This is a genomic window from Reyranella sp. (assembly GCF_004297405.1).
In the GTDB taxonomy this organism is placed as follows: Bacteria; Pseudomonadota; Alphaproteobacteria; order Reyranellales; family Reyranellaceae; genus Reyranella.
Map to the genome: position 1 here is coordinate 165,541 of NZ_SCVC01000046.1, position 56,652 is coordinate 222,192.

The following is a 56,652-nucleotide window of genomic DNA, read 5'->3' on the forward strand; positions in this document are numbered from 1 at the left end:
CCGATCACCGAGAAGCAGCCGTTGATGCCCCAGGCCCACAGGAACATGTGGTCCTTGCCCAGCCGGCCGAGCATCGTCATCGCCGTCGGCATGGGGAAGCCCATGAGGAACGCCGGTGGGAAGATGATCGCGAGGCAAAGCAGGATGCGCAGCGCGTAGGGCAGCGTGCCGATCCAATCCAGCGCATGGTCGATCGTGAAGGCATAGACCGCCAGGATCACGAAGATCGCGAGAAAGACCTTCGGCATGAAGGTGCGTGTCCGGTCGAGGAAACGCTCGGCGTAGAAGCTGCCGATGCCGGAGAAGACCAGCATGCCGGTGATCAGCACCGACGCCGACACGGTCGCGTTGGAGAGCGCCAGGATGAAGTGGGAGATCATGCCCACCTCGACGATGATGTACCCCAACCCCAGGCAGAGGAAATAGATCATCGTGCCGAACTTGCCCGGATAGCGGCTGAAGATGGTGCGCCAGCCGAAGATCACCGGGAACAGGACCAGGGTGAGCGCAAAGACGGTCGCGATGCCGAGCGTGGCCCAGAGCAGCAGGTAGCCCCATTCATCCTGCACCAGCTCGAGCCGGTCGGTGAACTTCAGCAGGTCCGGCACCTTGATGTAGGCCGCGAAGTAGGGCTGGTGGTTGGTGAGGATGCGGGTGTCGAAGACGTATTCGTCCGCAACCTTCTGCCAGCCGCCGTCGATCAGATAATGCCAGGCCAGACGGCCTAGCACTGTGGCAGGAATCTTCGGGACTGGCGGCGCGCCGTCGGCCTGTGTCTCCGAGGCACCCGGGGTGGCCCCTGCGATGCCGGGCGGCGGCTTGTCGTTCGGCTCGTTCTCGGGCGGCGCGGTCGGATCCGCCGGCTGGCCGGTGAAGAAGAACTGGTTGCGATAGTCGGCGAGAATCTGCGGCAGTTCGGCCGTATCGACCTTGATGCCGGGATAGTAGATCTCGTCGAAGGACATCGCCTTGGAGTGGGCGCTGAGCTTGGCGATCTCCTCGGGCGTGAAACCGTTGCGCTTGTAGAGCACGGTCGTGGTCGAGAGATAGGCCGAGACGACGTAGAACTCGTTGGCGATATCCTTGCCGCCGTCGACATCGCGTGCCGCCGCCACCATCGTGGCGTAGAGCTTCAGCACCGACTTCGGCGGCTCTTCCTTGTTCCACAAAGTGACCGACAGGATGCCATCGGGCTTTAGCGCCCGCATATACGCGCTCATCGCCTCGCGCGTGTAGGAGTACTTCTCGACGATCGAGAAGCCACCGGGGCTCGACAGGCCGGCCGAGTCGGCCAGCGACAGGTCGACCACGTCGTAACGGTTCTTGGTATGCGCGACGTAGAGCCGGCCGTCATAGTCGATGACGTCGATCTTGGGATTGTTCAGGATGTCGCCGGTGAAATCGCGCAGATGCTTGTCTTCGCGGAACGCCGTCAGCACCGCGGGATTGCCCTCGGCGACCGTCACCTTCTGCGACCCCGACTTCAGCGCCACAGCCGTCGAGATACCGCCGCCGAACTGGACCACGAACGTCGAGGGGTCCTTCTTCAGCAGGTACGGGTAGTACATCGGCAGATACTTAAAGTAGGCCGTCTCGTCCGCCGGCAGGTCCTTGATGATACCGGAGGGGCCTTCCGAATCGATGTAGAGGCCGAGATAGGCGTTCGACGGCATCTTCGGCAGGTTGAAGGCGGCGTTGTCCGACAGGCCCGGCGCGAAATGCAGGTAGGAGCTCGAATAAACCTCGAGGTAGCCGAACGGCGAGGTACGCTCGTAGGTGCGCTTGTTGTCGGGGAACTTGCGGACGTAGGAGACGCCCTTGTAGTCCGACACGGCGAGCTTCGGGATGCCGAGCACCTGCGGCGCGACGTGGTGCACGGCAGCTGAGAGGATCGCCACGCCGACGATGGCGGCGATGCCGCGACGATCGCCCATGGCCACGAACCAGAGGATGCCGCCAGCCAGCCAGAGCAGCAGCGGCGCCATGATGAGATCGCTGGGCCGCCAGGCATACATGGCGAGCAACACCGCGAGGCCGCACAGGCCCGAGCCCACAAGGTCGGCGAAATAGACACGATTGAAGGTCTTCTGTGCCTTCAGGAAGACCACGCCGAGATAGAGCGCGCCTGCCAGGAACGGCAGGAAGTAGAGCACGAAATTGGCGAACAGCCGCCACTTCTGCATCGGGTCGGAGATCAGGAAGATGGCGTTGAACGGCACCTGCTGGGCGGCAAGGTTGCACACCACCATCAACGGGCCGAAGGCCAGCAGCGCACCCTTGATCGCACCGATCCAGTGGCGTTCGAACCAGCTCTTGCCAACGCACATGACCGCGCTGGTAAGGCCGAAGCCGAACATGGCGAGGCTCACCACCAGCGAGCCGAAATGCGCCCAGCTCCCTACCGAAAAGACGCGCATGATGCCGATCTGCAGCGCGATGATGCTACCGGCGACCAGGCCTACAGACAGATAGAAGGCAAGCGAGGGGCGATGGTCGAGATCGACCGCGACGGTCAAGGGGGCTCTCCGTTGTTGTTGGATCGCTTTGTGCGATCTTCAGAGGGGGCTTTTGGGGAGCCCGAAGTCCGTGTCATCCGGCATGGACCGAAGCGAGGAACCTTTGTTTATCGAGAAGGTCCCTCGCTCCGCCCGGATGACAATGTTGTTGCCTGCTAGCGGTTGTGCGTGCCGACGATCTTGTCGCCTTCGAGCTTGGTGAAGGGCACGAAGGGCACGATCTTGCCGCCGTAGATGTCCTCGCGGCTCGTGGTGATGGAGCCGTCGGCACCCTGGGTCTTGGTCACCTTGAGCACGCGCTGCGCGCCCGGCGGACCGACCGGGATGACCATCAGGCCGCCCGACTTGAGCTGCTTCAGCAGCGGCGGCGGGACGTGGTCGATGCCGGTGGTCACGATGATCTTGTCGAACGGAGCGACCTCTTCCCAGCCGTAGTAGCCGTCCGCGTGCTTGGTCTTGATGTGCTGGAACTCGGTGTAGCCCTTGTCGATCAGCTTGTCGTAGAGGCCACGTGTGCGCTGGGCGAGCGGCGCGATGATCTCGATCGTGTAGGTATTCTCGGTCAGGTTGGCGAGATAGGCCGACTGCACGCCCGAACCGGTGCCGATCTCGAGCACCTTCTCGCCGCGCTTCACGTCAATGACGTTGGTCATGCGGCCCTGGATGTGTGGGCCCGACATGGTGACGCCGTAGCCGATGTCGAGGAAGTTGTGCTCGTAGGCCCGCTTGTGGATCGCCGGATTGATCGAGGCGAACTCTTCGCGCGGCGTGAGCAGAAAGGCGCGGCTGGTCTTGGCGTCCCAGATGTCCTTGTTGCGCAGGAGGGCCTGGAAGCGGTCCCAGCGCTGGCCAAGAAATACCGGATCTTCACCGCGGGCCTTGCCCCAGGCGATGAAGTTATCGCGAGTGTCGGTCGGCGGGTTGAGATCCCAGCTGTAGGGTTTGATGGTCGCGGCAATGGCCGGGGCGGCCAGCACACTGGCGGCGACGGCCACCGAACCGGAGACGAAAGTGCGCCTCTTCAAGATATCCTCCTTGGCACGGACCCCAGGCGAGAGGGGGACGAACCGCCGGAAAAGCCCGGCGAATCGGGGGCAGCCGCACAGCCGACTAGATACGGGAATTGTGGCAGATTTGCCAGCGCGGCCACACTGGCGGCCGGCCAACTCCCTGAAATCACAAGGAAGAATTCGGAGTGGCCAGACTACATGATCTGGTTCACGACGCCGCCGTCCACACGCACTGCCGCGCCGGACGTCGCGGATGCCATCTCGCTGCAAAGATAGACGCCCATCGCGGCGACCTCGTCGGCCGATGTGAAGCGCCGCACGAGCGAGGTCGGCCGGAAGTCCCGGATGAACTCGGCTTCGAGTTCGGCCACCGTCTTGCCGGCCGTCTTCGCGCGTTCAGCACGCATTCTGTCGGTCGTTTCGGTATGGGTCGGCCCCGGCAACAGGGCATTCACGGTGACGCCGGTACCGGCGAGTTCCATGGCAAAGCCGCGGCTGATCGAGAGCTGCGCGGTCTTGCTCATGCCGTAGTGGATCATCTCCCGCGGGATATTGAGAGCCGATTCGCTCGATACGAACAGGATGCGGCCCCAGCCGCGTTGGGCCATGCCCGGCGCGTAGTGCCGCGTGAAGCGCACGCCACTCATGACGTTCACCTCGAAGAAGCGCTGCCATTCGGCATCGTCGATCTCGAAGGCCGGCTTTCGATCGTAGATACCGAGGTTGTTTACCAGGATATCGACCGCCGGCAGCTTGGCGAACACGGCCTGGGCGCCGGCGGCCGTAGCGCAATCCTCGGCGATGCCCGTCGCCTTGGCCTCCGGCACCGCTTCTTTCAGCCGCCGCAGCGCGTCGTCGACGCCAGCTTGACTACGGCCGGTGATCACCACGCTCGCCCCTTCGGCCGCCAGACCACGCGCGATCGCGTAGCCGATGCCGGCCGTCGAGCCGGTGATCAGCGCATGCTTGCCGGCAAGCCCCAGGTCCATTGCGCCCTCATGTGTACTTTCTGATGTCGTCGATCACCTTGCCGTCGTTCGGCAGGCTGCCCGGCTTGGCGAACTCGACCTTGCCACCAACTTTGCAAACGGTGCGGATGGTGCCTTCCAACGCCTTCTCGAGATCCGCCGACGACTGAGCGGTTTCGACCTGGAGCGTCATGGTATCGGCCTGATTGACCCAGTCGATCACCAGCCGCAGGCGGCCGAGGCCGGGATGCTTCTTGGCGATTTCGGCGATCTGCTCGGGATCAACGAACATGCCGCGCACCTTGGTGCGCTGGTCGGCACGGCCCATCCAGCCTTTGATGCGCATGTTGGTGCGCCCGCAGGGGCTTGTCCCCGCCAACACGGCCGACATGTCGCCGGTGCCGAAGCGGATCAGCGGATAGGCGCGGTTGAACGAGGTCACCACGACTTCGCCGACATCGCCCTCAGGCACCGGATCGCCGGTGCCGGGACGCACGATCTCCACGATCACGCCTTCGTCGACGACCATGCCTTCGACCGCGCCGTCGGGGCCTTCGGACTCATAGGCGATGGTGCCGAGATCGGCCGTGCCGTAGCTCTGCAGGCAGGTCATGCCCTTGTCACGGAACATCTGCCGCAGGGATGGCGGCAGCGCCTCGGCACCGACGAAGGCATGCTTCAGGGAGGAGATGTCCTTGCCCAGCTCCGTCGCCTTCTCGATCAGGATCTTGAGGAACGACGGCGTGCCGACATAGCCGGTCGGTCGGATCGCGGCGATGGCGTCGAGCTGCAACTCGGTATTGCCGACGCCGCCCGGCACGACGGCGCAACCCAGCGCCCGCGCCGCCGACTCCATCATCATTCCGGCCGGCGTCAGGTGATAGGCGAAGGTGTTGTAGACGACGTCGCCCGGTCGGAAGCCGCAGGCATACATAGCGCGCGCGCCGCGGAAATAGTCGGGTTCGTCGGTGTCGATCTCGAAGATCGGGCCGGGCGACATGAAGACATGGCGCACCTTGCTCATCGGCACGGTGATCAGCCCACCCATCGGCGGGTTCTTCTTCTGCACCTCGCTCAGCATAGACTTGCGCAGAACGGGCAGCCCGGCGAGCGCGGCGCGGGAGGTTACCGATTCCGGATCGATATCCTTCAGCCACTCCGCGAAGAACGGGGCATTCGCCTTGGCATGGGCAATTTGCTGCGGCAGGGCCTGCATCAAGGCCTTCTCGCGCGCTTCGGGGGTCCTGGTCTCCAACGTGTCGTAGTGCGGCGACATGCGTCTCTCCCGTTGCCATGCTGTCTTTGAACGGACGGTAGAGCCCCCCTTCCGGCCTTGCAACGCCGCGGCTCCTGCATAATATCAGAGCTCGAATATTATGGAGTCACTGCCATGTCGTCCGTCCGCATCGCCTACGAAACCTTCCAGAAGACCGCACCGTCGGCCCAGGCCGCCCTGCTCGCCATGGGCAAGACCGCCGACGAAGCCGGCCTCGACAAGACGATCATCGAACTCGTGAAACTGCGCGTCTCGCAGATCAACAACTGCGCCTTCTGCCTGCAGATCCATCTCAACGTCTCACGTCGGCTGGGCCTGCCGCAGGAAAAGCTCGACCTGGTCGCGACCTGGCACGAGGCCGGCATCTTCTCGGAGCGCGAGTGCGCGGCACTCGCCTGGGCGGAGACCCTGACGCGACTGTCCGACAAGACCGTCTCCGATGAAGCCTACGACGCCGTGCGCCGGCACTTCAGCGAAAGCGAGACCATTTTCCTCAGCACCGCAGTCGCCACCATCAATGCCTGGAACCGGCTGGGCGCCGCTTTCCGTTTCGCCCCGCCGATCCAGAAGAAAGCCACCGACAAGGCAGCTTGAGCCCTTACCGCCGAGGTAATTGCCGGCGGCGACCGGAAGCGGCGATGGTCGGTTCATGTGGACCACCACCGCCGTTCCTCTGGCCTTTGCCGTCGTCGGCATCATTCACCTGCTGCCGGTCGGGCCGGTCTTCGCGCCCGAGATGTTGTCGCGCCTCTACGGCATCGCGCCGACCGACACCACGCTGCTGGTACTGATGCGCCATCGCGCGGTGCTGCCGGCGCTGGTGGGCATCCTCTGCCTCTGGGCAAGCTGGTCGCCACAAGCGCGGCCGGCCGCGCTCCTGGCGGCCGCCATCAACGTCGTGGGCTTCCTGGGCTTCTATGCCCTCTACGGCACTCCGGCCGGCGCGTTGCGCACCATCGCCATTGCCGATCTCGTGGCGCTCCCGCCGCTGGTCTATGCCGCGTGGAGGACTCTCGCCCGCTCCTAGAGCCAGCGTTTGCGGCGGCGGTAATGTTTGACGTCGCGGAAGGAGCGGCGGCCTTCGCCACCGACACCCAGGTAGAACTCCTTGACGTCCTCGTTCTCGCGCAAGGAGGCGGCGTTGCCGTCGAGCACCACCCTGCCATTCTCCAGAATGTAACCGTAATGGGCGTAGCGCAGCGCCACGTTGGTGTTCTGCTCGGCCAGCAAGATCGAGACTTTTTCCTTCTCGTTGAGGTTCTTCACGATCTCGAAGATCTCCTCAACGAGCTGCGGCGCCAGCCCCATCGACGGCTCGTCGAGCAGAATGGTGTTGGGTCGGCTCATCAGGGCACGGCCGATCGCCGTCATTTGCTGCTCGCCACCGGACGTGTAGCCGGCCTGGCTGGTGCGCCGCTCCTTCAACCGCGGGAAGTAGTGATAGACCTTCTCGAGATCGTCGGCGATCTGACGCCGCTTGTTGCCGTGGATGAACGCGCCGGTCAGCAGGTTCTCCTCGACAGTGAGGTGGCCGAAACAGTGGCGGCCTTCCATCACCTGGATAACGCCGCGACGCACCAGGTCGTTGGGCGAGAGCCCATCAACCCGCTCACCTCGGCAATGGATCTGACCCTTGGTGACTTCACCGCGCTCGGCCAGCAGCAAGTTCGAGATCGCCTTGAGCGTCGTCGACTTGCCGGCCCCGTTGGCGCCGAGCAGCGCCACGATGCCGCCGTCCGGCACCGATAGCGACACGCCCTTCAGCACCAGGATGACGTGATTATAGATGACCTCGATGTTGGCCACGTCCAGCACATTGCTGGGCGCGGCCGCGGTGCCGACCTCCCCCGCGCCGCGGGGGAGGTGACCTGATGGGTCGTAGGAAGCCGTCGTCGACAGCTCAGCTCTCCTTCGAGCAGTCGCGGATCGCCAGCTTCTTCTCGTCCGCGTACTTCTTGGCCGCCGCGGCGACCATCGGCTTCAGGACCTTGTCATCGGACTCGTACCACTCGCTGATGACGTTCCACTTCTTGCCGTCCCATTGCTGGATGCGACCGGCTCGCGTGCCTTCGTGATCCGAGCAGCTCACCTTCAGCGGCTGCAGCACACCCTCGAAGCCCAGCTCCTTGATGCGGGCGGCCGAGATCTCGAGGTTCTCGATGCCCCAGCGGACCTGCTCGCCAGTGAGCGGCTTGTTGCCGAACTTGGTCTGCGCCTTGCGGATCGACTCGACCCCCAGCATGCCGTTGACGAGGCCGCGGATGTAGAGCACCTCGCCGGTCTCGTCCCACTTCGCCGACCCGAGACCTTTGTCGTAGAGGTACTTCTTGAGGTCGTTGTGGACGGCGAACTGGCCGGCGCCGTGCTGCAGCATGGCGGCGTTGTAACCCTTGGCGCCGTCCTCGGCCGGACGCACGTCAGGCTCGGCGCCTGACCACCACACGCCGTACATCTTGTCGCGCGGGAAGCCGACCGCGGCCGCTTCCTTGATCGAGGTCGAGTTCATGACGCCCCAGCCCCACAGCAGGACATAGTCCGGCCGGTTCTGGCGGATCTGCAGCCACGTCGCTTTCTGCTCGACACCGGGATGGGTGACGGGCATCGGCGTGAAGGAGAAGCCGTGCATCTTGGCGCGCTCTTCGAGGAGAGCGATCGGCTCCTTGCCGTAGGGCGAGTCGTGATAGACCAGCACGATCTTCTTGCCCTTGAGCTTGTCGAAGCCGCCTTCCTTCTTGGCGATGTGCTGCATGATGATGTCGGCAGCCGACCAGTAGGTGCCGAGCAACGGGAAGTTCCACTGGAACACACTGCCGTCGCGGCTCTCCGAACGACCATAGCCCATCGAGATGATGGGGATCTTGTCGATCGGCGCCTTTTCAGTGAGTGCGAAGGTGATGCCGGTGCTGAGCGGCGCGACGTACGCCGTTCCGGTCGGACCCTTGTTCTTCAGGCGCTCGTAGCACTCCACGCCGCGGTCGGTGGCGTAGCCGGTGTCGCATTCTTCGTAGTTCAACTTGACGCCGTTGATGCCGCCGTCACGCGCATTGATCAGCGCATAGTAATCGGCGATGCCGTTGGCGAACGGGATACCGTTCGGAGCATAAGCGCCGGTACGATAGATCAGACCAGCAAGATACTGCTCGTTCTGCGCCCATGCCGTGGTGGCAATGGACGTGGTTGCGACGAAACCTGCCGCAACCGCGACCGCTCCCAGGAGCGCTGCCTTTCCTAGCCTCATCGTTTCCTCCTTTGATTGTGGGTTGATCCTTCTCCGGGCAACCCTTGGTTTAAAGCCTAGTGGATCAGTGCGGGAACGGCCAGAGCCGCAGCTTCTCCTTGGCCACGGCCCAGAGGCGGGCGAGGCCGTGCGGTTCGACGATCAGGAAAAAAACGATCATCGCGCCGAACACCATGAATTCGAGATGGCTGAGGAGCGCCGTCGACATCTTGATGCCGAGCCAGCTCGGAAGCTGGTTGAGCAGGATCGGCACCAGGACGATGAAGGCCGCCCCCAGGAAGCTGCCGAGCAGCGACCCCAGGCCGCCGATGATGACCATGAACAGGAGCTGGAAGGAGCGGTTGATGTCGAATGCCAATGGCTCCCAGGCACCCAGCCGCAGGAAGGCCCACATGGCGCCGGCGATACCGATGAAGAACGAGCTGACCGCGAAGGCCGAGAGCTTAGTGCGCAGCGGCCTGAAGCCGATGATTTCGGCTGCGATATCCATGTCGCGGATCGCCATCCACGACCGGCCGATATGGCCACGCACCAGGTTCTTGGCGACAAGGGTCGCCACGACGACAAAGGCCAGGATGAAGAGATAGCGCTCGACAGGCGTGTCGATAATCCAGCCGAAAACACTGGTCTCGCCGACCGCGACCGAGCCCGACGGCGTGTAGTTGGTCAGCCACTTCACGCGCGCAAACAGCCAATCGAGGAAGAACTGCGAGGCGAGCGTCGCCACCGCCAGATAGAAGCCCTTGATCCGAAGCGAGGGGATGCCGAACAGGATGCCGACGGCCGCCGACATCACGCCGCCGAATAGGAAGACGACGATGAGATTGTTGACCTCCGGCACGCGGAGCCAGAGGTTGTAGGCGGCGTAGGCACCCACCGCCATGAAGCCGCCCGTTCCCAGCGACACCTGCCCGCAATAACCGACCAGGATGTTCAGGCCGACGGCCGCCAGCGACAGGATCAGGAACGGGATCAGGATTTCGGTATAGAGATACTGGCTCGCGAACAGTGGTACGACCAGGAAGGCCGCCACCACCACCGCGGCAACGAAGAGACGGTCCTGCACGATCGGGAAGATCTGCTGGTCGGCGGCATAGTCGGTCTTGAACTGGCCAGCCTCGCGGTAAAGCATTTCAGACCCGCCCTCTCAAACGCGCTCGATGATGCGCTCGCCGAACAGGCCCTGCGGCCGGAACAGCAGGAAGACCAGCGCAAGCACATAAGCGAACCAATTCTCGATGCCGCCGCCGGCGAGGTCGAAGGTCCTGACCAGGATGGGCGCCAGGAAGACTTCCGAGAGCTTCTCGCCGGCCCCGATGATCAAACCGCCGACGATGGCGCCCGGCACCGAGGTGAAGCCGCCCAGGATCAGCACCGGCAGCGCCTTGAGCGCGATCAGCGAGATCGAGAACTGCACGCCGAGCTTGGCGCCCCAGATCAGGCCGGCGGCAAGCGCCACCAGGCCCGAGACCGTCCAGACAATCAGCCAGATCGTGTTGAGCGGAATGCCGACCGACTGGGCGGCGGCATGGTCATCCGCAACGGCCCGCAGAGCACGGCCGACGCGGGTCTTCTGGAAGAAGATCGCCAGCACCACGACCAGCGCCGCGGCGATGCCCGCGGCCACGAGGTCGCCAGGATCGACCAGCAGGCCGCCCTCGAAGATGCCCTCGAACAGGAAGATCGGGTCCTTCGGCAGACCGAGATGGATCGGGTAAACGTCGCTGCCCCACAGCGTCTGGCCGAGGCCGTCGAGGAAGTAGGCAATGCCAAGCGTCGCCATGAACAGGATGATGCCCTCCTGGTTCACGAGATGGCGCAGCACCAACCGCTCGATGGCATAGGCCAGCAAACCCATGATCGCCGCCGTCGCCGCAATGGCCAGCCACATCGGCCAGGCACCCTTGCCGTAGGCATAGGCTGCCACGCTGCCGACCACCGCGCCGATCAGCGCCAGAAGCTGCAGCTTGCGCCGCTCGCCCGGACCGCCGCCACGCACGACATATTCGCGCCAGGCCCACCAGCCGATCAGGGCCAGCGCCACACCGAGCACCGCGGCGGCAGCCACGAACTGGCCGAGGAAGACCTCCTTGTTGTCGATCGCACCGGCCAGCCGCGCGATCGTGAGCGCCGCGAACAGCACCATGGCGCCTTGCGCGAAGTTGAAGACGCCGGAGGCCTTGAAGATCAGAACGAAGCCCAACGCCACCAGCGAATAGAGCACACCGGTCAGGAGGCCGCCGATCAGGGTTTCGAGGAAGGGGCCCAGCATGCTCGCTCCACTCAGTGGCTGACGCCGAGATAGGCGTCGATGACGGCCTGGTTGCTCTTGACCTCGTCGGGCACGCCATCACCGATCTTCTTGCCGTAATCGAGCACCACGACGCGGTCGGAGATGTCCATGACCACGCCCATGTCGTGTTCGATCAGGCAGATCGTCGTGCCGAACTCATCGTTCACGTCGAGGATGAAGCGACACATGTCCTGCTTCTCCTCGATGTTCATGCCGGCCATCGGTTCATCGAGCAGCAGAAGCTCAGGCTGGGCGGCAAGCGCGCGGCCAAGCTCGACCCGCTTCTGCAAGCCATAAGGAAGCCGGCCGACGGGCACTTTGCGGATGTGCTGGATCTCGAGGAAGTCGATGATTTCCTCGACCGCCTTGCGATGTTCGATCTCCTCGCGTCGCGCCGGACCAAAATGGAGTGCTTGCCAGAAAAGGCCGGTCTTCATGCGCAGGTTGCGTCCGGTCATGATGTTGTCGAGAGTCGACATGCCGCGGAACAGCGCGATGTTCTGGAAGGTGCGGGCGATGCCCTGCTCTGCCGCCTCGTGCGGCCGCATCTGACTGCGCCGCACACCCTTGTAGGTAATGGCGCCTTGTTGCGGGTGATAGAAGCCGTTGATGCAGTTCAGCATCGACGACTTGCCAGCACCGTTGGGGCCGATGATGGCGCGGATCTCGCCCTTCCGGATGTCGAAGCTGATGTCGGTCAGCGCCTTCACGCCACCGAACGACAGGCTGATATTTTCGACCGACAGCAGCACCTCGGTGAAGGAACGCGTACGCTCGGCCATCGCCGTCAACCCGCCTTCCTGAGCGCCGGATGCGGGGCAAGGTCGCGGATAGCAACATCGCCCTCGATCCGACCCTTGCGGCCGTCCTCGAACGTGACATCGACCCCGATATGCGCCGATTTGGCGGCGCTGTAGAGCGCATCGACCAGCGCCTTGTAACGCTCGCCAATGAAGCCGCGTCGCACCTTGTTGGTGCGCGTCAGCTCCCCGTCGTCGGCTTCGAGGGCCTTGTGCAGGATCAGGAAGCGGCGGATCTGCGCGCCAGCCATCCTCGGGTCGGCGGCGAGGTCACGATTCACCTGCTCGACCTCACTTTGGATCAGGTCGTAGACCTCCGGTCGTGCCGCCAGTTCTTGGTAGCTCGCATAGGCGATATTGCGCCGCTCTGCCCAATCGCCCACCGCAATCATGTCGATATTGACGAAGGCGGCGACGAAATCGCGGCCGTCGCCGAACGCCACCGCTTCGTTGATATGCGGAAAGAACTTCAGCTTGTTCTCGATGAACTTCGGCGCGAACAGCGTGCCGTCGTTCAGCTTCCCGACGTCCTTGGCGCGATCGATGATGCGCAGATGGCCGCGCTCGTCGAGATAGCCCGCGTCGCCGGTATGGACCCAGCCGTCGGCGGTCTTGGCGTCGTTGGTCGCCTCGGGATTCTTGAAATACTCCTTGAACACGCCGGGGCTGCGGTAGAGCACTTCGCCCGACTCGGCGATCCTGAGTTCGACCTTGGAAACCGGCTTGCCGACCGTGTCGGGAAAAACCTCGCCATTGGGATGGATGGTGACGAACACCGAGGCCTCGGTCTGGCCGTAGAGCTGCTTCATGTTCACGCCCAGGGCGCGATAGAAGTTGAAGATCTCCGGCCCGACGGCTTCGCCCGCGGTGTAGGCCACGCGCACGCGACTCATGCCCAGCGTGTTCTTGAGCGGGCCATAGATCATCAGATTGCCGAGCCAATAGAGCAGCCGGTCACCGATCGAGACGGGCCGGCCATCGAGCAACGCCGGACCGACCCGGCGGGCCACGCCCATAAAGAAGTGGAACAGGCGGCGTTTTAGCAGCCCTGCGTCCTCCATGCGGATCGTCACCTGGGTGATCAGATTTTCGAGCACCCGTGGTGGCGCAAAATAGTAGGTCGGTCCGATCTCGCGCAGGTCGGTCATCACGGTCGAAGCCGATTCAGGACAGTTCACGACCAGCCCGACCACATAGCCCTGCGCGTAGGAGAAAATGTGATCGCCGACCCAGGCCATCGGCAGGTAGGAGAGCAGCTCGTCACCGGCCTTCAGCCCGTCGAAGGCTGCACCGGCTTCGGCGGCCCAGACGAGATTGTCGTAGCTCAGCACCGCGCCCTTCGGCCGGCCGGTCGTGCCCGAGGTGTAGAGCATGATGGCATCATCGCTGCCCTTGCCCTTGGCAACCTCGGCCGAAACCATATCGGGCGCAGCGGCGAGGCGCTTCTCGCCACGTGCCTGCACCTCGGCGTAGGAGAGCAGGCCCTCGTAGTGCCGCATGCCACGCGGATCGACGTAGAAGATCGTCTCCAGCGACGGCACTTTCTTCTGGATCTCGAGGAGCTTGTCGACCTGCTCCTGGTTCTCGGCCAGCGCGTAACGCGCGCCGGCATGCTCGACGACGTAGGCGAGTTCGTCGGCAACTGAATCCTGGTAGACCGGCACCGGCACGCCGCCCAGCGACTGCGCCGCGCACATCGACCAATAGAGCCTCGGCCGGTTGTCGCCGACCACGATCAACCGGTCGTCGCGTCGAAAACCGAGATCGGCGAGGCCGGCGGCGAGCAGGCGCATCTCGGCCGCGACATGCGCCCAGTCATGGGTCTGCCAGATGCCGTATTCCTTCTCCCGGTAAGCCGGCCGGTCACCCCGCGTCCGGGCAAGCTCCGCCAACAGCTTGGGAAACGTGTCCCGAGCCTGGGTTCCGGCAATGGCGCCGTCGTCGGTCATTCCCACAGCACTCCCGCGGCCTGCCGTTCGTCTCGTTGTGCGGCAGTTCCGTCAGGCAGATAGCCACAGGCAATTCGCACCGGTCAAGCCAAGCAGAGCCTCAAGGTGAACCTGGCGCCGCCACCGGGGCGGTCATCGACCGAAATGCTGCCGTCGTGGGCGGCGGCCACCCGCGCCACGATGGCGAGGCCCAGCCCACGGCTGTCAGCCTTGGTCCGATCCCTGCGCCAGAAACGCGAAAAGATCGACTGTCGCTCTGCCACCGGCACGCCAGGGCCGTCGTCCAGCACGCGCACCGTGCCGTCGGCCGCGACATCGACCTCGATCGAACCGCCCCGGGGCGTATGTCGAATGGCGTTTTCGACGAGATTGCGCACCGCCCGGAACAGCGCCTCGGCATGACCGCGCACCCACACTGGCTCCCCGACGCCGGTCAGCGCGATCGTCTTGTCACTGCTCACGGCGAGCGGCGCCATGAAGCCCACGGCGTCAGCGCAAACGGCGTGAACGTCGGCCTTGGAGTCGGCGCGAACGACAAAGGCCTCGAGCTCGGCGATGTCGAGCACCTGGTTCACAGTACGCGTCATGTTGACGATGTCGGTCTGCAGCGAGTGCCTGAGCGGTCCAGCATCCATCGTGTCAACGCGCGCCCGCATGATGGCAAGGGGGGTGCGCAGCTCGTGCGCCATGTCGGCAGTGAACTCGCGCTGCACCCGGAAGCCGGCCTCGAGCCGCTCCAGAGCCTGATTGACGGCATGGACCAGCGGCACGACCTCGGCTGGCATGGAAGCTTCGGGCAGGCGGATGTCGGTGCTGGTCGGCCCGATCGCGGCCGCCGTGGTCGAGGCCCGGCGCACCGGATCGAGGGCGCGACGGAAGATCACGATGTCGATCAAGAGCAGCAGCAGCAGGATCGGGAAGGTGATCCAGGCGACGCGCGGAATAAACGAAGTGACGATATCGTCGATGATGACGTCGCGATGCGTGAGGTCCTGGCCAACCTGGATCCAGTACAGGCGATCGCCGACGGCGCGCGGAACGCTGACACCGAACAATACTGCGCCACCGTGCCGCCGTCGGTTGAACCATTCGCTCGACGACGGATCGATCGAAGCAAAAAGTGGCTGGCCGTCGTCCCGCGAGGAGAACAGCACCTTGCCCTTGGAATCGAGGACCGCATAGGAATAGAGCGCATACTCGCCGGAGTAGAGGGGCAGCGCCTCGGTCGGAATATCGAACTCGACGCTGCCTGTTGGCGTCGGCCGGAGGAAACTGCCAATGGTAAGCGCCTGGCTGCGCAACGCATCGCGATGGAGATTGTTGGCGGCCTGATTCAGAAGCCAGTAGAGCGCCAGCGGCATCAGGATCGAGGTGATGGCGACCGCGACGACATGGAGTGCGACGACGCGGGAGATGATCGAGCGGAAGCGACTCACCCGGCCTTTTCCTCGGCAAGCAGATAGCCGACGCCGCGCACCGTGTGGACCTTCACCGTGGCGCCGCAATCCGCCAACATCTTGCGCAGCCGATGGACGTAGACCTCGACCGCATTGGACCCGACATCGCCCGACAGGCCGAAGAGCTGATCCTCGAACAGGCGCTTGGGCGCCACGTTGCCACCGCGCCGCAAGAGGATCTCCAACACCGCCGTCTCGCGCGCCGGGAAGGACCGCACGGTGCCATCGACCAGGACTTGCCGCCCTTCGGTATCGAGTGACACGTTGCCGAAGGTGAGACGGCGGCCAAGCATGTTGCCGGGGCGGCGCAGCAGCGCCTGCAGCCGCGCCACCAACTCCTCCATGGCAAAGGGCTTTGCGAGATAATCGTCGGCGCCGGCCCTAAGTCCGTTGACCCGGTCGGAAACGCCGTCGCGTGCCGTCAGCACAAGGACTGGTGTCGAATCGCCGCGGCCACGCAGGCCACGCAACAGGGAAAGCCCGTCTTCGTCGGGCAAGCCGAGATCGAGCACGACCGCGGCATAGCGCATCGCGGCGAGCGCATGGACGGCATCTCCGGCGTTGTCGACAGAATCAGCAGAGAACCCGCTGCGCCCCAGCCCTTTGACCAGCAGCGTAACGAGTTCGGCATTGTCCTCGACGAGAAGGACCCTCATCGCACGTCCTCCCGGAACGCAATTGCATCGAGCCGACCTTAGCACGCCGGTTTGCCGGTGGCGCTCTGCCCTCGTTGGCAACCGTCAGGTGCACGTAATGTGCACTGGTTACGGTCGCCTCATGACCTCTCCGGCCGACCTTTCCCTGACTGCCCGCCTGCGCCACCACCGACTGTGGTTCGCGGGCGCCAGCGTCGTTGCCCTGTCGCTGGCCGCGGTCTGGACGGTCGACACGCAGCCCAGCAACGCCCTGATGCGGCCCGTCATCATCGTCGAGGCCGATGGCACGTTCCGGCCGAGCGACACGCAATGGTCCGGTCTCCGCTTCGAGACGGTGAAGCCGGTGGCTTTCCGGGAGGAGCGTGCGACCGACGGCAAGATCGGCATCAACGAGGACACCACGACGCCGGTCTTCTCGCCCTACTCCGGCCGCGTCACGCGCTTGATCGCCAAGCCCGGCGATCATGTCGAACGCGGCGCACCACTCTTCGCCATCGAGGCGAGCGAATTCGTGCAAGGACAGAACGATCTCGTGACTGCCGTCGCCGGCGTCGAGAAGGCGCGTTCGAAGCTTGTCCTCGCGCAGACTGCCGAGAAGCGGCAGAAGGAACTGCTGTCGATCCGCGGCGGCGCGCTGAAGGACCTCGAACAGGCTCAGTCCGACCTCGTCGCCGCGCAAGGCGATCTCAGGTCAGCCGATATCGCGCTGGCCGCCGTGCGCAACCGGCTGCGCATCCTCGGCCGCTCCGACACCGAGATCGAGCAGCTCGAAAAGGTCGACCGCATTGGTGCCGAGACCATCGTGTCCGCCCCGATCGACGGCACCGTGATCCAGCGCAAGATCGGCCTCGGCCAATACATCAATGCCGGTGCGACCGATCCGGTGTTCAACATCGGCGACCTCTCGAAAGTCTGGCTGATCGCCAATGTCCGCGAATCCGATGCCCCTCGGATGAAAGTCGGCGCACCGGTCGAGGTTTCCGTACTCGCCTATCCGGGCCGGACCTTCGACGCGAAGCTGAGCTACGTCGCGCCGGCACTCGATCCCAACACACGCCGCCTTCCGGTGCGCGCCGAGATCACCAATGCAGGTCGCGAGCTGATGCCCGAGATGTTCGCGAGCTTCCGCATCGTCACCGGCGCGCCGCAGACCATGCCGGCCGTGCCACAGGAGGCCATCGTCTACGAAGGCGCCAATGCCCGCGTCTGGGTCGCTCGCTCCGGCGACAAATCCATCGTCTCCCGCCCCATCGAGGTCGGCACAACCTCCAACGGCCTCGTCGAAGTGCGCAAGGGCCTGCAGCCCGGCGAGACCGTGGTGACGAGCGGCACGCTATTCATCGATCGCGCAGCCAAGCGCGACTGACGGCCTGCCGGGCCCCGCCGGCCCCGGCGCTCTCCAGCACGGCGATCGTTCCATGCAGTCCCTCATCGCCGCCGCTCTCAGGCAACGCATTCTGGTTGTCATCCTGAGCGGAGTCCTCGCGGTCGCCGGCCTGTTTGCCTATGCGCGGCTGAACATCGAAGCCTATCCCGACCCCGTGCCGCCGCTGGTCGACATCATCACGCAGAATCCTGGCCAGTCATCGGAGGAGATCGAGCGCTACATCACGATCCCGATCGAGATCCAGATGGCGGGCCTGCCCTATGTCCAGGCGATCCGCACCGTCTCCCTGTTCGGCCTCAGCGACGTCAAGGTGCAGTTCACCTACGACGTGACCTACCAGCAGGCCTCGCAGATGGTGATCAACCGCCTGTCGCAGCTCGGCCCGCTGCCCAACGGCGCGCAGCCCATATTGTCGCCGACCAGTCCGATCGGCGAAGTCTTCCGTTATCGCTTGGTTGGCCCGCCCGGCTATTCGTCGGCCGATCTCAAAACGGTGCAGGACTGGATCCTGCAGCGCCGCTTCAAGGCGATACCGGGCGTAACCGATGTCACCGGCTGGGGCGGCAAGACCAAGACCTACGACATCACCGTCGATCTCGACCGGTTGATGGCCTACGGGCTCACCCTGAAACAGGTGCTCGACGGACTGAACAACGCCAACATCAATGTCGGCGCCAACACCGTGAATATCGGCTCGCAGTCGGCGATCGTGCGCAGCGTCGGCCAGATCCGGTCGATGGACGATATCCGCAACACCATGCTGACGGTGCGCGACGGTGCACCGGTGTTGGTTTCCGATGTGGCCACCGTCACGGTGGGCAACCAGCCACGGCTCGGCATCGCCGGCCAAAACGACGACAACGACATCGTCCAGGGCATCGTGTTGATGCGGCGTGGCGCGGAGACCATGCCGACGCTGACTGGCGTGCTGGAAGAGGTCGGCAAGATCAACAACGGCAATATCCTGCCGCCGGGCGTCCGCATCGAGCGGATCTACGACCGCAGCGCCCTGGTCGAGGTCACCACCCATACCGTGCTGCACAACATGGTGATGGGCGTGGTGCTGATCTTCCTGATCCAGTGGCTGTTCCTCGGCGACCTGCGCAGCGCTCTGATCGTCTCGGCCACCATTCCCTTCGCCCTGCTCTTCGCCGTGGTCATCCTGGTGCTCAGCGGCGAGTCAGCCAATCTTCTTTCCATGGGTGCGATCGACTTCGGCATCATCGTCGATGCCACGGTCATCATGGTCGAGAACATCTTCCGTCACCTCGCCCAAGCGAGCCACGGACCGGCGGTAAACTACCGACGCCCCACGCCGGCCGGCCTCACCGGCAAGCTCGCGACGATCTTTCACGCTTCGACCGAAGTCACGCAGGCGATCTTCTTCTCCGCCACCATCATCATCGCGGGCTTCCTGCCCCTCTTCACCCTGTCGGGGGTCGAAGGCCACATCTTCGGGCCGATGGCACGGACCTATGCCTATGCGCTGCTGGGCGGCCTGATCGCCACCTTCACGGTCTCGCCTGCCCTCGCCGCACTCCTGCTGCCAGACAAGGTCGCCCACGCCGAGACGCGCGCCATGCGTCTGCTGAGCCGCGGATACGCGAGACTGCGCGATGTCGTCCTGGCCAGCCGCCGCGTTACGCTGGCAGCCGGCCTCGGCGCCGGTGCGCTCGCTGTAATGGCGGGCAGCACGATCGGACTCGAGTTCCTGCCCAAGCTCGAAGAGGGCAACATGTGGATCCGCGCCGTCATGCCGGCATCGATCTCGCTCGAAGCCGGCAATGACTACGCCAACCGCATGCGTAAGCTCATCAAGAGCTTCCCCGAGGCGGAAACCGTCATCTCGCAGCATGGCCGCCCCGACGACGGCACCGATTCGACCGGCTTCTTCAATGCCGAGTTCTTCGTGCCGCTGAAGCGTCTCGACCGCTGGCGCAAGGGTGTCGACAAGGAAGCCCTGATTGCTGAGATCAGTGACGTCCTACAGAAGGCTTTCCCCGGCGTCGAGTTCACCTTCTCCCAGTACATCCAGGACAACGTCCAGGAAGCCGCTTCCGGCGTGAAGGGCGAGAATTCGGTCAAGGTCTCGGGCAACGACCTCGAGACGCTGGCCAGGCTCGGAACTGAGATCAAGAAAGTGCTGGCGACGGTGCCGGGCATCACCGACCTCGCCGTGTCGGCCTCGCTCGGCCAGCCAACGATCCGCATCGATATCGACCGCACCCGCGCCGCGCGCTACGGCCTCGCCCCCGGCGACATCAATGCCACCGTGCAGGCCGCCATCGGCGGCCAGGCCGCGGGCGATGTCTATGAAGGCGGCAGCGACCGGCACTTTCCCATGGTCGTTCGCCTGGCGCCGAAATACCGGGAAAATCTCGAAGCAATCAAACGTATCCAGATCGGCGCTCAGATCGGCAATGGTGTGACCCAGGTGCCGCTCAGCGAGGTCGCCACCGTCGATCTCGTCTCGGGCGCCTACTACATCTACCGCGAACAGCAGGAACGCTACGTCCCGGTGAAGTTCAGCGTTCGTGGCCGCGACCTTGGCAGCGCCATCCTCGAAGCACAGCAGAAAGTGGCCGAGCAGGTGAAGATCCCCGGCGGCTATCGCATCGAATGGGTCGGCGAGTTCGGCAACCTCAAGAACGCCTTGCAGCGGCTGGCCGTCGCTGTGCCGATCGCCATCGGCCTGATCGGCTTGCTGCTCTACATGAGCTTCGGCTCGTTCCGCGACACGCTGCTCGCGGCCAGCGCGATCCCCATGGCGCTGATCGGCGGCGTCCTCGGCCTGTTCGTGGTCGGCATGCCGTTCAGCATCTCCGCCGCCATCGGCTTCGTGGCACTGTTCGGCATCGCCGCGATGAACGGCATCATGGTGCTGTCGTGTTTCAACCGGTTGATCGATGCCGGGCGCGAGCGCGAAGCAGCGCTGCGCGAGACCTGCAGCGTGCAGTTGCGGCCCGTGCTGATGACGTGCGCCGCGGCGGCCGTCGGCCTGCTGCCTGCCGCCTTCTCGACGGCGATCGGCAGCCAGGTTCAGCGCCCGCTGGCGACCGTCGTGGTTGGCGGCACGCTGCTGGCGCCCTTGCTCTTCCTCACGGTGTTGCCGGCGGCCATCGGCTTGTTCTCGCGCCGCCGATTGTTGGCAACCGACACGCCACCCACTCCTCGCGCATCCGTCGCGGAGGCATCATGATGCGACACTCTCTCTTCAAGGCATTGCCGGCGCTGGCCGCAACGGCTGCATTGACGGCCTGCTCGGTTGGCCCGGATTTCCTCGCGCCCGAAGGGCCGAAGACCCAGACTTACCTGCCCGACCAGAAGATGGATCTCATCGCCGCCGGCATTCCAGGCGGCGAGGCGCAACGCATCGTGCAGAGCATGGACATTCCCGGCCAGTGGTGGGGTGTCTTCCAGTCGCCGCAGCTCAACAGTCTGATCGAACGGTCGTTGACGGCTAACCCTGACATCCGCGCCGCCGCCGCTTCTCTCAAGGTCGCGCAACTGAATGCCCGCGCCCAGCGTGCGACGCTGTTCCCGACGATCTCCGCGGGTTTTGCCGGATCCCAGAACCAGACGGCGACCATTCTTCAAACGCCGCTCGCGGACCAGTCCATGACGATCTTCGGCCTTTTCACCGCCGGATTGCAGATCACCTACGCGCTCGACATCTGGGGCGGTAATCGCCGTCAGATCGAATCGCTCGATGCGCTGGCTGAAGCGCAATGCTTCCAGCTTGAAGGCGCCTATCTGTCGCTCGCGTCCAACGTCGTTGCTGCCGCCATCGTCGAGGCGGCGCTACGCGCCCAAGTCGAGTCGACCAAGCGAATCATCGCGGCCCAACGCGAGACACTCGGCATCCTGACGCAGCAATCCGGGCTCGGCGCCATTCCCGGCGCGGACGTTGCCACCCAGCAGGCCGCTATGGCGCAATCCGAAGCGACGCTGCCACCTTTGCAGAAGGCGTTGGCGCAGCAGCGCAACCTGCTGGCCAATCTCACCGGCCGGCTGCCGAGCAATCCTGTCGCCGAACGTTTCGAGCTCAGCGATCTCAAGCTGCCTGGCGAGTTGCCGCTCAGCCTGCCGTCCAAACTGGTCGAGCAACGCCCTGACGTGCGTGCCGCCGAAGCCAATCTGCACTCCGCCAGTGCCTTGGTCGGTGTGGCGATCGCCAACCAGCTCCCGCAGATCACCTTGAGTGCAGGCGTCACTGCCAACTCTATCAGTCTCGACTCGTTGTTCGGCTCGGGCCTCGCCGGAACGGTGGCCGGTTTCAACGTCGCGCAGACTGTGCTCGATGGCGGCGCGCTCTACGCCAAGAAGAAGGGCGCCCAGGCCGCACTGGAGCAGGCCGATGCGCAATACCAGTCGACCGTGCTTGCCGCCTTTCGCAACGTCGCCGACACGCTGAACGCTCTCGAATACGACGCCATAACTCTCAAGGCTGCCGTCGAGGCCGAACGCGCAGCCGCCACCAGCCTCAACATCGCCCGCAAGCGTCTGGAGCTCGGCGACACGACTTATGTCTTCGTGCTGATCGCCGAACTCACCTATCAGCAGGCGATCCTGACGCGCATCCAGGCGCAGGCGGCGCGTCTCACCAACACGGCGGCGCTGTTCCAGTCGCTGGGTGGCGGCTGGTGGAACCGCGATGCCGCTCTTGCGGCCAGTGGACGCTCGACGTGTCGGCCACCGTCAGCAACGCCGCTGCAAGCGGCAGCTTCATCTGCACGCCGATAGCGGAGACCCTGCATAGCGTCTTCTCTCGACGGCGTGTCCCGGCTACATCTTAGGTGTGAGCCTCGACGACCAACTGATCGATCTCGGTGACCGCCGCCTGCGTGTGCGTCGCCTGTCGCCCACCCAGGATGATGGGCTGGAACGCACTACGCTCGTCTTTCTGCACGAAGGGCTGGGCTGCATCGAGATGTGGCGCGACTTCCCGCAGAAACTCTGCGACGCCACGCGCTGCCACGGCATCGTCTACGACCGCACCAGCTATGGTCAGTCGAGCCCCTGGCCGTCCGATCCGGGCCTTCGCTATATGGAGATCGAGGCTGACGACGTAATGCCGCGTCTGCTGGCAGCGCTGGCCATCGATGACTGCGTCCTGGTGGGCCACAGCGATGGCGGCACGATCGCCTTGAACTATGCCGCCCGCGATCCCGAGCCCTTGCGTGCCGTCGTGACCCTGGCTGCCCACGCGATCAACGAACCGGTCTGTGTCGCGGCAATCCAGAAAGCCCGCGAGGCCTTCGCGTCGGGTGACCTGCGCCAACGGCTGACCAAATATCACGGCGACAATGTCGACCGTGCCTTCCATCTCTGGTCCGACGCCTGGGTGGCGCCGGGCTTCGCGCCGATGGATGCCAACGGCCGGCTGCCCGGCGTGCTGGTGCCGCTGCAGGCGATCCAGGGCGAAGACGACGAGTACGGCAGCGAGTTGCAGCTCGGCATCATCGCCGGCAAGGTCGGCGGTTATTGCGAAACGAGGCTGGTCGCCGACTGCGGACACAGCCCGCACCTGCAGCAACCCGCCTACGTTCTCTCCGAAATCGCCCGCTTCATCGCGCCCTTGGCGCTGGCGGGCTAACGCCTAGAGCCGCTTCAACTCGCTGGAGGCGGCCCAGTTCATCTCCGACACCGTCGGGCAACGCGCCTGGGCGAGCTGGAACTGCTCGCGGGCCTTCTGCTTGTCGCCGCGGCGTACCGCATCCATGCCGATGAAGAAGGCAGCCGGGCATTTGCCGTTGCTCCGCTTGGCGGCTTCGTCGGACTCGGCAGCGACTTCGAGTTCGCCCGACGTGCCCTTGCCCAGAAGGAAGCGCACGATCGGGCCGGGCCATTCGTTCAGGCTCTCGGCGCCGATTTCCTTCGCCAGCGCCGTGCGGGCATCGCGCCGCGCGCGGACCTGGGCAGCGTAGCGCCAGAGAAGCGGCGTTATCTTCGACTTGAAGGTCGGGCGACCCTCCAGCGACGCGTTGAAGTCGTCGGCGGCCTGCGTGTAGTTGCCGAGATTGAAGTTGGCGTGGCCGCGGAAGAACGCCGCCGAACGGCGCTCACCCTCGGTCTTCGCGCTGGCCAGGGCGAGGTCGAGCAGGCCAAGTGCGCGCGGGAAGTCGGCGATCTGCATGTAGACCTGAGCCTGGGCGATCATCAGCGAGGGATCGCCGGGCTTGCGCGCCAGCGCGCTGTCGAGAATGCGTAACGCGGCGGCGCGGTCTCCGCCGCCAGCCAGGCTCGGCATGGCCAGCGACATCACGACCTGCCAATCGGAAGGCAGGACCCTTCCCATCTCGGCAATGTCCTTCTGGCTGTCGGCTTCCCGGCCCAGTCGGCTGAGCTGGAATGCACGGATGCTGAGATACATCGAACGGTCCAGCGCCGAGAGCTGCGAGGCCGACAGGATCTTGTTCAGCGAGTCGAGCGTGGCGTTGCGGCTGGTGTCCGCCCCCGAAGAACCACCAGAGGGACCGCCCAGCGAGAAGTCCCGCGAAGAGGGGTCCCACGACTCGACAGCATTGCGCTGCGCCACGGCCTCGCCGGACAAGGCAAGGGTGGCGGCAAAAAGCCCAAACAACTGCACCAATCGACGTTGCATGGCACCAATCTGACACAAGGGCCGACGAGCCGCATCCGCCGATTGCCTGGGCCTCGTCATGCCCCTATTTTGCCATCCGTCCGCACAAAACCGATCTTCCAGGAGTACGACATGGCCGCCGCCCATCCCAACAGCTTCAAGGCCCGAAAGACGCTGAAGGTCGGTAGCCGGAGCTACACCTATTTCAGCCTCAAGGCGGTCGAGAAGGAAGTCGGCGATCTCTCCCGCCTGCCCTTCTCCTTGCGCGTCCTGATGGAAAACCTGCTGCGCCACGAAGATGGCACGACGGTTAAGAAGAATGACATCGCTGCATTCGCAGGCTGGCTGAAGAATGGTGGCAAGTCGACGAAGGAAATCAATTTCCGCCCCGCCCGCGTCCTGATGCAGGACTTCACCGGCGTGCCGGCCGTGGTCGATCTCGCCGCCATGCGCGATGCCATGGGCAAGCTGGGTGGCGACGCCAAGAAGATCAATCCGCTGGTGCCGGTCGATCTCGTGATCGACCACTCGGTGATCGTCGACAATTTCGGCAACAGCTCGGCCTTCGGCGCCAATGTGAAGCTCGAATATGAGCGCAACCTGGAGCGCTACCAGTTCCTGCGCTGGGGTGCGATGGCGTTCGACAACTTCCGCGTCGTGCCGCCGGGCACCGGCATCTGCCACCAGGTGAACCTCGAATACCTGGCGCAGGTCGTGTGGACCAAGAAGGAAGGCAAGGAAACGATCGCCTATCCCGACACGCTGGTCGGCACCGACAGCCACACCACCATGGTGAACGGCCTCGCCGTGCTGGGCTGGGGCGTCGGCGGCATCGAGGCCGAAGCCGCCATGCTCGGCCAGGCGCAGCCGATGGTCATTCCCGATGTCGTGGGCTTCAAGCTCACCGGCAAGCTGAAGGAAGGCGCGACGGCGACCGACCTCGTGCTCACCGTCACGCAGATGCTGCGCAAGAAGGGCGTGGTCAACAAGTTCGTCGAATTCTACGGTGAGGGCCTCGAAGACCTGCCGCTCGCCAACCGCGCCACCATCGCCAACATGGCGCCTGAGTATGGCGCGACCTGCGGCTTCTTCCCGGTCGACGAGATCACCCTCGGCTACCTCAAGACGACCAACCGCGGCCAGGCTGCCAAGCTCGTCGAGGCCTATGCCAAGAAGCAGGGCCTGTGGCGCTCCAAGAAGTCGCCGGAGCCGATCTTCACCGACACGCTGTCGCTCGACCTCGGCGACGTCGTGCCGAGCCTCGCCGGTCCGAAGCGTCCGCAGGACCGCGTGGCGCTCACGGATGCCGCGTCGCAGTTCGTCGCCAACATGGAGAAGGAATTCGACCGCAAGGACGACGGCAAGCGCATTAAGTGCGAGGGCACCGACTACGACCTCGGCCACGGCGACGTGGTGATCGCGGCCATCACCTCCTGCACCAACACGTCGAACCCCTACGTCATGCTGGGCGCCGGCCTGATCGCCCGCAACGCGGTCAAGCATGGCCTCAAGGTCAAGCCGTGGGTCAAGACTTCGCTGGCCCCGGGCTCGCAGGTCGTCACCGAATACCTCGACGCGTCGGGCCTGACGAAGGACCTGAACAAGATCGGCTACAACCTCGTGGGCTACGGCTGCACGAGCTGCATCGGCAACTCCGGCCCGCTGCCCGATCCGGTCACCAAGGCGATCGGTGACGGCGACCTGGTGGTCAGCTCGGTGCTGTCGGGTAACCGCAACTTCGAGGGCCGCGTCAATCCGTTGACCCGCGCCAATTACCTCGCCTCGCCGATGCTGGTGGTGATCTACGCGCTGGCCGGTTCGATGAAGATCGACATCACCAAGGACCCGATCGGCATCGGCAAGGGCGGCAAGCCGGTCTACCTCAAGGACCTCTGGCCCTCGAACATGGAAGTGTCCAAGGCCGTCGACAAGTTCGTCACGGCCAAGGCCTTCAAGAAGCGCTATGCCGACGTCTTCAAGGGCGACAAGTTCTGGCGCAGCATCAAGACCAAGCCGAGCCTGACCTATTCGTGGGACGATAAGTCGACCTACGTGCGCAACCCGCCCTATTTCGAGGGCATGGGCAAGACGCCGTCCGCGCTCGCCAACATCACGGGTGCCCGCCCGCTCGGCCAGTTCGGCGATTCGATCACGACCGACCACATCTCGCCGGCCGGCTCGATCAAGAAGGACAGCCCCGCTGGCAAGTACCTGATGGAACACAAGGTCGATCCGAAGGACTTCAACCAGTACGGCACGCGTCGCGGCAACCACGAGGTGATGATGCGCGGCACCTTCGCCAACATCCGTCTCAAAAACGAGATGGTGCCGGGCATCGAAGGTGGCTTCACGCATCACTTCACGACCGACCAGCCCGAGCCGATCTACGACGTGGCGATGCGCTACAAGAAGGAGCACACGCCTCAGGTCCTGATCGCCGGCAAGGAATACGGCACCGGCAGCTCGCGCGACTGGGCGGCCAAGGGCGTCAACCTGCTGGGCGTGAAGGCTGTGGTCTGCGAGACCTTCGAGCGTATCCATCGCTCGAACCTGGTCGGCATGGGCGTGCTGCCGCTGCAGTTCAAGGACGGCATGACACGCAAGACGCTGAACCTGACGGGCCGCGAGACCTTCGACGTTAATGGCATCGACGGCGAGCTCAGGCCCGGCATGGACGTGCCGCTCACTATCCACCGCCCGGACGGCGCTTCGGAGACGGTGACGCTCACCTGCCGCATCGATACCGCTGAAGAGGTCGGCTACTTCAAGAACGGCGGCGTGCTGCACTACGTGCTGCGTAACCTCGCCCAAGCGGCCTGACGCCGGAGGGAACGGAAGCCATGGCACCAGCTTCTCAGCGAGGGGGGCTGGGCGACCACACCGTCGCCATGGCTCGCAACAACATCTGGGCGAACCACCGTCTGCTCAGCGCTTGCAAGGCGCTGTCGCAGGCGGAGTTCGCCGCCCCGCGCACGAGCTTCTTTCCCACGCTGCGCGCCACGCTGAACCACATTCTCTGGGTCGACACCTATTACATCGACGCCCTCGAGCGCGATCCGACGGTGCTGAAGCGCTACAACGATCCGCCGCCCGACTTTCCCGACGCTGCCTCGCTCCATACGGCCCAGATCGCAAGCGACCGCCGTCTGCTCGCCTTCTGCGAACGCCAGAGCGAGACGAGCCTCCTCGAAGGTCTGGTGCTGCCACGGCCCAACCGCACGCCACCACCGTCGAGCGTGCTGTCGATCCTCGAACATCTCTTCCAGCATCAGACACATCATCGCGGGCAGGCCCATGCGATGCTGGCCGGCACCACAGTAAAGCCCCCGCAGCTCGACGAGTTCTTTCTCGCCGGCGAGCAGCATCTTCGCCGCGACGAGCTGCTGGCCCTCGGACTCGAACCGAGCTGATGCGACCACGTCCCTCATTCGCCGGTGCCGCGATCGAGGTGAGCGACCTCGGACGCTCCGTTGCATTCCATCGCCTGTGGTTGCCGATGCTGGGCTTCCGTCGCGTCTGGGCGCATCCCGATCGCGTGATGTGGTCGCGTGGTTACGACCATTTCGTGATGCGCCAGGCCAAGGACGGCGTGTCTTATGGGCCAGGCGCGCTGTGGCTTGCCGTCTCGGCCGAGAGCCGCGCCCAGGTCGATCAGGTGTTCGCCGAGCTACGCGACGCCGGCGCCGAGATTCTTCAGCCGCCCAAGGAACTCGAGTATTTCGCCCCCGGCTACTACTCCGTGGGCTTTCGCGATCCCGACGGCGTCCCGATCGAGGTCGTGCATCGTTGGGATGAGCTGCCCGACGTCGCCGACGCCGAACAGGTGCGCGTGCCCGGCCATGGCGTCACCTTGGGAGGTTACTTCTTCAAGCCGCAGGCAGGACAGCCGCCCTATCCCGCACTGATCCTGCTGCACGGCTTCGCAGGCCATGCCCACAATCTGGTCGGTCTGGCGCGGCGCGCTTCGGCCAATGGCTATGCCACGCTTGCGCTCTCGCTCCGCGGCTGGCTGGGTTCGGAGGGCGAAAGCGATCAAGGGTTGCGTCAACCGCTCGACGTCCTGGCCGCCATCGACTGGCTCGCCAAGCGACCCTCAGTCGACCGAGACCGCATCGGCCTGGTCGGCGCCTCGATGGGCGGTCAGGTGGCGCTGCTGACGGCGGCGCACAAGCCGCCGATCAAGGCGGTCGCCTCCTACTTCGCACCGACCGATCTCGCGCGCTGGCGCGCGGCAAATCCCTTCATCAAGGATTACCTCGACGATCTGTGCGGGCCCGAAGGGCTGCCGGTTCGCTCACCGATATTCCGCGTTGCGCAGATCGATATTCCCGTCCTCTTGATCCACGGCGACAGCGACGAGAACGTACCTGTCGACCAAACGACGACCATGGCGGAGGCGTTGCGAAATCACGGCAAGGATGTCGAAGCCTTCGTCATTCCCGGCGCGACGCACTATTTTAACGACAAGGAGTATGGCATTGCCCTTCGCACCTTGTTCGACTTCATGCGTCGTCACCTGACTCGGAGCTAACTGTCCATGCGCGTGTCCGAAGCCATCAATTCCCGCCGCTCGATGCGGGTCTTCAAGTCCGAGCCTGTCGTCAAGGCGGACGTCGAATGGATCGTCACCAACGCCAACCGCGCGGCGTCGAACGGCAACCTGCAGCCGTGGAAGCTCTACGTCACCATGGGTAAGGCGCGGCAGCGCCTGTCGACCGCGATCCTGAAAGCGATGGACGAGGGCGACCATGGGCCCGGCGGCGAGTACGACGTCTACCCCAAGGAATTCACGCCGGTCTACGACACGCGCCGCAAGCTTGTCGGCAAGCAGCTCTACACACTCCTCGGCGTGCCGCGCGGTGACGCTGCCGGCATGATGAAGCAGTTTCGCAAGAACTATGAATTTTTCGATGCACCGGTCGGAATGATTCTCTGCGTCGAAAAGCGCATGGGCGGCGGCCAGTGGATCGACTGTGGTATCTTCCTCGACCAGCTCATGTTGCTGGCGCGCGAGAAGGGGCTGCACACCTGCCCGCAGGCGGCGTTCAGCCGCTATCAGCATGTCGTGCGGCGCGAGCTCGAGATTCCCGAGGACCAGATCGTCATCTGCGGCCTGGCGCTGGGCCATGCCGATCCTGATGTGGTCCCCAACAGCCTGATCACCGAACGGGCGCCGATCCAGGACTTCACGACCTGGTTCACCGAGTAACACCTTCGTCGCAGGCGCGGCCAAAGTCGAATTGCCGAGCGTGATCACGGCGCGCTAGAACGCAGGTAATTCACGGCTTAAGCCTAGCGATACGGGAGGAATACCATGGCCGATGAGGTGATCGCCGTCAGCTCCGATTGGGCCAAGCGCGCCTATGTCGACGAAGCGAAGTACAAGGCGATGTACGAAGCGTCGGTCAAGGATCCCGCTGGATTCTGGGGCGAGCAGGGCAAGCGTATCGACTGGATCAAGCCGTACAGCCCCGGCGCCGTGCGCGACGTCGACTATACCGGCGATGTCCGTATCCGCTGGTATCATGATGGCGTGCTGAATGTGTCGGCCAACTGTGTCGATCGCCATCTGCCCGCGCGCGCCGACCAGACGGCGATCATCTGGGAAGGCGACGACCCGTCGAAGTCGAAGAAGATCACCTATCGCGAGCTGCACGCCGAAGTGTGCCGCATGGCCAACGCGCTGAAGGAACTCGGCGTCAAGAAGGGCGATCGGGTCACGATCTACCTGCCGATGATCCCCGAAGCGGCCTACGCCATGCTCGCCTGCACGCGCATCGGCGCCGTCCATTCGGTCGTGTTCGGCGGCTTCTCACCCGACAGCCTCGCCAACCGCATCATCGATTGCGAGAGCAACATCGTCATCACCGCCGACGAAGGCCTGCGTGGCGGCAAACCTGTGCCGCTCAAGGCCAACACCGACGAAGCGCTGACGAAATGCCCGGGCGTGAAGAAGGTGCTGGTGGTGAAGCACACCGGCGGCAAGATCGGCTGGGATGCCGGCCGTGACGTCTGGTGGCACGAGATCGCCACCAAAGTGCCGGCCGAGTGCGCGCCCGAGCCGATGAACGCGGAGGATCCGCTCTTCATCCTCTACACCTCGGGTTCGACGGGCAAACCCAAGGGCGTGCTGCACACGACCGGCGGCTACATCGTCTTCACCGCGATGACGCACCAGTACGTGTTCGATTATCACGACGGTGACATCTACTGGTGCACCGCCGACGTGGGCTGGGTCACCGGCCACAGCTACATCGTCTATGGACCGCTCGCCAACGGCGCCACGACCCTGATGTTCGAGGGTGTGCCCAACTATCCCGACTCCAGCCGCTTCTGGCAGGTGATCGACAAGCATCAGGTCAACATCTTCTACACGGCCCCCACCGCGATCCGCGCCCTGATGCGCGAAGGCGAGGCGCCGGTGAAGAAGGCGACACGCAAGAGCCTGCGCCTGCTTGGTTCGGTTGGCGAGCCGATCAATCCCGAAGCCTGGCTGTGGTACCACCGTGTGGTCGGCGATGGGCGTTGCCCGATCGTCGATACCTGGTGGCAGACCGAGACCGGCGGCATTCTGATCACGCCGCTGCCTGGCGCCATCGCGCTCAAGCCCGGCTCGGCCACCAAACCGTTCTTCGGCGTACAGCCAGTAATGGTCGATGCCGATGGCAAGGAGCTGCAAGGCGCGGCGACCGGCAATCTCTGCCTGATCAATTCCTGGCCCGGCCAGATGCGCACGGTCTACGGCGACCATCAGCGTTTCATCGACACCTACTTCAAGACCTACCCCGGCAAGTACTTCACAGGTGACGGCGCCCGCCGCGACGCGGACGGCTACTACTGGATCACCGGCCGCGTCGACGACGTGATCAATGTCTCGGGCCATCGCATCGGCACAGCCGAGGTCGAGAGCGCGCTGGTCGGCAACACCAAGGTGGCCGAGGCCGCCGTGGTTGGCTTCCCGCACGACATCAAGGGTCAGGGCATCTACGCCTACGTCACCCTGAAGGCCGGCGAGCAGTCCTCCGAGGAACTGCGCAAGGAGCTGGTCGCTTGGGTGCGCAAGGAGATCGGCCCGATCGCCACACCCGACGTGATCCAGTGGGCCCCCGGCTTGCCCAAGACGCGCTCAGGCAAGATCATGCGCCGCATCCTGCGCAAGATCGCCGAGAACGATTTCAGTAATCTCGGCGATACGTCGACTTTGGCCGATCCGATGGTCGTCGACGATCTGGTGAAGAACCGAGGGAAGTAAGGAGTCCGATGGCCAACCCGACGCAGAATCCCACCATAGGGCAGCTCGCCGCGGATTTGGCCGCCGGCCGCACCACTTCCCGCCAGCTCACCGAAGAGGCGCTGGCGCGCATCGAGGATCCCAAGGGCGAAGGCAAGCGCGCCTTCGTCAAGGTCTGGAAGGCGCAGGCCCTTGCCGCCGCCGAGGCCAGCGACGTCCAGCGCAAGGCGGGCCTCGTTCTCTCGCCACTCGCCGGCATTCCCGTCTCGATCAAGAACCTGTGCGACGTCGCAGGCGAAACGACACTCGCGGGCTCGACGGCGCTCGACGATGCCAAGCCGGCTAAAGCAGACGCGCCCGTCGTGGCCCGACTGCGGGCTGCCGGCGCCGTGATTGTCGGCAGCACCAACATGAGCGAGTTCGCCTTCTCGGGCGTCGGCTTCAACCCGCACTATGGCACCCCCGGCAATCCTGCCGACCGCAAGCGCGTGCCGGGCGGCTCCTCTTCGGGCGCCGCGGTGTCGGTCGCTGACCGCATGGCTGTGGCCGCCCTGGGCACCGATACCGGCGGCTCCGTCCGCATCCCCGCCGCGGTCTGCGGCCTCACGGGATTCAAGCCGACGGCGCGGCGCGTGCCGATCGACGGCGTCGTGCCGCTTTCGACGTCACTCGATTCGATCGGACCGCTCGCCAACTCGGTCGAGGATTGCGCCATCGTCGATGCCGTGTTCGCCGGTGAGCCGATCTCGGTCCCGGCTGCAGCACCGCTTTCGGGCCTGCGGTTTGCCATTCCCAAGCACTTCGTGATGGACGAACTCGATCCCGTCGTCGTCGTGGCATTCGAGCGTGCCTGCAAGGCGCTCTCGGCCAAGGGCGTGAAGATCGAGCAGATCGATCTCGTCGAGCTGAACGAGCTGCCAGACACCAATGCCAAAGGCGGGTTCGCCGCTTCCGAAGCCTATGCCTGGCACAAAGACCTGATCGCCCGCCGGCACAACGACTACGACCAGCTCGTGGCGCCGCGCATCCTGCGCGGCAAGGACATGAGCGCGGCCGACTATATCGAGCTCCTGGGCAAGCGCGCCGACCTGCAGCGCCGCGTCTCGGCGATCACCGCGAACTACGACGCCGTGATCATGCCGACCTGCGCCATCGTGGCGCCGACCCTCGACGAGGTCTCGACGTCCGACGGCTTCACCAAGAAGAACATGCTGCTGCTGCGCAACACCACGGTCGGCAATTTCCTCGACCGTTGCGGCATCAGCTTGCCCTGCCATGCCGCCGGCGAACTGCCGGTCGGCTTCATGCTGATGGGCGAGGCGATGGCCGACAAACGCGTGCTGGCGATGGCGCGCAGCGTGGCGCCGGTCGTTTCAGCTCACTGATATCGCGGATCGTCGGGGCGCGGCATGCGCCAGACATTCTCGGTGGTGGTGTATTCGCTATAGCCAAGCCGGGCGACCGGCTTGAAGGCGAGCGTGTCGATGCGGCCATTCTTGATGATGCGGTCGTCGATATGGATGCCGACGACGCGCCCGAACACCACGACTGCCTGCTGTTTCTCGCGGCCCTCTTCGATGGGCATCTCGATCGTCTTCCAGTACTTGCACTCCAGCGCAATCGGCGATCCTTCCACCCGTGGCGGTTTGACGTAGCGCGACAGCGCGGGCGTCAGGCCGGCGAGCTTCATCTCGTCGACACCGTAATCGACCATCGAGGTCGTGATGTTCATCTGCTTGACGAGATCGGCGCTCACCATGTTGACGACGAACTCGCCGGTTTCCTCGGCATTGCGCCGGCTGTGCTTGGTCGGGTTGTCGCCGTAGGTGCCGGTGGTCGCGAAATAGACCATCGGCGGCGACGCCGACACCGCGTTGTAGAAGCTGTAGGGCGCCAGGTTGACGCGACCATGCCCGTCGACAGTCGAGATCCAGCCGATCGGACGCGGCACAATCAGCGCCGTTAGCGGATCTTGTTGCATGCCGTGGTCGCGGCGGGTCGCGTCGTAGAACATGTCACTGATACCGGGGATCGTCGGGACGGCGCATGCGCCAGACGTTCTCGGTCGTGGTGTATTCGCTGTAACCCAGGCGTGCGACCGGCTTGAAGGCCATGATGTCGACCCGACCATCCTTCAGGATGGAGTCGTCGATGTGCACGCCGACCACATGGCCCAGCACGATCGAGCCACGCTTTTCTTCGTGGCCCTTCTCGACCGGCAGTTCGATCGTCTTCCAGTACTTGCACTCCAGCGCCACCGGCGATTCTTTGACCCGCGGCGGCTTCACGAAGCGGCAGGGCTCGGGCGTCAGCCCGGCGAGCTTCATCTCGTCGACGCCGTAGGCCACCATCGCGGTGGTGATGTTCATCTTCTCGCTCAATGTGCCCGCCACCATGTTGACGACGAACTCGCCGGTCTCCTCGGCGTTCATGCGGCTGTGTTTGGTCGGGGTATCGCCGTAAGTGCCGGTGATGGCGAAATAGACCATCGGTGGGAACTCACCGACGCCGTTGTAGAAGCTGTAGGGGGCCAGGTTCACGCGGCCCTGCTTGTCGACCGTCGAGATCCAGCCGATCGGCCGCGGCACGATCACGGCCTTCAACGGGTCCTGCGGCAATCCATGATCGCGCTTGGCAGTATCGTAAAACATCGTTCCCCCTCACTCGTAACGCGCTGGTGGTGTCTGCACTGTCGGCGCCGCGGCATCAAGGAGCGCCTGCCGGCCGCCAGTCCGCGGCGGGTAGATGCGCTCGCGGTTGATCGTCTCCTTGGTGCGCTTGGCTGTCTGTCCACGCGACACGACCTTGCGGTTCCACCCTTCGGTATAGAGCGCACCCCAAGGACCGAGGTCGAGGATGGTCGTGTACCAATCGATCCGAAGCGGCAGCATCGGCTGGCCCAGCAGATCGCAGACCGCATTGTGGCCGGCAAAGCGGCCCATCGGCCGGCCGTGCTGGCAGGACATCACGCAGGAATGCGAGCCGTCGATCAGGAACGAAGCCACATCGCCTGCCGCGAACTCCGCCTCCAGGCCCTCGATCTTCAGGAACGAATCGACCGGCAGCCGACCCAGGCGATCGCGCGTGACGGGAAGAAGTGACGTCAGCGGATGAGCCCGCATGCCGGCGCACCAGACGACGGTCTCTGCTTCGATACGTTCACCCGTCGCCAAGGTCGCACCAGCGGCATCAACCGACGCCACCGAAACACCGCCGCGCCTTTCCACGCCGAGCGCAGCCAGCGCCTCTTCGATCACCGGCACGGCAGCCTCGCCCATGTCGGAACCAATGCGCGGCGCATGATCGGCGAGGATGACGCGCGGCGCCGCCACACCGGCCGCCCGCAGCTTGCCCGGCATCTCCGCGGCAGCCTCGATGCCGGTCAGGCCGCCGCCCACCACCAGCGCGGTCGACGAGGAGCGAGGCCCCAGGCCGGCAATATGCTCGTTGAGCCGCGTCGCGGCAGCGTAGGTATCGACGTCGAAACCATGCGCTGCCAATCCGGGCAGGTTCGGCCGCGCAAGCTGGCTGCCCAAGGCGAATACCAGCCGGTCGTAGCCGATGCTCCGCAACCCCTCGGCATCGTAGGTCACGGTCTTCGCGGCGACGTCGATGCCCGTCACTTTGCCTTCGAGGCGGCGCACGCCGACGGGCACCAGCACCTCGTCGAGGGCCACGCGCGTCTCTGAAAGGTCGGCCTCGTAGTTGCGCACGCGGATCGAATGCCAGGGCGTGTCGTTCAGCAGCACGATCTCGATCTGCCCGGCGCCGAAGACTTCGCGCGCTCGCGCGGCGGCAAGTGCGCTCCAGAGGCCGGCGAAACCGCCGCCGAGGACAAGGATGCGTCGGGCTGAGGTCACATCCCGTTGTGCGACGAGGCGTCCGGCTTGTCGAGCGACCCAGCGCAGCCCATCTTCGAGCCCATGTCAGTTACCATGAAGGCGCTGCTCGGCGTCTGGATCGCCGCCCTTGCCGCCGTCGCCGGCTGGATCGCCTGGGACGTTGTCAAAGGTAACGACCGGCAGACGATCGGCGGGCCCTTCACGCTCACCGACCAGGATGGCCGCACCGTCACCAGCGACAGCCTCAAGGGCAAGCCGACGCTGATCTACTTCGGCTTCACCTTCTGCCCCGATGTCTGCCCGACCTCGCTGCTGCTGATGGAAACCGCCGTCGAACAGTTGGGTCCGGACGCTGCGAAGAAGGTGAACCTGGTCTTCATCACCGTCGATCCGGAGCGCGACACGCCGGAGCTGCTCAAGGGCTATGTGCCCAACTTCGGGCCGACCTACATCGGCCTCACCGGCACCCCCCAGCAGGTCGCCGATGTGGCGCGTGCCTATCGCGTCTACTACCAGAAAGTCCCGGGCAAGGATGGCGGGCCCTACCTGATGGACCACTCCTCCATCGTCTACCTGCTCGACCGCAACGGCCGGTTCGTCACACATTTCACACACGACGCCAAAGCCGAGCAAATCGCCAATGCTGTGGGCCGTTTGATGTAAATTCGACTTAAGTCGTTGAATTTGCCCTAATTGTGCACTGCACTATTAAAGTGACAAGCCTTCGGCCAAGCGTACAATCCCGGCCGAATGCTCTATCAAGCGTATGAATTCCAGCGGCAGCTCGCGACGCCAGTCCGCCTTTGGGCGAACATGCTCGAGCAGGCCTATTCAAGCCCCTACAACCCGTGGGCTGATACCTGGTTCGGCAAGTCTGTCGCGGCCGGCGCCGAGATCGTGGCGCGCCTTACCCAGACCTATGCCAAGCCAGCCTTTGGGTTGAGCACGACGCAGGTCGGCGACGAAGTCGTCGCGGTCAATGAAGAGATCCTGCTGCGCAAGCCGTTCGGCCAGCTCCTGCATTTCCGTCGGGACACGACGCGGCGCGACCCCAAGGTTCTGGTCGTAGCGCCCATGAGCGGTCACTTCGCCACTCTGCTGCGCGGCACGGTCGAGGCGTTGCTGCCCGACCACGATGTGCACATCACCGACTGGATCGATGCACGCGAAGTGCCCCTGTCCCAGGGCAATTTCGACCTCAACGACTATATCGACTACGTCATCGAGTTCTGCCGCTACCTCGGGCCGGACGTGCACGTGATCGCTGTCTGCCAGCCTTCGGTGCCGGTGATGGCCGCAGCCTCGCTGATGGCCGAGGCGAAGGACCCGCGCCAGCCCAAGTCGATCACCCTGATGGGCGGCCCCATCGACACGCGCGAGAGCCCGACGGTCCCCAACGACCTCGCCATGCGCAACTCGATGATGTGGTTCCGCCAGAACGTCATCTCGACGGTGCCGCTCAACTATCCGGGTGCGCTGCGCCGGGTCTATCCGGGCTTTCTGCAGCTCACGAGCTTCATCAGCATGAACCTCGACCGGCATGTGAACGCCCACATGCGGCAGTTCGAGCATCTGATCAAAGGCGACGACGATTCATCGTCCAGTCACCGCGCCTTCTACGATGAATATCTCGCGGTGATGGATCTCACTGCCGAGTTCTACCTGCAGACCATCCAGGTCGTGTTCAAGGAGCATCAGCTCCCGCGCGGCACCTGGGTCAGCCGCGGCCGCAAGATCGATCCGTCGTTCATCGAGACGGCGTTGATGACGGTCGAAGGTGAACTCGACGACATCTCCGGTGTCGGTCAGACAAAGGCCGCACACACACTTACCCCCAACATTCCCGGCGCCCGCCACGTGCACTGGGAACAGCCGCGGGTCGGTCACTACGGCATCTTCAACGGTCGCAAATGGCGCGAGCAGATCATGCCGCGCGTGCGGGCGTTCATCCGCGAGAACGACGTCCGCTAGACGGGTTCGCCTCCAAAGGGGTCGTTACGCTTTCGCGAGCCCCGCCTTCACCAGCGTCGGCTTGACGTCGACATAGTACTTCTCGGCGAAAGCACGATAGCCGGCCGGATCACGATACCAGGGCTCCTGGATGAACTTGTCCAGAAGCGGCTGATGACCGGGGTCGGCCATCGCTTCTTTCATTGCATCGTGCAGGGCCTGGATGATCTGCGGCGGTAGATCCTTCGGGCCGACTAGGCCGTAGGGACTGACGGCCACGGCGTTGATGCCGCTTTCGATCAGGGTCGGCTTGTCGGGATAGAGGCCGAAGCGCTTCTCCGTCGCCATCGCCAGCACACGCACCTTTCCGCTTTCGACGAATGGCGCCCATGCCGCGCCGTCGGGCACGAACTGGATGTGGCCGCCCAGCAGCGCCGGCATCCATTCGGCGCCACCCTTGTAGGGAATATGGGTGAAGCGCGCGCCGGTTGCCTGCTCGGTTTCGAGCATCAGCAAGTGGCCCGTGCCGCCGATGCCGCTGGTGCCATAGTTAAGTTTCTCGGGTTCACGCTTGCCGGCCTCGATCAGCTCACCGATCGTCTTCCAGGGTGCGTCAGCGAGGACGACGACACCGAAGGTGAATTCGGACAGGCCGATGATGTAGGAAAAGTCACGCAGCGGATGCCAGTTCGCAGCCTGGTAGTGCGGATAGCGCAGGCTGTTGATGGTCATGCAGGCGATCGTGTAGCCGTCTGGCTTGGTGTTCACCATCTGCGCCGCCGCGAGCGTCGCGCCGGCACCCGCCTTCACATCGACGATGACCTGCTGGCCCCATTTGCGGCCGACCCTCTCGCCGAGAAAGCGAAGGTGCACGTCGCACACACCGCCGGCCGCCAGCGGATTGTAGATCGTGATCGGTTTGTCGGGCTTCCAGGATCCTTGGGCACGGACCAACGCCGGTGCAGCAAGCGCACCTCCCACCACGGACACCAGAACGCGACGGCGGTTCAAGCCTGTCATCGTCATCCTCCCTGTGCTTCCGATCTGCGTCGGATGAGCCCAGCATAACACGAGATTTGGTCTGGGAATGGGGCTAGCATCCCGGACGTGGCCGCCCCTGTTTCCATCTCCGACTGGAAAGCCGCCCCGTTCGACGTCAAGGGCGAGGCGGTGTTTGCCATTGGCGACGTCCATGGCTGCGCCGACGAGCTGGCGGGGTTGCTGGACGCGATTGCCGGGCTGGCGCGCGATGCGACAGGGAAACGGCGCCTGATCTATCTCGGCGACATGATCAATCGCGGGCCGGACAGCGTCCGCGTCCTCGATCTCTGGGCCCAGAACGAGGAGGCGCACGGCGTCGACCATATCGACCGGCTGATGGGCAATCACGAGATCATGATGATGCTCACGGTCATCGGTGGACCTCACGCCCACAAGGCCGAGACCATGTGGCTGTCCAAACGCATGGGCGGCCATATCCTGCTCGATCAAATGATCGCCAAGGCGGGCCATCCCGCGGCGCACGCCGACCAAGCGCTGCTCGCCGAGGTGCTGGGCGACTCGATCGTGCATCGCCTGCAGGGCATGCGATCCCACGTGCGACTGGGCAACACGCTGTTCGTCCATGGCGGCCTCGATCCGCACGCCGACCCGGACGAGTTCCTGACGCGGCCCTGGACCCTCTTCACCGAAGCGCGCTGGGCCTGGATCAACCACGGCTTCCTCGACTGGAAGAAGGGTTTCGGAGGCACCCTGGTGGTGCATGGCCACACCCCACCCGACAAGCACCGGGCGATCAGCGGCCTCGAGGATCCGCATCTGTTCGAGGGCGACCGGCTCGGTTTGGATGGCGGCAGCGCCCGCACCGGCATCGTGACGGCGGCGGAAATTCAGGATGGCCGTTATCGGCTTCTCAAGGCTGGCACGCCTTTCGAGAATCCCCTCCCCTCCCAGGGGTAAATTATTTGTGCCGAACTGTCGGCTGAGCCCTTATCTCTCCGTCCTAGGTAATAAGAGGGCCTTTTTCATGCTCTACGCCATCCTTTGCTACAATTCCGAGGACGCCGTCGGCTCCTGGTCCAAGGAGTATCACGCCCAGACCATGGAGCGGCTGCTCACGGTGCATGACAAGCTGGCCAAGCAGGGCCGGCTCGGCCCCGTCGCCCGACTGCTGCCCACCACGGCCGCCACCACCCTGCGCAAAGGCCGCGAAGAGATGGTGATCGACGGTCCCTTCGCCGAAACCAAGGAACAGCTCCTCGGCTTCTACATCGTCGACTGCGCCTCACTGGACTCTGCCATCGACGTCGCCAAGGATCTCGCCAAGGCCAATCCGGGTACCGGAAGCTATGAGATCCGGCCGGTGGCTGAGATCCATGAAAGCCATCTGCCCGCAGAAAAGAAGCCCGCGGCATGAGCGATCTCGGCTGGATCGATGCGGTTGTCTGCGCGGCGCGTCCCCAGGTCATGGGGGCCTTGCTGCGCTACTTCCGCGACCTCGATACGGCCGAGGAAGCTTTCCAGGAGGCCTGCCTGCGGGCGCTGAAGAACTGGCCGCAGAACGGCCCGCCGCGCGATGCCGCTGCCTGGCTGATCCTGGTCGGGCGCAATGCGGCGATGGACGATGTCCGCAAGCGCGCGAAGCAGACCGAGCTGCCCGACGAGGCCGAGCTTTCCGACCTCGATGACGCCGAAGCCTCGATGGCCGACCGGCTCGACGGCGATCACTACCGCGACGATATCCTGCGGCTGCTCTTCATCTGCTGCCATCCCGAGCTGCCGTCGACGCAGCAGATTGCGCTCGCCCTGCGTGTCGTCTGCGGCCTCTCTGTGACACAGATCGCGCGCGCCTTCCTCGTCAGCGAAGCGGCGATGGAGCAGCGCATCACACGCGCCAAGGCCCGTGTCGGGAACGCCAAGATGGCTTTCGAGACCCCCGGGGCGCCCGAACGCGCCGAACGGCTCGCGACCGTCGCGGCCATGGTCTACCTCACCTTCAACGAAGGCTATTCGGCGAACCAGGCCGAAGCCGAGGCGCGCGCCCCGCTGGCCGAAGAGGCGATCCGGCTGGTTCGGCTCCTGCTGCGGCTCTTTCCCACCGAGCCCGAGATCATGGGCCTGACGGCGCTGATGCAGTTGCAGCAGTCACGGGCGCAGGCACGCTTCGACAAGGACGGTAATATCGTCCTGCTCGAGGATCAGGATCGCACCCTGTGGAGCCAGGGCCGCATCGCCGAAGGCCTAGCACTGATCGACAAGGCGATGCGCCATCGCCAGCCCGGCCCCTACCAGATCCAGGCCGCGATTGCGGCACTCCACGCCCAGGCCAAGCGCCCGGAAGAGACCGATTGGAAACAGATCGACCTGCTCTACGCCAACCTGGAACGGCTCCAGCCCTCGCCCGTGGTGACGCTCAATCGCGCCGTCGCCGTCTCCAAGGTCAATGGCCCGCAAGCCGCGCTGGAGATGATCGAACCCCTGGGCTCCCGGCTGCAGGGCTACTTCTATTTCCATGGCGTCAAAGGGGCGTTGTTGCAGCAACTCGAACGCACCGGCGAAGCTCGCGAAGCCTTCGGCCGCGCCATCGCCCTGGCCAACACCCCGGCCGAGGCCGCCCATATCCGGCAACATCTCGACCGCCTGTCGTCATAGCGAACTTTTTCTGCTGGCGATGTCGGATCGCGCCGAAGTCATTCGTCCTCGGGATATGACAACAGCCAAGGAGACTGTCATGACCAACGCCCAACCGCCGGTTCTCGGCGGCCCCTGCCCTTATCTGTCAGTCGACGGTGCAGCGAAGGCTGCGGACTTCTACGTCAAGGCTCTCGGCGCCAAGGAAGTCATGCGCATGCCGCCCGACGACAAAGGGCGGTATCTGCACATTCATCTCGTAATCAACGGCGGCTCGCTGATGCTGGCCGATGCCTTCCCCGAACATGGCCATCCGCTGGAGAAGCCGGCGGGCTTCACCTTGCATCTCGCCGTCGACGACGTCGACGCCGCGTTCAATCACGCGGTCAAGGCCGGCGCCGAAGTCGTGCTGCCGGTGCAGGACATGTTCTGGGGTGATCGCTACGGCCAGTTCCGCGATCCGTTTGGCGTTCTGTGGTCGATGGGTGCGCCGATCAAGACGGCCTGAGATGATCTCCAAACGTGCACTCTGGTCGGGCCGCATCCTGAGCGGCCTTGCCATCGCGTTCCTGACAATGGACGGCATCATCAAGCTGGTGCCGATCCAACCGGTCACCGACAGCCTGAAGGACTTGGGTTATCCGACGAGCGACGGTTTCGCGCGTCTGCTGGGCGTGATCACGCTCGGTTGCACCGCGCTCTACGCCTGGCCGCGCACCGCTCTGCTGGGCGCCGTGGTCATGACCGGTCTGTTGGGCGGCGCCATGGCGAGCCATATCAGGCTCGACCATCCGCTGTTCACCCACACGCTGTTTGGGCTCTGGCTCGGACTGATCGTGTGGGGGGGATTGTGGTTGCGCGACGAGCGCGTGCGACGAGTGATGCCGTTTATGCAGTAACACCGCCGCGAATCGCATCGAGGAAGGCGGCGCCATAGCGTTCGAGCTTGGCGTCACCGACCCCGTGGATTTCGCGCATCGCACCGGGTGTCGTCGGGCGATGCGTCGCGAGTTCGACCAGAGTGCGGTCAGAGAAGACGACGTAGGACGGCACGTTTTGCGCACGCGCCAGCCGGGTCCGCAGCGCCTTCAGCGAATCGAGCAAGACCGTATCGCCATCTCCGACGACCGTCGCGGCGGCGGCGCGCCGATCACGGCGCGAGTTCTTGCCGGCAGCGCCCGATGTCAGGTCTTTGCGTAGCTCGATCTTCTGCTCGCCTTTCAGCACGCGCCAGCCTTCGTCGGTGACCCACCAGCGGCCATGCTCCATCAAATCTTGCGCGATCAGGCCGACTGCCGAGAGCTGGCGGAAGATCGAGCGCCATTCGGCGGGCTTGCGATCCTTGCCGACGCCGAAGGTCGGCAATTTCTCGTGATTGAACTTCTGGACATTGTCGGTGAGGTCGCCGGTCAGGATGGCGACCAGATGCTCCATGCCGAAACGCTCACCCGTCCGCACAACGGCCGACATTGCCTTCTGCGCATCGATGGTGCCGTCGAACAGCTCGACGCCTTCCATACAGAGATCGCAGTTGCCGCAAGTCTCCGACGGTTCGCCGAAATAGGCCAGCAAGGTCTGGCGGCGACAGCGCGGCGCCTCGGCCAGGGACAGCAGAGCGCCCAGCCGCTGGCGCTCGATGCGCTTGCGCTCGTCCGAGGACTCGCCCTGCTCGATCTGCAGCCGGCGCAGCTGCATGTCGCCCAGACCATAAAGCGTAAGTGTGTCTGCCGGCAGACCGTCGCGACCGGCGCGGCCGATCTCCTGGTAGTAGGCCTCGACATTGGCCGGCAGGTCGGCGTGGCAGACGAAACGCACGTCGGGTTTGTCGATGCCCATGCCGAAGGCCACGGTCGCGGTCATCACCACGCCATCGTCCTGCTGGAAGGCATCCTGGTTGGCATCCCGCACCGTCTTGTCGAGACCGGCATGGTAGGGCAACGCGCGCACGCCGGCCGCGGCCAGCGCAGTCGCCAGCTCCTCGACCTTGCGACGCGACGCGCAATAGACGATGCCGCTCTCGCCTTGATGGGTCTGCACGAAGGACAGGACCTGGCGCGTCGAACGCTCCTTGGGCTTGAAGGCGAGCTTGAGATTGGGTCGGTCGAAGCTTCGCACGAAGATGCGCGGCGACGGCGCAAACAGCTTCTCGACGATATCGCCGCGGGTCGGCGCGTCGGCCGTGGCGGTGAACGCCAGAGTCTGTAGCCGGCCACCGATCTGTCGCGCGAGATTGCCCAGGCTCAGATACTCAGGCCGGAAGTCGTGACCCCATTGCGAGACGCAATGTGCTTCGTCGATCGCCATCATCGAGACATGGGCCTCGGCCAGCATCTCGACCGTGTCGGGCCGCGCCAGCCGTTCGGGGGCAACGTAGAGCAGCCTGAGCTCGCGGTTGCGCAGCAGGCTCATCACGCGGGCGTTCTCGGCAGGCTCGTTGCTGGAGTTGAGACTGCCCGCCGCCACGCCTGCCGCCGTCAGCGCGCGGACCTGGTCGCGCATCAAGGCAATCAACGGTGAGATCACCAAGGTAAGACCCGGCCGTGCGATCGCCGGAAGCTGATAGCAGAGCGACTTGCCACTGCCTGTCGGCATGACGGCCAATACATTCTCACCCGCGAGCACGGCACGCACGATTTCCTCCTGGCCCGGACGAAACTCGTTGAAGCCAAAGACGGAATGCAGCAGCGCGCGTGCGTGTGAGAGGGGATCGTTCATTGTTGTTGGCGGCACTATTACGCCAACGCCCCGCTCCGTCATGTGGAAGAACGACGCGGCGGGGATGAGCAGCACTCACAGGGCGGTTTCTCTCACTCGCCGGTCTTGCCAAGGATCGACGGCGACTATTGAGTCTCGTCCTGATATTGCTCGCGCAAGTTTCGTTATGGGAGACCCGTCATGCTTCGTCTTACCGCCGGCCGCCTTCGTTCCAGCCTGGCCGCTGCCACACTCGTCGTGTCGGCAGCGATGGTCGCACCGACCGGGCCGGCCCTGGCGCTCGACTGTCCAGCCGCACAGCCGCTGGCGAAGCCCGGCATCCTCAAGGAGACGCCGGCCCAGATGGCCGCTGTCGGCAAGCAGCTCGCGAGCGGCGACATGTACAATGCGATCGCCTCGGCGACTGCCGACCTGCGCGTCCGCTATCCCGGTGTCGAAAGCGCCGAAGTGGTCAACTACCTGGTGACCGCCTACTGCCCCGCCGTGAACGCCAACACCAAACTCAGCGAGGCGCAGAAGCGCACGGCGGTCGATAGCTTCGCCAGCCAGGTCATGCGGCAGGTCTACTGATCCGACCGGATCGACCTTAAGGCAGGGCTAGTGCCGGGCGGCCTGGCCGCCGTCGAGGGTCATCACCACGCCGCTGATGTAGCTCGCGCGCTCGGACGCCAGGAACACCGCGAGATCGGCCACTTCATCAGGTTCGGCGGCGCGGCCGAACGGCATGTGTTTGGTGAGTTCGGGCCAGCGCTCGGGATCGCCCCACTTCTGCTCGGCCTGGCCGCGCAGCAGGGTCAGCATGCGGTCGGTGCGCGTGGCCGGCGGATTGATCGCCACGACCCGGACGCCATGGTCGACGCTGCGCGAACCCACGGCGCGCGTGAAGGCCATGAGGCCTGCGTTACCCATCGTGCCGGCGACGTAATCATAGTTGTAGCTCTCACCGGCGAGGCCGATGACGTTCACCACCACGCCTTTCTTGCGGGCATACATCTTCTCCAGCATGGCGCGGGTGGCGTTCACATAGCCAAACACCTTGAGCTCCCAGGCTTCGCGCCACTTGGGCTCGGTCATGCCGAAGATGTCGCCGCGCGGGATGGCGCCGGCATTGTTCACCAGAATGTCGGCGTGTCCTACGGCTTCGACGATGCTGCGCGCCGTATCGCCCTTGGAGAAATCGGCAGGATGAATCTCGACCGGCACATTGTGCCGGGCCCGGATCTTGTCGCGTGCTGCTTCCAGCGATTCTTTCGATCGCGAGGCGATGTGCACGGTGCAGCCTTCGGCAGCGAAGCCCATGGCGCAAGCAAAGCCGATGCCGCGGCTGCCGCCGGTGATCAGGACGGTTTTGCCGCCGAGCTTCATGTCCATGGGACTGCCTCTTAAAGCCGATAGGTCGAATCGATGTCGGCGCGGCCATCCCCGGTCTTCACGCGGCCGTCCTTCGCCATCTGCACGAGATGCGCCAGCATCGACCGACCGGCGGCCTTGTGCAGATGCACCGGCGTATCGGCATAGTTCTTGGCCACCATCTGGGGAATGGTCTGCGGCCCTTCCTTGAGTCGCGCCAGGATCTGCGCTTCGCGGCCCAGTCGATGCTCGATATAGGCCTGCACGAACGGATTGGGATCGCGGATTTCCGCCCCGTGCGTTGGAATGTAGAGCGTCTCGTTGCGTGGCAGGAGCTTGCGCAGGCTGGCGAAGTAGTCGGCCATGTTGCCGTCCGGCGGCGAGATCACGGCGGTCGACCAACCCATGACATGGTCGCCGGAAAGCAGCGCCTTGTCTTCCTTCACCGCGAAGCAGAGATGATTCGAGATGTGACCCGGGGTGTAGACGGCTTCGACGTTCCAGCCGTCGCCCTGGATCACATCACCGTCGTTCAGTTTGACGTCGGGCGCGAATGAAAGATCGCCGGCTTCCTCGGCGTGCTCGCCGGCCAGCGGCTTGGGATGCGGCCCGTAGCTGTAGACCTTGGCGCCCGTCGCCTTGGCGAGCGCCGGTGTCGCCGGCACATGGTCGATATGCGTGTGGGTGACCAGGATATGCGTCACCGTCTCGCCGCGGAGCGCGCGCAGCACGGCATCGATATGATCCTGCTGGTCGGGACCGGGATCGACGACGGCGACCTTGCCGTGACCGATGATGTAGGTGCCCGTGCCCTTGAAGGTGAATGGATTCGGATTGTTGGCGACGACGCGGCGGATCAGCGGCGTCACCTCCATGGCTGTGCCGTAGTCGAACTTAAAATCCTTGATGAAGGGAATGCCGGGCATCGCGTACTCGCTAAGGGCTGGGCGGTGTCAGTTTGTAGAGGGCATTGCGGATATCGGCGCTGACATAGACGGCGCCGGAGCGGCTCACCGCCACGCCCGTCGGCATCAGTGCCGGCGGTCCGCCGGGGAACGGCGCCAGGCCGATATCGAGATTGGAGGCGATCACGACCTTGTGGCCGTTGGCCGGATCGATGGCGACGACCCGCTTTTGGCCAACTTCGGCAACGTAGAGCTTGCCGTCCGGTCCGACATCGATGCCTTCCGGGCCGGCAAGATTGTCGGCCACCACCTTGCGGGCACCCGATGCCACATCGATCTGAGTCACGGCGCCGGCCGCGATTTCGGTGACGTAGATCAGCGTGCCGGCGCCCTGCGCCAGGGCCACCGGCCCACGCAGTTCCTTCACGACATTCGTGCGCGTCTTGCCGTCGGGACTCACCTTCACGAGATTGCCCGTGGCGAGTTCGGCCACGTAAATCGTGCCGTCGGCGGCCTCCAGCGCATCGACGGGTGCGGCAAACTCGGTGAACGTCGCCACCAGCTTGCCGGTCTTGCGATCGATCTTCTGCACGGTGTTGGAGAACCAGCTCGAAAGCAGCGTGTGCTTAGGCCCGACCGAGATGCCTGTCGGATAGGAATGCGTCTCGCCATGCACGCGCAGCACATCGGTCACCGCACCGGTCGTGCCGTCGACATTGCGATAGCTGAACACGTCGGCGACGTGCACCGTCTCCTTACCGCCTTCCGTCGTCACGGCGAGATCGGCCGGAATGGCGAGCTTGCCCTCGACGATGGTGCGCCACGACCCGGTCTGCTTGTCGACCATGTAGATGCCGTTGTCGGTCATCGAGGTGACGAACAACCGGCCACGCGAATCGAAGGCGAGATTGTCGAGACCGGGCTTCATCGATGCCACCAGCCTCTTCGCCTTGCTGGTCAGGCTGACACTCCAGATGCCGCCGGTACCCGTGTCGACGACATAGACGTTGTCGCGGTTCTGCGGATCGATGTTGGCCGCTGCCGGAATCTTAAAGCCGGAGGCGATGACCTCCGAGGCGCCGGTTTCCAGGTTCACCTTGACGATCTCGCCCTTGAACCAGATCGGCCCGTAGAGGAAGCCATCGTCCCTGTGAATCTCGAAACCGTTCAGGCCACCCATCTTCTCGGCGATGCGGCGCAGCTCGTTGCGGGCAAACGGCTTGAAGTCGGGCTTGTCGACGTTCTTGAGATCAACCTCGTAGAGCGCGTCACCCAGAAACACTTCGGTGACGAACAGGCGGCCGTCCTTGCCGAAGGCGAGCGAGTTCGGACCGCTCAAGCCCTGCGCAACTTCGATGGTCTTGCCGTTGGGCTTGCGGATATAGACCTTGCCCAGAAGGAAGGCCGTCCATGCCATCGTGCCGTCGTCGGCGAAAGCAATGTCGTCGGCCATGCCGGTCGGCGGATCGATGACGCGATCGACCTCACCGGAATCGACCTGCACGCGGTAGAGAGTCTGACCGACTACGGAGCCAGCGAAAAGCTGGTCATCCTTGTTGAAGGCGAGCCCATGCACGCCATGGAACCACGAGCCCGGCACCAGGAACTGCTGATTGTATTCCTTGGCTGCTGGGGCTGGCTGCGCCGACGGTGCAGCCTGCTGGGCCAGCGCCGATCCCGCCAGGCCAAACACCAGCGCCGCCGTCGTGACAATGCGGCCCAACTCCATCCCATTTCCTCCGACCGTCTTTATCGCGGCGCGAACTTTAGACCGGAGGACAGGTTTTGTAACGCCGAACCCTTCGGCTACCATTGGCACATCAAGGATGGCGCATTCTGCAGGAGGGAATCATGGCGGGGCCACTTTCAGGACTGACGATCGTCGAGCTGGCTGGCATCGGGCCGGGCCCGATGTGCTCGATGATGCTGGGTGACATGGGCGCCGACGTGATCCGTGTCGATCGCACCAAGGCGCACGTGATGGACCGCCTCGCCGATCCGAAGTTCGCGGTGCACAACAGGAGCCGTCGTTCGGTCTCGGTCGACCTGCAGAAGAAGGAAGGCATCGAGGTCGTGCTGCGCCTGATCGAGAAGGCTGACGGCCTCACGGAACCGTTCCGTCCCGGTGTCGCCGAGCGGCTCGGCCTCGGGCCGGATGTCTGCCTGAAGCGCAATCCGAAACTGGTCTATGGCCGCATGACGGGTTGGGGTCAGGAAGGCCCGCTCGCCAAGGCGGCCGGCCACGACATCAACTACATCGCCCTGACGGGTGCGCTGCATGCGATCGGTGGCAAGGACCGGCCGACGCCGCCGCTCAACTTGGTCGGCGATTTCGGCGGCGGCGGCATGCTGCTGGCCTTCGGCATGGTGTGCGGCCTGCTCGAAGCGCAACGTTCGGGTAAGGGTCAAGTCGTCGATGCCGCCATGGTCGATGGCGCCGCCCTTCTGCTGGGCGGCATTTATGGCATGGCCGGCGCCGGTCTCTGGAACGATGCTGAGCGCGAGACCAACATGCTCGATGGCGGCGCGCACTTCTACGGCACCTACGCGACCAAGGACGGCAAGCATGTCTGTATTGGCTCGATCGAGCCGCAGTTCTACGAACTGCTCCTCGAGAAGACCGGGCTGAAGGGCGAATCACTGCCCGCGCAGATGGATCGCAAGGCGTGGGGCCAGTTCAAGACCCGCCTCGAAGGCATCTTCAAGACCAAGACGCGCGATGAATGGTGCGCGATCATGGAAGGTACCGACATCTGCTTTGCACCGGTGCTGACCATGAAGGAAGCCCCGAGCCATGCGCACGCCAAGGCGCGCAACGCCTATGTCGACGTTCAGGGCTTCCAGCAGCCCGCGGCGGCGCCGCGCTTCTCGCGCACCAAGGAAGGTGTCCGTGGGCCGGCCGCCAAGCGCGGTCAGCACACCGACGAGATCCTGGGCGAGCGTGGCTTCTCGGCAAAGGAGATCGGCGAGCTGAAGGCCGCAGGCGTCGTCGGCGCGCAGGCATAACAAAGGCGCATGATCCGCGCCTTCGAACTCGCGGTCCGGCAGCTCAGCGATCCCAGGCTGCGCGGCATCATCTGGCAGTCACTGGCCTTGTCGCTGGTGCTGCAGGTGGGCATCGGTGTCCTGGCCTGGTGGGCGTTGCAGTCCTTCGCCACCTTCCAGTGGAGTTGGCTCAACGACGCCATCCGCTGGTTGGGCGGCGGCGCCGTGGTCGTGCTGGCGCTGATGCTCTTTCCCGCGAGCTTCGGCATCGTGATCTCGATCTTCATGGAGAAGATCGCCGACATCGTGGAGAGCGAGCACTATCCGAAGCTCGGGCCGGCGCGGGGCATTCCGGTCTGGACCGGCATCTGGTCGGGCATCCTGTTCCTGGTGACCCTGATCGTCCTGAACCTGCTGATGCTGCCCTTCTACCTGGTGGCACTGTTCGTGGCCGGGCTGGGCGCCGTCCTGTTCTATGGAGTCAACGGCTGGCTGGCTGGTCGTGAATACTATGAGCAGGTGGCGCTGCGCCGCCGCGACCCGGCCGAGGTTCGCGCCTGGCGCAAGGCCAACGGCGGCACGCTCTGGCTGACCGGCGCGGCCATCGTTTTCCTGGGCACCATCCCGATCCTGAACCTGATCGTACCGGTCCTCGGCGTCGCGGCGATGGTTCATATCGCGCAAATGCTGAAGCCACCCTTTAATCCACCGGCAGGCCCGCGCTAAAGTGCGAGCATGAAATGGACGACGGGGGCACTGGCATCAATCCTCTTGTTAGGGGGATGCCAGACAGGCAATCAGCAATATTCGCTTTCCGGCGGCGAGAAGGGTGTTTTCAACTCGCGCAATGCCGGTTCGCCAATTTCTCAGGACCGCCTCAAGGGCCTCGATGAAGCGCAGCTGACGGCGCTTCTCGGCGCCCCGCAGCTCGACCGCAAGGACGGGCCGGCGCGCGTGCTGCGTTACCAATCGGATGGCTGCACCTTGTTCGTGTCGATGTACCAGCGCGACGGCCAGCCCTGGCGCGCCGAGTTCGCCGATGCCTACGACACGCAGCTACGCCCGTTGGCGCCGCCCGACCAGTGTGCAGGCTCCATCGCCGCACAGAGGCGGCGCACGGCCTGATCAAGGTTGGGCTGGGAACACCGCGTCGAAAAAGTCAGGTAGTTCCACCTGCAAGCGGGCGAGCAGCGCCCGGCGGTCGAATCCAGGCGGATCGGCGCGCGCATCGCCGTCCGGCGTGGGGATCGGGACACTGGGTGGGTCCAGGAAAGCGAAGTGCCCGGCATTGCGGACCTGATGAGATTTTGCTCGCGGCGTGTTGAGGGCAATCCAGTCTGCGTGAAAGCGCGGAACCAGCCAGCGATCCAGCTCAGCTGCGTAGATCAAGGCTGGGATCTTGATCTCCGCCAGCGATGACGCCGTGAAGGCTGCGCCAAACGGTGCCAGGGCGACGACGGCGCGAACCCTCTTGTCGGTGGTCGGTGCAATCGATTGCACGGCTTGCGGCGGTTGGGCCGGCTGTCGCCTCATGCCGCAGAAGATCGGGTCGGCGGCGGCATTGTCCCGGCAATGCTCGGCGATGCGCAGCAGATCGGCCTGACCGCCCGCCAGGGCGATCACCGTGTAACCGCCGGCCGAATGCCCGATTGCACCGATGCGCGGCCCCTGCGCATCCGCCGCGATTCGGTCCTTCCATGCGGGATCGCCCAGCAGGGCATCGATCACTCGCGAGACTTGCGCGGGCCTTTCGATGAAATAGCGTTCTGGGGGTTTCGACCACAACGAACGATCCTGCCAGTTGTCACCCGGATGCCGGAGCGCCGCGACCAGATAACCTCGCTTTGCGAGCGCTTCCGCCAGGCTGCTGTGCCCGAGTTCGGACCCGCCCGTTCCGTGGCTCACGACGATGAGGCCTCTGAATTTCTCGTTCGGCGACGCCTGGATCGCGACATTGAGAGTGAATGGACCCATCGCGATCGCACGCGGCGTTGCCTGCGTCGGGTAATACAGCGCAACCGGAATGACTTCGGCATTCGATGGCGAAACTGGAACCGTGAATTGCCGCCAGCCGGCCTCATCGGCCATCGCCGCGCCTGAAGGCAATGACAGGCCAATGATCGCCATCAAGCCCAACAGGAAAGACGAGAGCGAAAGGCTGAATGGCATACGCACAGAGAATCCCATGAAAGCCCCCTGATCTGGATCTCAGTTCGCACAACGCGCTTGAAACACTTGATCGGCTGCCAAAGCCTCGCGGCGCGCGCGCACCAGGACGGCCGCCAGCCAGCCCAGACCCACGCCCGCGATGGCGCCGCCCACGCCTGCAGACAGGGCGACCCAGAGCGGGTCGCCGCGCAGGACTGGCCAGATGCCAGCCGACGCACCGAGTGCATAGCGCACGAAGAATACCGACAGGCCGAAGACGAGGCTGAACCAGCCGCCGGCGAGTTCGATGCGACCGTCGGGCAACCGGCGAGCCGGTCGGCGGCGGCCAAGGCCGTAACCTGGCAGCAGGGCAAGCAGCAGCACCGCCATCCAGCAGCCGAAGGCCACCATCGGCTTCTGCGAGGCGACAAGACCGGTCAAGGAGACGATCAGACCAATCAGCGGCAGGAGTGCAACACGCCACACGGGCACAGTCCGCGGCCTCAGCCCCTGCCAGCCTAGCCAGAGAAGGGCCAACAGCAGCGGCCACACCCAGGGCGGCGTATGGACGATCATCTGCCAGACGAACAACATAGAGGCTCCTCAAGGCTGCAATGACATCGGCGGCCATCAAGATCGGCGGGAGACCGCCGGCTCTCCATAATCCTTGCGTAAGTGGGCTGGTTTTTTCGTGAACCGGCAGCGATCATCATTTGGCGATGCGTGAAATCACCGGCTGGAGACTGCTGCTCTTACACGTGCCGTGGGTGCTCGGGTTCGCCATCGTCATGGCCGTCATCGGCCCCTTCGGCAGCTACCTGTCGATGGGGTTTCCCGTCCGGCTGTTCTTCTTCACGTCGACGGCGCTTGTCTTCTGGCTGCAGGTCCTGCTGTACGCACGCCTGCTGCGCACTTTCGAGCCGACCAGCCAGTGGCCGGTCGCGGCCCGCATGGCGGTCGCCGGCCTCGTAGCCTCGGTGCCCGGCACTGCCGCGATCATGATCCTGGTCGGCTGGCTGGTCCGGCCGATTCCACTCTCCTTCGTGCCCGAGATCCTCGCCGAGAACGCGTTCCTGGCCATGGTCGTCTCGGTTCTGGTCGGGCTTTTCATCGAGCGGCGCCGGCACGCCGACGCCGACAGCGAGCGGGCCCGTCTCGCGGCGACTCCTACGGCGCCCACGGAGGCTGCTCCGGCGACCGTTGCGCCCGCTGCGCCAGACTTCTTCCGCCGTGTGCCGCCAGCCCTCGGCCGCGACCTGCTGGCGCTGGAGATGGAGGATCATTACCTCCGCATCCACACGGCACTCGGCAGCGACCTCATTCTGTTGAGGCTGCGGGACGCCTTGGCCGAGCTGGGGCCGGCGCATGGCCGCCAGGTCCATCGTTCCTGGTGGGTGGCCGAAGGCGCCGTCACCTCGGTCGAGCGTGATGCGGGGCGACCCGTTCTTGTCCTGCGCAACGGCCTGCGCGTGCCCGTGAGCAAGACCTATCGCGAACAGGTGAAGGAAGCGGGCTGGCTGGCGGCCGCTTCCTAAGCGGCGGCAGCTCCTTACTTGCCGCCGCGATCCTCGCGCCACAGGTCGAGCTTCTCCTGCACCGGACGATCGGAGAAGGAGAAGAGCACCGCGTCGCTGTCGACACTATGCTCGACCTTCGCCCAGCTCGGCACCACGAAGTGATCGCGCTTCTTCCAGCGCATCACCATGTCGCCGATCCGGCTTTCGCCTTCACCCTCGACCACAGAGAAGACCGTGCCGTCGGTGCTGCGATAGGGCGCGCTGGCGAAGCCCTTGGGCAGGAGCTGCATGAAGGTGCCCATAGTGGCGATCGGAGCGCCGCCGCTCGCCGGATTGACGTAGCGCAGCTTGTAACCGTGGCAGGCGTCGGGCGGACCGGCCTTGGCGAGCCCGTCCAGCGCCTCGCGCGTGCGGGCATAGGGATAGTTGAAGATCGGCGATGTCTGACGGGCGGGCTTCCAGTCAACCGGCAGCAGACCGCTGGCGAACTTCGCATCCGACGTACCGGCAGGCGCGGTGACAGCCTGCTCGTCTTCCGCGCCATTCTCGGCAAAGCCTGCGTTGAACATCGCGACCATCGGGATGTCGAGGCCGTCGAGCCAGACCATCGGCTTCGACGAATCGTTGCCGTGATCGTGCCAGGTCCAGGTCGGCGTGATGACGAAGTCGCCTTCGTGCATGATCGTGCGCTCGCCATCGACGGCGGTGTAGGCACCCTCGCCTTCGACGATGAAGCGCAGCGCCGACTGGGTATGGCGGTGCGACGGCGCCACTTCACCCGGCAGGATGAGCTGCAGGCCGGCATAGAGCGTCGGAGTGATGCAGGCGCTGCCCGGCATCGCCGGATTTTCCAGGATCAGCACGCGCCGCACCGCCTCCTTGGCGGTGATCAGCGCGCCCGACTCCATCAGGAAGGGGCGGACCTTGTCGTAGTCCCAATGCGCGGCCTGATATTTCGGCGCGGGCTGCGGCGGCACGAGCTGGTGCAGCGACTCCCAGAGCGGCGCCATCGAAAGTCCGCCAATGCGCTCGTAGAAGTCGCGACGCGCGTTGTTACGGGTGGCCGGTGCAGACACGGGGTTATTCCGCCGCCCGCAGCAGCGATCCGGCACGCTCTACCATGCGCGTACGACAAGCCGCGGCAAAAGCGTCGAACAGTTTCATGGAGATCGGATTCTCCAGCGCCTTGTATTCGGGGTGCCACTGCAGCGCGAGGGCGAAGGCCTGCGCATCGGGGATGCTCAGCGCCTCGACCTGTCCGTCCTCGCAACAGATCGCCTCGATCTTCGCACGTGGCGACAGCATATCGACGCCCTGGCCATGCAGCGAGTTCACCTTCACCCGGCGCTCGCCCAGCAGTCGGTGCAACATGCCGCCTTCGACGATGTCGATATCGTGCGCCGGCGCATAGTTCACATCCATGTCGGGTGACTTTGGCGAACGATGGTCCCGGCGGCCGTCGACCTCGTGCACATGCTGGTGCAACGAACCGCCCAAGGCCACATTCACTTCCTGGAGGCCGCGGCAGATCGCAAACAGCGGTACACCGCGGGCGATCGTGTGGCGGATCAGCGGGAGAGTGGTGGCGTCGCGCGCCGCGTCGTGCAGCGTGCCGTCACGGCTTTCCTTGCCATAGTGGTGCGGCTCGACATTCGACGGACTGCCGGTCAACAGCACGCCGTCGAGAGCATCGAGCAGCCGGTCCAAGGCCGGTAGCAAGCCGGTCGTGTCATCGAACTCCGGGCCGATGGCCGGGATCAACACCGGCAGGGCGCCGACGGCGCGAATCGCTGCCTGGACGTATTTTTCGCCGACCGTATGGTGCCAGCCGCCGCGGCCATTTTCCTTGAGGCAGGCGGAAATTCCGACCAAGGGTCGCAAAGTCGGGGGACGCGAAGACGAGCGGTTCATAGTTAGCCGGGACGTGCAAATATCGGGAAAAATATCATCGCTTCTACTAGGGTTCTTGGCAATTGCTCGCCCTCTGATCCTGCCCGCATCTTGTGCAGTGCAGCCCTGCATGGTACCGCCGCGCCGCAGCAAATATTGGAAAGAGCGCCCATGACGACCACCCCTCCTCCGTCGAACCCGACTGCCGGCCAGCCGCAGCAGGGTCCTGCCGCGCCGCTCACCATGCACGGCCAGTACATCAAGGATTTCAGCTTCGAGAATCCGCGCGCGCCGCAGAGCCTGATCGAGCAGACACAGCCGCAGCTCACGCTGAACGTGCAGGTCGCCAACCGGCAGTTCGACACCAAGACCTTCGAGGTGTCGCTGACCATCGAGGCCTCGGCGCATACGCCGGAGAAAGAGCCGCTGTTCATGCTCGAGCTGGTCTATGCCGGCACGGTGACCCTCGGTGACCTGCCGCAGGATGCCTATGGTCCGATGCTCTACATCGAAACGCCGCGGCTGCTCTTCCCCTTCGCTCGCGCCATCGTGGCCAACACCACGCGCGAGGCTGGCTTCCCGCCGCTCAACATCGCTCCGGTCGATTTCGTGGCACTCTACCGCCAGCAGCTCGAAGCCAATGGCGGCCAGATCCCGGGCCTCGCGGCCGGGCCGGTCGGCCACGCCTGATCCTCTGCCAGTGGAGGGCGCTGGGGACGTACTTCCAGCGCTACTCCTTCAGCCAGATCGGATCGCTGACTTTCTTCAGGAACTCGGCATGGGCGGCGAGTTCCGCGGCGCTCGCTACATGCGGACGTGCCGGACGCACCGGTCGCTTCACCGCCAGCATGCCGCTCAGGCCCGTCGCCGCCATCTCGGGCGCGAGACCCAGATCGCGCTGCCGGCCGCCGCTCAGCTCGAGATAGACCTCAGCCAATAGTTCGGAATCGAGCAACGCCCCGTGCTTGGTGCGCTTGGCATTGTCGATGCTGAAGCGATCGCAGAGGGCGTCGAGGCTGGCGCGCTGGCCGGGAAACTTGCGCCGCGCCAACGAAACCGTGTCGACATAATCGTTCGTCAGCTTCGCGCGGCCGGTGCGCGCCAGCTCGGCATTGAGGAAGCCCAGGTCGAACTGCGCGTTATGGATCACGAGCTGCGCGTCGCCCAGGAACTCGATGAATTCCTCGACCTTGTCGGCAAACAGCGGCTTGTCCGCCAGGAACTCGTCGGTGAGGCCGTGCACTTCCTGCGCGCCCGCCGGCATCGGCATCTCGGGATTAAGATAGAGCTGCAACGAGCGGCCCGTGGCCACCATGTTCACGAGCTCGATGCAGCCGATCTCGACCACGCGATGGCCGGCGAGAGGGTCGAGGCCCGTGGTTTCCGTATCGAGAACGACTTCGCGCATTGACCCGTTCTAGCTTACTTGCGGTGCTATTTACGACGGGCGCGCGCGAGCTGGCCTGTGAATTTCTCCCGCCACGGATTGGGGGGCCAGAATCGCCCTGGCAATGTGCGTAGTTCGGCCACAGCACGAACCAGCGCCGACCGAGTCGGCGCCAGCCCCATACCCGTCGGGATCACGATGCTGGCCTTGCGACGCTTCAGGGTATCCGGCACCTGCTGACGCAGGATGCCGGCAAATTTCTCCGCCGTCATGCCGGGCCGGGCCATGACGCGCCGGCGCTGCAGAAAGGCCGGCGCGCTCACGACCAGCGTCGCATCCACGCGACGCTCCCCCAGCCCCTCGAAGAGCAGCGGGATATCGAGCACCACCAGCTTCTCGCCGGCCAGCGCGGCCCGCCGCAGGAAGGCGCGCTGCTTCTTGAAGACCAGCGGATGCACGATCGCCTCGAGCCGGCGCAGCGCCTCCTTGTTGCCGAAGACGCGCGCACCCAGCGCCTGGCGGTCGAGCACGCCCGCCTTCACGACGCCGGGGAACGCCGCTTCGATTCCGGGAAGAGCCGCGCCACCAGGCGCCTGCAGTTCATGAACGGCGGCATCGGCGTCGTACACGGGCACGCCCATCTCCCGCAGCATCTTCGCTGCGGTCGACTTGCCCATGCCGATCGAGCCGGTCAATCCGACAATGACCATCTACGGCAACGCTATACCAAACCTCAGGACGCAGCTCAGGGAACCAGGATCGTCTGACCGGTGGTCTTGCGGCTCTCGAGATCGATATGCGCCTGCGCAGCGTCGCCCAGCGGATAGCGCTGATCGATGGCGATCTTCACCTTGCCGCTCTTCACCATCTTGAACAGCGACTTGGCGCTCGCTTCGAGTTCGGCGCGCGTGGCGGTGTAGGCGCCGAGGCTCGGACGTGTGACATAGAGCGAGCCCTTGGTGTTCAGGA

Annotated in this window: 53 protein-coding genes (2 of these 53 cut by a window edge); 25 read left to right on the top strand and 28 right to left on the bottom strand. The window is 64.6% G+C overall.

All coding sequences use genetic code 11. From position 1 onward, the window contains the following. The 4 genes from EPO50_RS29380 to EPO50_RS29395 form a co-directional block, all read right to left on the bottom strand. Positions 1–2,516: the 5' portion of a hypothetical protein gene (locus tag EPO50_RS29380; protein WP_296350272.1), read on the bottom strand. 142 nt of this gene lie to the left of the window's left edge; only the first 2,516 of its 2,658 coding nucleotides appear in the window; the start codon lies at positions 2,514–2,516; its stop codon lies off the left edge, out of view. A gap of 155 nt (positions 2,517–2,671) precedes the next feature. After that, a complete protein-coding gene (locus tag EPO50_RS29385) occupies positions 2,672–3,541 on the bottom strand; it encodes a protein-L-isoaspartate O-methyltransferase (RefSeq protein WP_296350274.1) in 870 nt (289 codons plus the stop codon). Positions 3,542–3,720: 179 nt separating this feature from the next. Beyond that, positions 3,721–4,515 (bottom strand): SDR family NAD(P)-dependent oxidoreductase, encoded by a 795-nt coding sequence (locus EPO50_RS29390; RefSeq protein WP_296350276.1) that lies wholly within the window; start codon positions 4,513–4,515, stop codon positions 3,721–3,723. 7 nt (positions 4,516–4,522) lie between these two features. Further along, on the bottom strand, positions 4,523–5,770 hold the full coding sequence (locus EPO50_RS29395) for a phenylacetate--CoA ligase family protein (protein ID WP_296350278.1): 1,248 nt from the start codon (positions 5,768–5,770) through the stop codon (positions 4,523–4,525). Between the two features lie 114 nt (positions 5,771–5,884). Here EPO50_RS29395 and EPO50_RS29400 point away from each other — a divergent pair, with 114 nt between their 5' ends. Both EPO50_RS29400 and EPO50_RS29405 read left to right on the top strand, forming a co-directional pair. Further along, positions 5,885–6,364, top strand: a complete 480-nt coding sequence (locus tag EPO50_RS29400) for a carboxymuconolactone decarboxylase family protein (RefSeq protein ID WP_296350279.1) — start codon at positions 5,885–5,887, stop codon at positions 6,362–6,364. 55 nt (positions 6,365–6,419) lie between these two features. Continuing rightward, the gene (locus EPO50_RS29405; protein ID WP_296350281.1) at positions 6,420–6,797 is read left to right on the top strand and encodes a hypothetical protein; all 378 of its coding nucleotides are present in this window, start codon (positions 6,420–6,422) and stop codon (positions 6,795–6,797) included. Here EPO50_RS29405 and EPO50_RS29410 read toward each other — a convergent pair. The 8 genes from EPO50_RS29410 to EPO50_RS29445 form a co-directional block, all read right to left on the bottom strand. Next, a complete protein-coding gene (locus EPO50_RS29410) occupies positions 6,794–7,585 on the bottom strand; it encodes an ABC transporter ATP-binding protein (RefSeq protein WP_296350283.1) in 792 nt (263 codons plus the stop codon). The two genes, EPO50_RS29405 and EPO50_RS29410, sit on opposite strands and share 4 nt — an antisense overlap. An 85-nt stretch (positions 7,586–7,670) precedes the next feature. Continuing rightward, a complete protein-coding gene (locus EPO50_RS29415; RefSeq protein WP_296350285.1) occupies positions 7,671–9,008 on the bottom strand; it encodes an ABC transporter substrate-binding protein in 1,338 nt (445 codons plus the stop codon). 64 nt (positions 9,009–9,072) lie between these two features. Beyond that, positions 9,073–10,140 (bottom strand): branched-chain amino acid ABC transporter permease, encoded by a 1,068-nt coding sequence (locus EPO50_RS29420; RefSeq protein WP_296350287.1) that lies wholly within the window; start codon positions 10,138–10,140, stop codon positions 9,073–9,075. Positions 10,141–10,155: 15 nt separating this feature from the next. Continuing rightward, positions 10,156–11,280: a branched-chain amino acid ABC transporter permease gene (locus EPO50_RS29425; protein ID WP_296350289.1), complete on the bottom strand. Its 1,125-nt coding sequence runs from the start codon at positions 11,278–11,280 to the stop codon at positions 10,156–10,158. Between the two features lie 11 nt (positions 11,281–11,291). Further along, positions 11,292–12,083, bottom strand: coding sequence for an ABC transporter ATP-binding protein (locus EPO50_RS29430; protein WP_296350291.1), 792 nt, complete (start codon positions 12,081–12,083; stop codon positions 11,292–11,294). Positions 12,084–12,088: 5 nt separating this feature from the next. Then, positions 12,089–14,050, bottom strand: coding sequence for an AMP-binding protein (locus EPO50_RS29435; RefSeq protein WP_296350293.1), 1,962 nt, complete (start codon positions 14,048–14,050; stop codon positions 12,089–12,091). An 83-nt stretch (positions 14,051–14,133) separates the two neighbouring features. After that, positions 14,134–15,486: an ATP-binding protein gene (locus EPO50_RS29440; protein ID WP_296350295.1), complete on the bottom strand. Its 1,353-nt coding sequence runs from the start codon at positions 15,484–15,486 to the stop codon at positions 14,134–14,136. Beyond that, on the bottom strand, positions 15,483–16,163 hold the full coding sequence (locus EPO50_RS29445; RefSeq protein WP_296350297.1) for a response regulator transcription factor: 681 nt from the start codon (positions 16,161–16,163) through the stop codon (positions 15,483–15,485). Before EPO50_RS29445 ends, EPO50_RS29440 begins: the two co-directional genes overlap by 4 nt. 121 nt (positions 16,164–16,284) lie before the next feature. On the opposite strand from EPO50_RS29445, the gene EPO50_RS29450 reads away from it, so the two are divergent. Genes EPO50_RS29450 through EPO50_RS29465 form a run of 4 tightly spaced genes read left to right on the top strand, consistent with a single transcriptional unit; the run spans position 16,285 to position 23,146 of the window. After that, on the top strand, positions 16,285–17,529 hold the full coding sequence (locus EPO50_RS29450) for an efflux RND transporter periplasmic adaptor subunit (RefSeq protein WP_296350299.1): 1,245 nt from the start codon (positions 16,285–16,287) through the stop codon (positions 17,527–17,529). A 52-nt stretch (positions 17,530–17,581) separates the two neighbouring features. Then, the gene (locus EPO50_RS29455) at positions 17,582–20,749 is read left to right on the top strand and encodes a CusA/CzcA family heavy metal efflux RND transporter (RefSeq protein ID WP_296350300.1); all 3,168 of its coding nucleotides are present in this window, start codon (positions 17,582–17,584) and stop codon (positions 20,747–20,749) included. Then, positions 20,746–22,293, top strand: coding sequence for an efflux transporter outer membrane subunit (locus tag EPO50_RS29460; protein ID WP_296350302.1), 1,548 nt, complete (start codon positions 20,746–20,748; stop codon positions 22,291–22,293). Before EPO50_RS29455 ends, EPO50_RS29460 begins: the two co-directional genes overlap by 4 nt. A gap of 55 nt (positions 22,294–22,348) precedes the next feature. After that, complete coding sequence (locus EPO50_RS29465; RefSeq protein WP_296350304.1) at positions 22,349–23,146, top strand: alpha/beta hydrolase; 798 nt, start codon at positions 22,349–22,351, stop codon at positions 23,144–23,146. A gap of 3 nt (positions 23,147–23,149) precedes the next feature. On the opposite strand, the gene EPO50_RS29470 is transcribed toward EPO50_RS29465, so the two are convergent. Next, entirely contained in the window at positions 23,150–24,154 is a 1,005-nt protein-coding gene (locus EPO50_RS29470) for a tetratricopeptide repeat protein (protein ID WP_296350305.1), read from the bottom strand. Between the two features lie 111 nt (positions 24,155–24,265). Between EPO50_RS29470 and acnA the strand changes: the two genes are divergently transcribed. The 6 genes from acnA to EPO50_RS29500 all read left to right on the top strand — a co-directional run bounded on the left by acnA (position 24,266) and on the right by EPO50_RS29500 (position 32,749). Continuing rightward, positions 24,266–26,953, top strand: coding sequence for an aconitate hydratase AcnA (gene acnA / locus EPO50_RS29475; protein WP_296350307.1), 2,688 nt, complete (start codon positions 24,266–24,268; stop codon positions 26,951–26,953). A 20-nt stretch (positions 26,954–26,973) separates the two neighbouring features. Beyond that, positions 26,974–27,543, top strand: a complete 570-nt coding sequence (locus EPO50_RS29480; RefSeq protein ID WP_296350309.1) for a DinB family protein — start codon at positions 26,974–26,976, stop codon at positions 27,541–27,543. After that, entirely contained in the window at positions 27,543–28,664 is a 1,122-nt protein-coding gene (locus EPO50_RS29485; protein WP_296350311.1) for an alpha/beta fold hydrolase, read from the top strand. Before EPO50_RS29480 ends, EPO50_RS29485 begins: the two co-directional genes overlap by 1 nt. A 6-nt stretch (positions 28,665–28,670) precedes the next feature. Further along, positions 28,671–29,342: a nitroreductase gene (locus tag EPO50_RS29490; protein WP_296350313.1), complete on the top strand. Its 672-nt coding sequence runs from the start codon at positions 28,671–28,673 to the stop codon at positions 29,340–29,342. 105 nt (positions 29,343–29,447) lie between these two features. Continuing rightward, positions 29,448–31,385: an acetate--CoA ligase gene (gene acs, locus EPO50_RS29495; protein ID WP_296350314.1), complete on the top strand. Its 1,938-nt coding sequence runs from the start codon at positions 29,448–29,450 to the stop codon at positions 31,383–31,385. Positions 31,386–31,393: 8 nt separating this feature from the next. Then, on the top strand, positions 31,394–32,749 hold the full coding sequence (locus EPO50_RS29500) for an amidase (RefSeq protein WP_296350316.1): 1,356 nt from the start codon (positions 31,394–31,396) through the stop codon (positions 32,747–32,749). Here the strand turns inward: EPO50_RS29500 and EPO50_RS29505 are convergent. From EPO50_RS29505 to EPO50_RS29515, 3 genes are read right to left on the bottom strand one after another with little or no spacing between them, the layout of a single operon-like run. Continuing rightward, complete coding sequence (locus tag EPO50_RS29505) at positions 32,743–33,378, bottom strand: flavin reductase family protein (RefSeq protein ID WP_296350318.1); 636 nt, start codon at positions 33,376–33,378, stop codon at positions 32,743–32,745. The genes EPO50_RS29500 and EPO50_RS29505 overlap by 7 nt on opposite strands. Before the next feature lies 1 nt (position 33,379). Then, positions 33,380–34,015, bottom strand: coding sequence for a flavin reductase family protein (locus EPO50_RS29510; RefSeq protein ID WP_020698973.1), 636 nt, complete (start codon positions 34,013–34,015; stop codon positions 33,380–33,382). Positions 34,016–34,024: 9 nt separating this feature from the next. Further along, positions 34,025–35,224 carry an FAD-dependent oxidoreductase gene (locus EPO50_RS29515; protein ID WP_296350327.1) on the bottom strand — a complete coding sequence of 400 codons (1,200 nt, stop codon included), beginning with the start codon at positions 35,222–35,224 and terminating at the stop codon, positions 34,025–34,027. A 63-nt stretch (positions 35,225–35,287) separates the two neighbouring features. Here EPO50_RS29515 and EPO50_RS29520 point away from each other — a divergent pair, with 63 nt between their 5' ends. Next, on the top strand, positions 35,288–35,869 hold the full coding sequence (locus EPO50_RS29520; RefSeq protein ID WP_296350329.1) for an SCO family protein: 582 nt from the start codon (positions 35,288–35,290) through the stop codon (positions 35,867–35,869). 87 nt (positions 35,870–35,956) lie between these two features. Then, the gene (locus EPO50_RS29525) at positions 35,957–37,177 is read left to right on the top strand and encodes a polyhydroxyalkanoate depolymerase (protein WP_296350331.1); all 1,221 of its coding nucleotides are present in this window, start codon (positions 35,957–35,959) and stop codon (positions 37,175–37,177) included. A 24-nt stretch (positions 37,178–37,201) separates the two neighbouring features. Here the strand turns inward: EPO50_RS29525 and EPO50_RS29530 are convergent, their stop codons facing one another. Next, positions 37,202–38,176: a tripartite tricarboxylate transporter substrate binding protein gene (locus tag EPO50_RS29530; protein WP_296350333.1), complete on the bottom strand. Its 975-nt coding sequence runs from the start codon at positions 38,174–38,176 to the stop codon at positions 37,202–37,204. A gap of 87 nt (positions 38,177–38,263) precedes the next feature. Here EPO50_RS29530 and EPO50_RS29535 point away from each other — a divergent pair, with 87 nt between their 5' ends. The 5 genes from EPO50_RS29535 to EPO50_RS29555 all read left to right on the top strand — a co-directional run bounded on the left by EPO50_RS29535 (position 38,264) and on the right by EPO50_RS29555 (position 41,685). Beyond that, on the top strand, positions 38,264–39,115 hold the full coding sequence (locus tag EPO50_RS29535) for a metallophosphoesterase (protein ID WP_296350335.1): 852 nt from the start codon (positions 38,264–38,266) through the stop codon (positions 39,113–39,115). A gap of 67 nt (positions 39,116–39,182) precedes the next feature. Beyond that, positions 39,183–39,572: a YciI family protein gene (locus tag EPO50_RS29540; protein WP_296350337.1), complete on the top strand. Its 390-nt coding sequence runs from the start codon at positions 39,183–39,185 to the stop codon at positions 39,570–39,572. Beyond that, entirely contained in the window at positions 39,569–40,807 is a 1,239-nt protein-coding gene (locus EPO50_RS29545) for an RNA polymerase sigma factor (protein WP_296350338.1), read from the top strand. The genes EPO50_RS29540 and EPO50_RS29545 overlap by 4 nt, the downstream gene beginning before the upstream one ends. 55 nt (positions 40,808–40,862) lie before the next feature. Then, the gene (locus EPO50_RS29550; protein WP_296350341.1) at positions 40,863–41,294 is read left to right on the top strand and encodes a VOC family protein; all 432 of its coding nucleotides are present in this window, start codon (positions 40,863–40,865) and stop codon (positions 41,292–41,294) included. A 1-nt stretch (position 41,295) separates the two neighbouring features. Beyond that, complete coding sequence (locus tag EPO50_RS29555) at positions 41,296–41,685, top strand: DoxX family protein (RefSeq protein ID WP_296350343.1); 390 nt, start codon at positions 41,296–41,298, stop codon at positions 41,683–41,685. Here the strand turns inward: EPO50_RS29555 and recQ are convergent. Then, a complete protein-coding gene (gene recQ, locus EPO50_RS29560) occupies positions 41,675–43,501 on the bottom strand; it encodes a DNA helicase RecQ (protein ID WP_296350345.1) in 1,827 nt (608 codons plus the stop codon). The genes EPO50_RS29555 and recQ overlap by 11 nt on opposite strands. A 180-nt stretch (positions 43,502–43,681) precedes the next feature. Here recQ and EPO50_RS29565 point away from each other — a divergent pair, with 180 nt between their 5' ends. Further along, positions 43,682–44,071, top strand: coding sequence for a hypothetical protein (locus tag EPO50_RS29565; protein ID WP_296350347.1), 390 nt, complete (start codon positions 43,682–43,684; stop codon positions 44,069–44,071). 27 nt (positions 44,072–44,098) lie between these two features. Here the strand turns inward: EPO50_RS29565 and EPO50_RS29570 are convergent, their stop codons facing one another. From EPO50_RS29570 to EPO50_RS29580, 3 genes are read right to left on the bottom strand one after another with little or no spacing between them, the layout of a single operon-like run. Further along, on the bottom strand, positions 44,099–44,872 hold the full coding sequence (locus EPO50_RS29570) for an SDR family oxidoreductase (RefSeq protein WP_296350350.1): 774 nt from the start codon (positions 44,870–44,872) through the stop codon (positions 44,099–44,101). 11 nt (positions 44,873–44,883) lie between these two features. Beyond that, a complete protein-coding gene (locus tag EPO50_RS29575; protein ID WP_296350352.1) occupies positions 44,884–45,777 on the bottom strand; it encodes an MBL fold metallo-hydrolase in 894 nt (297 codons plus the stop codon). Between the two features lie 10 nt (positions 45,778–45,787). Then, the gene (locus EPO50_RS29580) at positions 45,788–47,485 is read right to left on the bottom strand and encodes a PQQ-binding-like beta-propeller repeat protein (protein WP_296350354.1); all 1,698 of its coding nucleotides are present in this window, start codon (positions 47,483–47,485) and stop codon (positions 45,788–45,790) included. Between the two features lie 122 nt (positions 47,486–47,607). Between EPO50_RS29580 and EPO50_RS29585 the strand changes: the two genes are divergently transcribed. The 3 genes from EPO50_RS29585 to EPO50_RS29595 are packed head-to-tail and all read left to right on the top strand — an operon-like array spanning position 47,608 to position 49,866. Beyond that, the gene (locus EPO50_RS29585; RefSeq protein ID WP_296350356.1) at positions 47,608–48,762 is read left to right on the top strand and encodes a CaiB/BaiF CoA-transferase family protein; all 1,155 of its coding nucleotides are present in this window, start codon (positions 47,608–47,610) and stop codon (positions 48,760–48,762) included. 9 nt (positions 48,763–48,771) lie between these two features. After that, positions 48,772–49,467, top strand: coding sequence for an EI24 domain-containing protein (locus EPO50_RS29590; protein WP_296350357.1), 696 nt, complete (start codon positions 48,772–48,774; stop codon positions 49,465–49,467). Positions 49,468–49,476: 9 nt separating this feature from the next. Continuing rightward, a complete protein-coding gene (locus EPO50_RS29595) occupies positions 49,477–49,866 on the top strand; it encodes a hypothetical protein (RefSeq protein ID WP_296350359.1) in 390 nt (129 codons plus the stop codon). On the opposite strand, the gene EPO50_RS29600 is transcribed toward EPO50_RS29595, so the two are convergent. Next, positions 49,867–50,868, bottom strand: a complete 1,002-nt coding sequence (locus tag EPO50_RS29600) for an alpha/beta fold hydrolase (RefSeq protein ID WP_296350361.1) — start codon at positions 50,866–50,868, stop codon at positions 49,867–49,869. A gap of 81 nt (positions 50,869–50,949) precedes the next feature. Then, positions 50,950–51,483, bottom strand: coding sequence for a DUF6622 family protein (locus EPO50_RS29605; RefSeq protein ID WP_296350364.1), 534 nt, complete (start codon positions 51,481–51,483; stop codon positions 50,950–50,952). Between the two features lie 125 nt (positions 51,484–51,608). Here EPO50_RS29605 and EPO50_RS29610 point away from each other — a divergent pair, with 125 nt between their 5' ends. After that, positions 51,609–52,424 carry a LytTR family DNA-binding domain-containing protein gene (locus EPO50_RS29610; protein WP_296350365.1) on the top strand — a complete coding sequence of 272 codons (816 nt, stop codon included), beginning with the start codon at positions 51,609–51,611 and terminating at the stop codon, positions 52,422–52,424. Positions 52,425–52,438: 14 nt separating this feature from the next. Here the strand turns inward: EPO50_RS29610 and gtdA are convergent, their stop codons facing one another. Continuing rightward, complete coding sequence (gene gtdA, locus EPO50_RS29615) at positions 52,439–53,482, bottom strand: gentisate 1,2-dioxygenase (protein WP_296350367.1); 1,044 nt, start codon at positions 53,480–53,482, stop codon at positions 52,439–52,441. A gap of 4 nt (positions 53,483–53,486) precedes the next feature. Next, the gene (locus EPO50_RS29620) at positions 53,487–54,278 is read right to left on the bottom strand and encodes a gamma-glutamyl-gamma-aminobutyrate hydrolase family protein (protein WP_296350369.1); all 792 of its coding nucleotides are present in this window, start codon (positions 54,276–54,278) and stop codon (positions 53,487–53,489) included. 189 nt (positions 54,279–54,467) lie between these two features. On the opposite strand from EPO50_RS29620, the gene secB reads away from it, so the two are divergent. Further along, positions 54,468–54,986: a protein-export chaperone SecB gene (gene secB, locus EPO50_RS29625; protein ID WP_296350372.1), complete on the top strand. Its 519-nt coding sequence runs from the start codon at positions 54,468–54,470 to the stop codon at positions 54,984–54,986. A gap of 40 nt (positions 54,987–55,026) precedes the next feature. Here the strand turns inward: secB and dnaQ are convergent, their stop codons facing one another. The 3 genes in view from dnaQ to EPO50_RS29640 are tightly spaced (at most 35 nt apart) and all read right to left on the bottom strand, a layout consistent with a single transcriptional unit that may run on beyond the window. Continuing rightward, entirely contained in the window at positions 55,027–55,704 is a 678-nt protein-coding gene (gene dnaQ, locus EPO50_RS29630) for a DNA polymerase III subunit epsilon (RefSeq protein ID WP_296350374.1), read from the bottom strand. A gap of 26 nt (positions 55,705–55,730) precedes the next feature. Then, on the bottom strand, positions 55,731–56,393 hold the full coding sequence (gene coaE / locus EPO50_RS29635; protein ID WP_296350375.1) for a dephospho-CoA kinase: 663 nt from the start codon (positions 56,391–56,393) through the stop codon (positions 55,731–55,733). A gap of 35 nt (positions 56,394–56,428) precedes the next feature. Next, positions 56,429–56,652, bottom strand: partial view of a quinone oxidoreductase gene (locus EPO50_RS29640; protein ID WP_296350377.1) — the 3' end only. Its footprint extends 754 nt past the window's final position; only the last 224 of its 978 coding nucleotides appear in the window; the start codon falls outside the window, past its right edge — the gene reads right to left on this strand; the stop codon is at positions 56,429–56,431.

What these genes read in the sequence shown, in the direction of transcription:
- EPO50_RS29610 (WP_296350365.1), top strand. Translation starts at nt 51,609, where the DNA reads ATGCGTGAAATCACCGGCTGGAGACTGCTGCTCTTACACGTGCCGTGG.
- EPO50_RS29605 (WP_296350364.1), bottom strand. Translation starts at nt 51,483, where the DNA reads ATGTTGTTCGTCTGGCAGATGATCGTCCATACGCCGCCCTGGGTGTGG.
- EPO50_RS29470 (WP_296350305.1), bottom strand. Translation starts at nt 24,154, where the DNA reads ATGCAACGTCGATTGGTGCAGTTGTTTGGGCTTTTTGCCGCCACCCTT.
- EPO50_RS29445 (WP_296350297.1), bottom strand. Translation starts at nt 16,163, where the DNA reads ATGAGGGTCCTTCTCGTCGAGGACAATGCCGAACTCGTTACGCTGCTG.
- dnaQ (WP_296350374.1), bottom strand. Translation starts at nt 55,704, where the DNA reads ATGCGCGAAGTCGTTCTCGATACGGAAACCACGGGCCTCGACCCTCTC.
- EPO50_RS29585 (WP_296350356.1), top strand. Translation starts at nt 47,608, where the DNA reads ATGGCGGGGCCACTTTCAGGACTGACGATCGTCGAGCTGGCTGGCATC.
- EPO50_RS29420 (WP_296350287.1), bottom strand. Translation starts at nt 10,140, where the DNA reads ATGCTTTACCGCGAGGCTGGCCAGTTCAAGACCGACTATGCCGCCGAC.
- EPO50_RS29570 (WP_296350350.1), bottom strand. Translation starts at nt 44,872, where the DNA reads ATGGACATGAAGCTCGGCGGCAAAACCGTCCTGATCACCGGCGGCAGC.
- EPO50_RS29555 (WP_296350343.1), top strand. Translation starts at nt 41,296, where the DNA reads ATGATCTCCAAACGTGCACTCTGGTCGGGCCGCATCCTGAGCGGCCTT.
- EPO50_RS29510 (WP_020698973.1), bottom strand. Translation starts at nt 34,015, where the DNA reads ATGTTTTACGATACTGCCAAGCGCGATCATGGATTGCCGCAGGACCCG.
- EPO50_RS29455 (WP_296350300.1), top strand. Translation starts at nt 17,582, where the DNA reads ATGCAGTCCCTCATCGCCGCCGCTCTCAGGCAACGCATTCTGGTTGTC.
- EPO50_RS29415 (WP_296350285.1), bottom strand. Translation starts at nt 9,008, where the DNA reads ATGAGGCTAGGAAAGGCAGCGCTCCTGGGAGCGGTCGCGGTTGCGGCA.
- EPO50_RS29550 (WP_296350341.1), top strand. Translation starts at nt 40,863, where the DNA reads ATGACAACAGCCAAGGAGACTGTCATGACCAACGCCCAACCGCCGGTT.
- EPO50_RS29485 (WP_296350311.1), top strand. Translation starts at nt 27,543, where the DNA reads ATGCGACCACGTCCCTCATTCGCCGGTGCCGCGATCGAGGTGAGCGAC.
- EPO50_RS29600 (WP_296350361.1), bottom strand. Translation starts at nt 50,868, where the DNA reads ATGGCGATCATTGGCCTGTCATTGCCTTCAGGCGCGGCGATGGCCGAT.
- acs (WP_296350314.1), top strand. Translation starts at nt 29,448, where the DNA reads ATGGCCGATGAGGTGATCGCCGTCAGCTCCGATTGGGCCAAGCGCGCC.
- EPO50_RS29500 (WP_296350316.1), top strand. Translation starts at nt 31,394, where the DNA reads ATGGCCAACCCGACGCAGAATCCCACCATAGGGCAGCTCGCCGCGGAT.
- EPO50_RS29405 (WP_296350281.1), top strand. Translation starts at nt 6,420, where the DNA reads ATGTGGACCACCACCGCCGTTCCTCTGGCCTTTGCCGTCGTCGGCATC.
- EPO50_RS29580 (WP_296350354.1), bottom strand. Translation starts at nt 47,485, where the DNA reads ATGGAGTTGGGCCGCATTGTCACGACGGCGGCGCTGGTGTTTGGCCTG.
- secB (WP_296350372.1), top strand. Translation starts at nt 54,468, where the DNA reads ATGACGACCACCCCTCCTCCGTCGAACCCGACTGCCGGCCAGCCGCAG.
- recQ (WP_296350345.1), bottom strand. Translation starts at nt 43,501, where the DNA reads ATGAACGATCCCCTCTCACACGCACGCGCGCTGCTGCATTCCGTCTTT.
- EPO50_RS29540 (WP_296350337.1), top strand. Translation starts at nt 39,183, where the DNA reads ATGCTCTACGCCATCCTTTGCTACAATTCCGAGGACGCCGTCGGCTCC.
- EPO50_RS29425 (WP_296350289.1), bottom strand. Translation starts at nt 11,280, where the DNA reads ATGCTGGGCCCCTTCCTCGAAACCCTGATCGGCGGCCTCCTGACCGGT.
- EPO50_RS29395 (WP_296350278.1), bottom strand. Translation starts at nt 5,770, where the DNA reads ATGTCGCCGCACTACGACACGTTGGAGACCAGGACCCCCGAAGCGCGC.
- EPO50_RS29505 (WP_296350318.1), bottom strand. Translation starts at nt 33,378, where the DNA reads ATGTTCTACGACGCGACCCGCCGCGACCACGGCATGCAACAAGATCCG.
- EPO50_RS29430 (WP_296350291.1), bottom strand. Translation starts at nt 12,083, where the DNA reads ATGGCCGAGCGTACGCGTTCCTTCACCGAGGTGCTGCTGTCGGTCGAA.
- EPO50_RS29490 (WP_296350313.1), top strand. Translation starts at nt 28,671, where the DNA reads ATGCGCGTGTCCGAAGCCATCAATTCCCGCCGCTCGATGCGGGTCTTC.
- EPO50_RS29525 (WP_296350331.1), top strand. Translation starts at nt 35,957, where the DNA reads ATGCTCTATCAAGCGTATGAATTCCAGCGGCAGCTCGCGACGCCAGTC.
- EPO50_RS29480 (WP_296350309.1), top strand. Translation starts at nt 26,974, where the DNA reads ATGGCACCAGCTTCTCAGCGAGGGGGGCTGGGCGACCACACCGTCGCC.
- coaE (WP_296350375.1), bottom strand. Translation starts at nt 56,393, where the DNA reads ATGGTCATTGTCGGATTGACCGGCTCGATCGGCATGGGCAAGTCGACC.
- EPO50_RS29520 (WP_296350329.1), top strand. Translation starts at nt 35,288, where the DNA reads ATGTCAGTTACCATGAAGGCGCTGCTCGGCGTCTGGATCGCCGCCCTT.
- EPO50_RS29390 (WP_296350276.1), bottom strand. Translation starts at nt 4,515, where the DNA reads ATGGACCTGGGGCTTGCCGGCAAGCATGCGCTGATCACCGGCTCGACG.
- EPO50_RS29565 (WP_296350347.1), top strand. Translation starts at nt 43,682, where the DNA reads ATGCTTCGTCTTACCGCCGGCCGCCTTCGTTCCAGCCTGGCCGCTGCC.
- acnA (WP_296350307.1), top strand. Translation starts at nt 24,266, where the DNA reads ATGGCCGCCGCCCATCCCAACAGCTTCAAGGCCCGAAAGACGCTGAAG.
- EPO50_RS29435 (WP_296350293.1), bottom strand. Translation starts at nt 14,050, where the DNA reads ATGACCGACGACGGCGCCATTGCCGGAACCCAGGCTCGGGACACGTTT.
- EPO50_RS29545 (WP_296350338.1), top strand. Translation starts at nt 39,569, where the DNA reads ATGAGCGATCTCGGCTGGATCGATGCGGTTGTCTGCGCGGCGCGTCCC.
- EPO50_RS29400 (WP_296350279.1), top strand. Translation starts at nt 5,885, where the DNA reads ATGTCGTCCGTCCGCATCGCCTACGAAACCTTCCAGAAGACCGCACCG.
- EPO50_RS29530 (WP_296350333.1), bottom strand. Translation starts at nt 38,176, where the DNA reads ATGACAGGCTTGAACCGCCGTCGCGTTCTGGTGTCCGTGGTGGGAGGT.
- EPO50_RS29450 (WP_296350299.1), top strand. Translation starts at nt 16,285, where the DNA reads ATGACCTCTCCGGCCGACCTTTCCCTGACTGCCCGCCTGCGCCACCAC.
- EPO50_RS29575 (WP_296350352.1), bottom strand. Translation starts at nt 45,777, where the DNA reads ATGCCCGGCATTCCCTTCATCAAGGATTTTAAGTTCGACTACGGCACA.
- EPO50_RS29460 (WP_296350302.1), top strand. Translation starts at nt 20,746, where the DNA reads ATGATGCGACACTCTCTCTTCAAGGCATTGCCGGCGCTGGCCGCAACG.
- EPO50_RS29590 (WP_296350357.1), top strand. Translation starts at nt 48,772, where the DNA reads ATGATCCGCGCCTTCGAACTCGCGGTCCGGCAGCTCAGCGATCCCAGG.
- EPO50_RS29595 (WP_296350359.1), top strand. Translation starts at nt 49,477, where the DNA reads ATGAAATGGACGACGGGGGCACTGGCATCAATCCTCTTGTTAGGGGGA.